The sequence below is a fragment of the Flectobacillus rivi genome (assembly GCF_030056655.1).
In the GTDB taxonomy this organism is placed as follows: Bacteria; Bacteroidota; Bacteroidia; order Cytophagales; family Spirosomataceae; genus Flectobacillus; species Flectobacillus rivi.
In genome coordinates this window covers 346,028-403,698 of the sequence record NZ_JASHIE010000001.1, presented here as the reverse complement: position 1 = coordinate 403,698, position 57,671 = coordinate 346,028, and the positions used below count along the sequence as shown (strand labels likewise).

Here is a 57,671-nt window from a genome sequence, read left to right as displayed (position 1 = left end):
TAACCAGGTATTCATTTTCTGATTCGATTTGATTGGGAGATTTTCCCAACCGCCGTATTTTTCAATTATATCGTTAACCTCTTTAAAAAACGGAACTTTCGCTTTTACGTTGGTCTTTACTCTTTCCCAAAAAATCCAGTCTTTACCGTCTAATCCTTCCACGATAGCCTTTTTGTAATCTGTCTGGATATTCCTCAAATCCTGATAGTGAAAACCCGTACGACAATACACAATAAAGACGTCGGCCACTTCCTGAGCAGACTTGTTTTTAAACTTGTGAGCCTTGAGCTTTTCAAATTGCTCGTCGGTCAAATACACATGGGGCTTTTGTTTATCCATAGGTATTCGATAATAATGTAGAGGGTTTGTAGGTAACATTTTGTGTAAAACGGCCCAGTTTAAAAGCCTTTTGATAGACTGTGAGTACTTCCTAATAGTAGCTTCTTCAAATTTTGCCACATTGGCCAAATACCTACGATATTCTATAAAATCCGCCAGCTCGAAGCTTTCCAAATACATCATGTGTTGTTTTTTCGAAATCAAGAACTCTAAGAACTTCTCTCGGTGGTTTCGATAGGTTTTAATCGTTCCTTCAGATAGGTTCGGGTCACGCTTGATGTCGATCATGTAGCGATCAAAAACCTGCATAATTGTCAGGTCGTCTTGATTCTCGTAAGCTTGCTTGATTTGTTGGGCTGTGAAGGGCTTTTTCTTTCGTAGAAATTCATTGTAAATAGCGAGTAGCTCTGTTCGTTTAGCAAGAAGTTGTTCGTTTTTAAAAGAATGATGTGGGTCTTGAGACTTTACTGTTTTAGTGGCTGTGTCCCAATGATCAACGAGTATTTCGATGTTAGTAGAACCAAGTTCGACACGTTGGCCATCGACTGTTACCCGGAGGTAGATTTTAGCATAAGCAGGATTTGAACATTTGTGTTTCCAGAAAAGAATCTCCATTCTTTTTGATTGTTTTTTTTCATGTAGACTTAAATTTTAAAAGTTTCGGGAGAACTTTCAAAATTTTAGCCACCATCGTTGAAAATCCATGTTATCAACAAAATATCAAGGGTTATACACAAGGTTCGAAAAATGTACTGCCACCTTGACATGGAGGTTGAACCTCGGACGCCACCGAAAAATTAAGAAACTGAACCAAAATGGGGAAAAAGGGGCTAGAAATGCAAAAAGCCCATCTTTTGGATGGGCTTTAGTGTGGTAGAATCGTCATTTTGTGATTCTCAGTAGAGAGCGAGGGATTCGAACCCCCGGACCTGTTACAGTCAACAGTTTTCAAGACTGCCGCAATCGACCACTCTGCCAGCTCTCTGTGTTTTTTGATGATGCAAAATTAGTACTTTTTTACTTTGCCTCCAAATTCGTTCTGCAAAAAAATAAAATAAAATAAGAGCGAAAAGCTCCTTTCTTTGATTTTCAAGGAGATAAGGGATGAAAAAAAATTAAAAAAACTGTTTGGGGTAGTAGCTCAACTATTGATTTTGGCATATTATTGGCTTTTTTCTGTAAATTCTTTTCTAACTGTGACCTTTTTGCAAGCGCCCTATGCAGAATTATCGGAGATTGTTTCTGACTGTTGGTAAAGGGATTTTTGGTCTGAGAATACATTCTTGTTAAATGAGCTTAAAAGGAGCTTAAATTATACCCTCAATGCCACGTTTAGACTTGGAAGTATTACCACTTTTATTGTAACTTGTCATTCGTTTTTCCCAGACAGAAAAGTATATGATAAATAAAATAGGTCAATTCCTTAAAAATCTTGGAGTTAAACTTTTTCGACTGATTTGGTTTTTGCCAAACCTATTATTAGAGAAAGTCCTTGGTAAACAGAAACTCGCTGCTTTCTATCAACAATTTAACTCGGCTCAAGAACAATACGAAGAAAAGAAAAATCAACTGCTCGATTCACTTGGAGTAGATAAAGATGCTCAATACTATCTTGTAGTACGTAAACTTTGGAAGGCTTTTGCTTGGACAGTCTTTGCAGGAGTTTTCTTTATTTTCACGATTGAAAATAACTTTTTATGGCTTACAGGGGAGATGCCTTCCGTAGGTGAACTACAAAATCCCAAGCTCTCACAGTCTTCTGAGATATATTCTGCTGATGGTGTATTATTGGGTAAGTTTTTTCAAGAAAATAGAACGCCTATCAAAAACTACAAAGAGCTTTCTCCTTATTTAGTAAAAGCTTTGATTGCAACCGAAGATGCCCGTTTTTATGAGCATTCGGGGATTGATTATCGTGCTATGTTTGGTGTAGCTGTTGGTATTTTGAAAGGTGGTGAACGTGGAGGTGGTAGTACTATTACCCAGCAGTTGGCCAAAAATCTTTTTAAAACTCGTAAAAAAGAAGGAATTGCTAAAAAAGGCTTGCTAGGAGTGATACCAGGAGTAAAAACTTTGATTATCAAGACTAAAGAATGGCTTACTGCTATTAAATTAGAACGTTATTATACCAAGGACGAAATCATTTTGTGGTACTTAAATACCGTTGATTTTGGTAGCAATTCGTATGGAATTAAAGTCGCAGCCAAACGTTATTTTAATACTTCTCCAGATAGCTTAAATATTCAAGAGGCAGCAGTATTGGTTGGTATGCAAAAGGCAACTACGACCTACAATCCCATCAAATATAAAAATAAACCTTTGGATGAAAACAAATCTTGGAAAAGAAGAAATGTAGTTTTGTCTCAAATGGTAAAATATGGCTTCTTAAAGCAAACACAGTATGATTCGTTGGCAACATTACCTATTGTTTTGAAAGAACATGAGGAATCGCCTTATGATGGGACTGGTAATTATTTCAAAGTAGCTGTTGCTAAATACCTAACCGAATGGGCTGCTAAAAATGAAATCGAACTTGATTTGTACCGTGATGGTCTAAAAATTATTACTACGATTGATTCTCGTTTGCAAACCTACGCTGAGGATGCTGTTTCGGAAGGGATGCGTAATATTCAGAAAACTTTTGATGGACACTGGTCAGGTAAAAATCCTTGGGTGGACGAAAAAGGAAATGAAATCCCTGGGTTTATCGATACTGTAGCCAAGCGTACCGAATATTATAAATCTTTGGTAAAACGTTTTCCTACCAATCAAGATTCGGTTTGGCATTATATGAAGAAAGTGAAGCGTAAGATGTGGGTGTATTCGCGTAATACAGGTGGCGAAGAGCAAATGGAAATCACTCCTTACGACTCTATTCAATACTATAAAAAATTCTTACAAGCAGGGATGATGACTATGGACCCTTTTACGGGACATATCAAAGCATGGGTAGGTGGACTAGATTTCAAGTATTTCAAGTATGACCACGTTCGTCAAGGTAAGCGTCAGCCTGGTTCAACTTTCAAGCCTTTTGTATATACCGCTGCTATTGATGGCCCGAAAGATCTTTCTCCTTGTTATGAAATGAAGGACGAACCTTTCGAAATAGAAGTAGAGGAAAAAGGAGAAATGAAGCTTTGGCGTCCAAACAATGCAGATGGACATTTTAGCTATCAAACTATGCCTATCAAGCGTGCGTTGGCAAAATCAATTAACTCTATTACTGCTAGATTGACAGATGAAGTTGGGGCAGACACTGTTATGTATTATGCCAAGCAAATGGGTATTGAAAGTCCATTACGCCCAGTGGCTTCTATTGGCTTAGGTTCTTTTGATGTGTCTTTGTATGAAATGGTAGGAGCTTATTCTGCTTTTGTGAACGAAGGTATTCATGCTGAACCTTTATTGGTTTCTGAAATTCAAGATCAAAATGGTAATGTAATCCAACATTTTGATGCTCAGATTAAGAGAGTTATTAAAAAGGAATCTGCGCAATTATTACTTAACATGTTACAAGGAACTATCTACGAAGGTGGTACAGGTAGCAGTTTGTTGTGGGGCGATGGTGCTAAATTATTACCAGAAAAGAATCGATACGCTCCAGCATTTGCAGGTAAAACGGGAACTACTTCTAACCACTCTGATGGCTGGTTTATGGGGATGACCGCCAATCTCGTCACTGGGGTTTGGGTCGGAGGTGATGACCGCTCGATTCACTTCCGAACGGGGGCTTATGGAGAAGGTTCCAAGACAGCAATGCCGTTGTATCGTAGGTTTATGCTTAAAGTGAAAGGAGATCCTGATTTACAGCAATACCATCCTGTACCTTTTGAAAAATTGGATCAAAAGAAATTCACTAAACAGTTTAATTGTACTGGAAACTGGTGGGGCGAAAGTCGTTCTAGTAACGATAGTACTGCTGTTTCTTCTGATTCTTTGGGCGGAGGTACTAGTGGTGGTGTCGAGGTAAAACCTGACTCTACGAACTAATACTAAAGATTTGAACTTTTGAAAAACACTAATATAAATTTGCTTTACAAGTTGGAAAGCAAGATGTATTAAACAAAGTAAGAATAGGCACAGGGTAATTTTTAGTTTAGCGCTAAAAAATACCCTGTGCCTATTACCTTTGTAAAAACAACAAAAAAATGGTTACTAAAGAGGAAATAAAACTATACTTCGAAGGTTTACAAGACCAAATTTGTGCTGCTTTGGAACAAGCGGATGGTGCTGCTAAATTTCATGAAGATTTATGGATTCGTGAAGCTGGTGGTGGAGGTCGTAGTCGAGTGATTCAAAAAGGGAATGTTATCGAAAAAGGTGGCGTTATGTTCTCGGCGGTTTGGGGTGACTTACATGAGAAAATGTTGGCTTCAATGGGGCTGAAAGAGAAAGTAGATTTTTTTGCTACTGGAGTATCTATCGTTATTCACCCACAAAGTCCAAAGGTGCCAATTATTCACATGAATGTGCGTTATTTCGAAATGAGTAACGGTGTATTCTGGTTTGGTGGTGGTATAGACCTGACTCCGCATTATATCGTAGATGAGGATGCTCAATGGTTTCATCAGCAATTAAAGGACGCTTGTGATAAGCATAATGTCGAGTATTATCCTAAATTTAGAACATGGGCTGACGACTATTTCTTTAATACTCATCGTAATGAAACACGTGGTATCGGCGGTATCTTCTTTGATTATCAAAAAGTCGATGAAACAAGAGATAAAAATCAGCTATTTGAGTTTGTGAAATCGATAGGGGAGGCTTTTGCGCCAATTTATACCTATTACATGAATAAGAACAAGGATATTCCTTATACCGAGCGTGAGAAAGAATTTCAGGCACTTCGTCGTGGTCGCTATGTTGAGTTCAATTTGGTGCATGATCGTGGAACGAAGTTTGGTTTAGAAACTAACGGCCGTACAGAATCTATTTTGATGAGTATGCCTCCAATGGCTCAATGGGTTTATAACTACCAAGCCGAAGAAGGTTCTGAAGAAGAACGCACACTTTCGTTGTTGAAAAAAGGTATTGAGTGGGTGTAGGGTAATTTGAAAATTTGATGATTTGAAGATTTGAAAATGATTTATAATCACATGATAAAATTAGAAAGATCGCCTGTTAAAAATAACAACTAACTTTCGATGATACTAAAAAAGGCTGTTGATTTCTTAGAAATCAACAGCCTTTTTTAGTATTGAGTAGAAGTAAAAATTAAACCAATAATATATCTGAAGTACAATTTGCCGATGCCTTTTTAGTTATATATATTCAAATAACGAATATACAATTAACTAATACCGTCTTCTTACTTATCCATTAGTTCAAAGCTTATAACAGCTTTTAAAACACCTCATTTTCAAATCTTCAAATCACCAAATTTTCAAATTATCAATAAACATATTTTCCATTTCCTGTTACCTTAAATGTCTTGAGCTGTTTGTGAGTTTCAAAATACTGATAACGTGGTTGGAGTTGTGCCCAAAATTGTTGCATGGCATCGCTATTGATGATTTTGTTGCCAAGCCAAGGACGCCAATATTCGATGTATTCTGAACTTTTACTGTACGTTTTTAACTCCTCAAACGATTTCTCATCGAGTCTTGCAGGGAAAATATCGACTGGGATTTTTTCTTGACCAGCATTTCTAGCTTCAATGGCCAAGATATATACCTCTTTTATTTTGTCGTCAGTGATAGGAATACAACCTGAAGTTACATTGGTGCCGTGGATGAATATATCTGAGCCAGGTTTGACTTTGTGACTCAAAATTCGGTCAGATTCATTTGGGTAATTTAGTCCTAACGAGAGATAAAAACTACTCATGGGATTAAAGCGATTAATATGGTAAAACCCTTCAGGAATTTGCATATCACCCTCTTTTCTTTTGGGACCTAACGACCCGCAATAGCCTGCAAAAGCATAATCAGTTATATGTCGAAATTGTTCTTCTCCGCGATTTCTACCCCAAATTTCTACTATTTTTTCATTTTTAATGGCTCTGAAATACAATTCCAATTGGCTGGGTTGTAAATGTTTGGAGGCCAATAAAGCAAAAACCGCTTCTGATTTTTGGTCATAAGCGGTTTGTACTCGGTCGTATTTCAATTGCAATGCCTTGAAATCTTCTACCATAAATGCTGTTGTCAAGAAAATAGAAGCAACTAATGTGCTGATTAATTTAAAGTTACGCAATGGGAATCTATTTTGGTTAAAAAGAAATTTTAATCGTTCTCATTATTGTAACCCTAGGTTCTATTCTGCTTTCCAAACGATTTTCTTTTGTTTTCCTACGATAAATACGATGCGAGTAGGACTAGGTAACAATATCAGACGAGCATTTGCGGCTGGATCGTCAACAAACTCTACTTCAACACCTGCATCTCTTCCGACTTCAATCGCACCATCGGCAGTTACTACGAATTTCTTCGCTAGGTAAGCTGTTGGTAATAATACGTCAGACTCTGGACAATATTCATCGTGTACTTCTTTCAAGATTCCTTCTAAAAAGTCTCCATATTCGTCGTTGAAGTCATCTTCCAAATCGTGAAGTTCTTCTTCAATGTCATCATAGCTAGCGTGGTCGTAGCCCATTTGGCTCAATTCTACTCTTTTCTCGAATAGGGCTAGTAAAGCTTCGTCTAATTTTTGCAAATCCATTGTTGGGAATGTTTCGTGTTTTGACTTTTTCCGAAACCAGGTTCGGGTGTTATTTCAAGTTTTTTAAGATACTTGAGATAAAAGAAATTTCACAAAAATAACAAATGACCTTTAACCTAATAGCATAAATTAAAAAATTTCGCTGAATCGTCTATACCAAAAAGTTAAGAATAGATAAATCCCAAGGTTTTTCGGCTTGATAAGTCATGAATCCTTTTTCTATAACCAAAGGTGAAGGAATATTGTTATGATAAAGTTGTCCTGTACCCAATCCTTGCGGAAGAGGGTTGGCAAATTCGGCAGCAAACTGTGTAATCGCATTAAGTCCAACATTTGACTCTAGCGCTGAGGTCATCCACCAACCAATCTTAAGTCGGTTGGCATTTTCTATCCACTCTCTACATTGTTGAAATCCTCCCACTAGTGATGGTTTGAGGATAATATATTGAGGCATAATTTTTTTGAGCAATTTATACTTCTCAGGATATTCCTTCATGCCGATTAATTCCTCATCGAGTGCAATAGGAAGTGGCGAAGTTTGGCATAACTCGGCCATAATTTCGGTATTCCCTTGTTTGATGGGTTGTTCAATAGAATGAAGCTCATATTCGGACAATCGCTTGAGTTTTTCGAGTGCCGTATCAAAGCCAAACGCACCATTGGCGTCTACACGTAGGGTGATTTCATCTTTGGAAAAATGCTTGCGGATGTAACCCAACAACTCACATTCTTTTTCAAAATCAATCGCACCAACTTTCATTTTGATCGTTGTATAGCCCGCCGCTAGCTTTTCATCAATCTGTCGAAGCATAAACTCTTTATCGCCCATCCATATTAGCCCGTTGATAGGCAAATTACGTTGGTTTTGATGAAAACCATTGTCATAAATGACTCTTTTGCCGCCATTTAGTAAGTCTAACATGGCAGTTTCGAAACCAAAAACGATAGAAGGGAAGGATTTGTCAAGAACTTGGTCTAAGATAATGCTCAAATTCCAAGAAAAAACTTCTAGGTCAAGCGTATTAAAATACTCGCAGATGCTCAATAATTGAAGCTCAAAATCTGGTCGGTCGTCGATGCTCAATCCTTTCAAAGGCGCACATTCTCCCAAACCGAAAACATGAGGGTTTTCGGTATCAAAAATTTTAATAAAATAACTATCTTTTTCTGTTAGAACACCCCTCGACGTTCCTGCTTCAAACTTGAAGTGGAGTGTATGTTTTGAAAAGACCGCTTTGAGACTCATTTTTATGTATTAATAAGGACGCAAATAGGAGAATGCCCCGTTTGGTTGATGACAATTATATTGGAAAAAGGCGGATAATGTGAAGACCTTAGAGGTTGAATAATAAATTCTTCAATTATCATAAAGCTCTTTCAGAAGCCCTGCAAAAATCTACTTGGCGTGGCTACAAAGTAAAAATTAAAAAACAATTTACGATTTTTTTACTTTGTAATGAATTGACTTTTAGAATATTGTCTAAAATTGTTTTGCCAGTTACTCGTTAAACTTTCTTAAAAGGGAGGTGAAATTAGTAAAAAGTCGTTACTCTTTCAGAATTTTGTCTTGTAAAATCGGTCAAATAATTGAATTTATTTAAAAATCGATGTTCAATTAACTTATGAATATTATACTAATAGGTCTGTTGCGACCTTTTTCGATATTATATGGTTGGATTACCTCTTTCAGAAATCTACTTTTTGATTGGGGAATAAAATCGTCAAAATCTTTTGATTTACCCATCATCAATGTTGGCAATATTACCGTTGGTGGAACAGGCAAAAGTCCCCATGTCGAATACTTGATTCGACTACTACAACCTTACTATTTACTCGCAACTTTGAGTAGAGGCTACGGTCGTAAAACAAAGGGGTATCTGTTAGCAAATCCACATTCTACAGCGGAAGACCTTGGCGATGAACCGATGCAATTTTATCAAAAATTTGGACATCAAATTTCTGTAGCCGTTTCCGAAAAAAGAGTTTTAGGCGTATCCGAACTTATGACAGGAGTACATCCTGAGGTAATCGTGCTAGACGACGCTTTTCAGCATAGAGCCATCAAGCCATCCTTAAATATCGTTTTGATTGATTTTCAAAGACCTATTTTTAAAGATTTTCCTTTTCCTGCGGGACGCTTGCGCGAAAACCGAACTGGACTGAAGCGAGCTGATATTGTGATTGTGTCCAAATGTCCAGACAATCTTGGGAAAGCACAGCAACAAGGTTTTATCCAAAAACTCAAGCCATATTTGAATGAAGCTAGTCCAGTATTTTTTTCGACAATTCAATACGGTGAAGTTACTTCTTGCATAGATGACTGGGTGCTCCAAATACCAAAGAAGGTAGTATTGCTGTCGGGTATTGCACAACCTCAATTGTTTGAAAATTATGCAAAAGCTACTTTTGAAATCATTGAAAATATCGTTTACCCCGATCATTACTCTTATACTAAAGCCGATATTGAAAAAGTTTTAGCAATACTTGAAAAAGCAGAAATAGGAGCCCAAGGCGTTTTAATGACAGAAAAAGACATGGTGAAAATAAAACCTCTGTTGGCAGACTTTCCTGATAAACAGCACCTTTTTTATTATTTACCTATTCAAATTGGTTTTGATGCCAATCAGAAAAAACAATTTGACGAGCTGATTTTGAGTCATTGTCAAATGCACGTATCTTAATTCTCACAGATATTATGCCGAAGGATTCGGATAATGGATTAATTTTGCAGGGTGAAAACATCGCAATATCTTATACTCGTATTTACACTGCTGATTTCTGGCAGTATTTTTTCCCAAACTACCACTAGTAATACTTTTTCTACAGGTGGTTTAGGGAACAATAATGGCTTTCCACCAGCCCAAACCCAACAAAAAAAGACCAATCAAAAAGGTGGTTTAGATGATTCTACAAAGGTTATCTATGGACCTACTTCTAGTCGATATTTTTTAGAGGAAGATGTTTTTAATAATCGAAAGAAACTTTATACTATCGATACTCTTTTAAAGGGTTTTCATAATTATAGCACCATTTTACAGCGCAATAATACGTATGTAGATTTGGGGTTATTAGGCACGGCATCTCGTCCTTTGTTTTACCAAGCTCCCGACCAATTAGGCACTCGAATTGGGTATGATGCCTATTCGTTGTATGCCATAGAGCCTAAAGATGTCAAATATTACAACACTCGATCTCCTTATTCGGACATATATTATGTGACAGCAGGTAAAGGGCAAGATATTTTGGATTTTGATTTTAATCGAAATATAGATTCGCTTTGGAATGTGGGCTTGACTTTGCATAGAATTACTTCTACTAAACCATTGGTAGGAGGTACAACTACTACAGGGACCATTCCTAATGCTATCGGTCATTGGGAGTTTATGCTACATTCGAACTATCAGAGTAAAAATAAGAAATATACCATTATGGGCTATCTCAACAGATTTGACCATAATATTATTGATGAGGGTGGTGTAGCTCGTAATGGCGTACCGTACGATTCATTGCTCTTGTACGACGACAATAATGCCATTTTGACTAGTGCCAATAGTCGTGATACTTGGAATAACGTCCATGTGTATCATGAATATGCAGGATACAAAGCCTTTCAAATCTTCCAAACTTTGGATTATGAGAGTAGAAAAACACAGTTTGTCGATAAAACATATTCTACTAGCTTGACCAATAAATTTTATGCTTCAAGTTATTTGAAAAGCCCTGCATCTACAGATACCCTATACAATGGCTTTAGTTCGAGTACATTTCAGCATAAATCTGGCATAAAAGGTTTTTACAAGGGCTTTAATTATCGTCTCCATTTTCGACAAAGAATCTTGAATTATACCAATTTGTTGAATAATGATAAACTGAGTAGAAGTGAAAACTTTGTAGGAGTTTGGCTCAATCAATATTTAAAAGATAGTACAAGGTTTTTTGCGGAGGGTGAATATCATGTAGGTAGTGGCTATCGATTGAATGCAGAATTGAGGGGCAAGTGGCTCAACTTCGGTGGAACCTTCTTTAGAAATGTACCAACGTTGGCACAGCAGTATATGTACAATAGCTCCTACAGATGGTTAAATGATACAGTTTCGCAGGCAAACCAGTTGAAAAACTTACAAGTACTAAGTTTTTATGCCAATGGTACCATAAAAATCAAGAACGTTATATTTAGCCCATTTGCAAGTTTTCAGACGATTGACAACTACATTTATTTTGATCAAAAGGCAGTTGTCAAGCAGTCAACAGGTAGTCCAATTGCCATTTTTAGAGCAGGTGGAACAGTGGGTTTTCAGTCTGGAAAATTTACCAATATCAACAATATTTATTGGGCTTATACCAAAAGTTCTGATTTGATTCGTATGCCAGCCATTACGATTAACTCACGTTTGGCGTTGGATATTTTGTATGCTAAAGTGCTTTACATCCAAGCAGGTTTGGAATTATATTACAAGTCTGGCTATTACGGCGATGCCTATATGCCTGCGACGCAACAATTCTATTTACAAGATACTCAGTACTTAAATAGTAATTTCCAAGCGGATATTTTTGCTGATATGCGAATCAACCGTGTGCGTGTATTTTTCAAATTATCTCATGCTAACCAGCGATTGTTGGGCACTAATGGCTATTACATTGCGCCAGGATACGCAGGTATTGGAAGAACTTTTGGTTTTGGGGTTAGATGGTTGTTGTTTGATTAATTTAACAATAAAATTCCAAAATTAAATTTTATAGGCTTCATGCTGTTAGCTGTAGGTATTAGGCAAAGGCATATATGAATTTTTGAAAAATATTTTTGCAGAAAGCCAAATGTCAAATAGTTGATTTTAATTTTTCATTCCTACCTGACATCTAATAACCGATATACAATTAACAGATAGCGTCTTTTGCTAAAGAAACTTAATTTTAAACTTCCATGCTTGGACTTAAGCTTCCGACAGACCCACGTTGGGTAAATATTGCTGAAAAAAATATCGCTGAAATTCTTATTGACCATGCCTATTGCGAGCAGAAGGCAGCTTCTTCCTGTATTTCACTGATTATTCAATATCCTGAAAGAGAAAAACTACGAGAGGTATTAATGCCCGTTGTTTCGGAAGAATGGGCTCATTTTCGCATGGTAATTCGTGAACTCGAAAAAAGAGGCTTGGCTCTTGGTAAACCCCGTAAAGACGAATATGTAATTCAGTTGAATGCTAGTATCCGTCACGGAGGCACTCAAGATCAGCAGTTGGGAGAGCGACTTTTTATCAATGCACTTATTGAAGCTCGTAGTTGTGAGCGTTTTAGAATATTATCTCAAGAGATTCAGGATGACTCTTTGAAAAAGTTTTATCATGAACTAATGATTTCAGAAGCTGGACATTATGTTAATTTTATAGACCTTGCCAAAGAATACCTTCCAGCAGAATATGTAAAACAACGTTGGAATGAGTGGCTTGAGATAGAAGCTAGCATTATTACGAATTTAGAAATTCGAGGTGATAGAGTTCATTAGTGGAGTGATGAATTGTGAATGACGAATTGTGAATTGTAATTTAGAACTGTACGGAGGATTTCCAACAATTGCGGATTTGAGATTTCTGATTTCGGAAATAAAATGAAATACCTTTTTTTACAAAATATAGAAGCTTACACTTCCGAAATCCCAAATCCGATATCCGAAATAGACATTTTTAGACTCCTTCATACACGACTCACTCAACATTCACAACTCTCCGCTTTCACCTAAAAAACCTTAAAGACTATTACATGGAAACCTTTCTCGAAAAAGCGGCTGCTCATATTTTTCAAAAACACAGTATTCATCAACTAAGTAATATTTGTATCGTTATTCCATCTCGACGTGGGGTTTTGTATTTCAAACAAGCCCTCGCTAATCAGGCCGAAGCTCCATTTTTGGCGCCTGATGTGATGGCGATTGACGATTTTGTGATGAATGTGACGGGTCTAAAACAAATAGATCCAGTGGCTTTATTGTTCGAATTGTATGATGTTTTCAAAACAATTGATCCTTTGGTTGTTTTTGAGCGCTTTATGACTTGGGCTCCAACTTTATTAAATGACTTTGATAAAATAGATCAATATCTCGTCGAACCCAAAAAGCTTTTTAGCTTTATGTCTGAGGCAAAAGCCTTGGAACGCTGGCAAATGCAATTGGGCGAATCTAAACGTGACCGCCTCAAAAGTACCGAACGTACCGATCGTTATTTCAAGCTTTTTGAAAATATTCATGAAGTATATAACCTTCTACAAGCTCGTTTGCGCGAAAAAGGACTCGTGTATCGTGGCATGGCGTATCGAGAACTGGCTGAGCACGTAGGTACTTATTTATTAGATAGTCCACAACATAAAAAATACTATTTTGTAGGCTTTAATGCCCTCTCGAATGCTGAAGAAAAAATCATTCGTTCTTTATTGAAAAGAAAAGAAGGGAATGATTTTTTTGCAGAAACCCTTTGGGACTCTGACGCCTATTACCTTTCAAATAAAGATCAAAAAGCAGGAAACTGGTTGAGAGACTATCGTACAGGCAACAATATGCCAGACCAATTGCCTTTGTTCAATAATGAGTGGAATTGGGTATCAGATGAGTTGGTCAAAGGTCGAAAAAACGTACAAATTATAGGCGTTGCCAATGCTTCAATGCAAGCCAAGGTTGCTGGGAAAATCTACGCAGATTGGAACCAACAAATAGAAGGACAAACGCAAACGGCCATCGTGTTGGGTGACGAGAACTTACTGGTACCTGTGATGAACTCACTGGGAAAGGATGTTGCCAATCTGAATATTACGATGGGGCTTTCACTCAAAAACTCGATGCTTTTTACCCTCATCGATGCGATGTTTGAAATGCAACGTAATTTGGTGGAGTTCAAAAATGCAGAAGGAGAAACAAAGCGTATTCCTAAATTTTCGTATCGACAAGTGGTACGTATTCTCAATCACCCATTTGTGCGAAGATATGAGGCAATGCATTATCCTTTGGTTGAGGAACTTGTCGAAAATGAATCATTACAAAATCCAATTCGTCAGACTTTACGCGATATTACTGTTCATAATAAAGTTTTCCTAAGCTCGAAAGAATTGAAGGAAATGGGGCAAGATGACCGACTTTTTAACATTGTTTTTAATCACTGGGAGCAAAAACCTAAAAAGGCGGTCGAGCAGTTTTATGCCCTAATTGATTTATTGCGAGAAGTGTATCGTGAGCGCCAAGATGCGGTCGAGAATGAATACTTGTATCAGTTTTATTTGCTGTTACAACGTATGGAAATGATTTTGGCAGAAAGAGGCGAATCTGTTTCTATTAAAAGTTTCAAGACCTTTTTGTATGAATTAATCAAACAAACCAAAATACCTTTCGAGTCCGAAACTGATCAGCGTTTACAAATTATGGGTATGCTCGAAACCCGAACGTTGGATTTTGAAAGATTGATTATATTATCGGTCAACGAAGGCGTTTTACCACAAGGCAAGCGACAAAATACACTCATTCCTTATGAGGCTTTGTCTGATCCACAGTTTAATTTACCAACCCATAATCACGCTGATGCCGTTATGGCGTATCACTTTTTTAGACTTTTACAAAGAGCTAAGGAAGTGGTATTGGTACATGTGTTGCCTTCGGATACGTATGGAGCAGCCGAAAAAAGTCGCTTTATTTTGCAAATCGAACATGAGCTTCGTCATCTCAATCCGAACTTGAATATTACTCAAAATCAAGTTAATTTCGAGACTGAAATTACGGCAGATGAGGAGGAAAGCGGTCTGAAAATTGAGAAAACGCCCGATATGCTCGCGATGATTGAACAGGAAATCAACGAACGAGGAATATATCCTTCGCATATCAATCAGTTTGTAGATTGTTCGATGCAGTATTATTTCAACAAAGTAGCAGGTATCGCGCCAGAGGAGGAGGTAGCCGAAAAGCTGGCTTCCGATTCATTTGGTAACTGGATTCACAAAACTTTTGAAAATATAGACACAGCTTTTTTAAAAGGGGATGATTTAATCGAAAAAACAGATGGTATTATTCAGCAATCAGATTTAGAGTTTGTATTGAAAAATATAGATTCCTATCTCAAAAAAGCCTTTGAACAAACCAATCCGGGACTTCGAATGACTGAAGGCGAAAACTATATTTTGTATCAAGTTGGCGAGACGTTAGTTAAGAAGTTTTTGAAATTTCAAATAGCCAATGAAGCCTTTCCGATTGAACTACTAGATGCTGAGAAAACACTCAAGGTAGGATTAGAAGTAGAAATAAATGGCAGAACAATCCCTTTTAAATTGGCAGGTCGCATCGACCGCATCGATCGTACCCATGGTCGGACGGTGCGAGTAATCGACTATAAGACAGGCTTGGTAAAACCCGAAGATTTGAAGGTGAAAACAGACTTAATTGATGAAGTTTTGTTAGAAGAATCAGATAAAGGTAAACTTCGTCAGCTATGGTTGTATAAGTATATGATTCTGAAAAGGATGATGACACAATATGGGCTGAGCATTAGAGGAACAAGGCTGAAGGCAGATGAAAATAAGGTAGTGTCAGGAATTTACTCTTTCCGAAATATAGAGGCAGGTTTGTTAGAGCAAGATTTTAAGTTTTCAGATGATGAAACTATTGAAGAATTTATGATTTCGTCAGAAAAATATTTGGCTAAATTTTTAGAAAAACTGCTTAATCCTGAGATCCCATTTTCTCGTACCGAAGATAGAGATATATGTACTTATTGCGATTTCAAACGCATTTGTGGAAGATAGATAAGAAGAAATTATTCGTTAATAGTATATCAGTTATTAGAATGCACTCATAATCAAAATATTATCGTCTAATTACACCTCAGATATACTAATGATTTAACTTTCCCTGCTACTTAGAGGAATTTAGAATGGTGAGTGAGTGAATGGTGAAAAATAAATTAAAAATAATCACTCATTCGCTCATTCACTAACTCACTCAATTACAACTCTAAAAGTTCTAGTTGGTTTTCAACAACTCAACTTCAAAAATCAACACAGCGCCCCCAGGGATGTCTGGACCTGCACCACGTTCGCCATAAGCTAAGTTATGTGGCAAATAGAATTTGTATTTACTTCCTGTAGGCATCAATTGCAAACCTTCTGTCCAACCAGAAATTACTTGGTGCAAACCAAAAGAAATAGGGTCGTTGCGCAACACGCTACTATCGAAAACAACACCGTCGATAGTTGTACCGTGGTAATGTGTCAAAACTTTTGCAGTTGGTCCTGAAGGTTTTGGTCCAGTACCTTCTACCAATACTTCATATTGTAAGCCACTAGCGGTTTCGATAACCTCTGGTCTTTTCTTGTTTTCTTCCAAAAATGCTTTACCTCTAGCGATTTCGTTTTCTAAAACTTCACGAAGCTGTGCACGCTGACGCTCAAAAATGTTCATGTGATAAAAATTTATTAAATGAAAAATGCTTCAGAATCAATTGCCCGAAGGCGATACAAAATTACAAACTTTCCTTTTATGAATACCTTTAAACAAAAAAAGGTTATAGTCCGTTAGATTATTGAAATAACCAAAGTCGCGTTTTCTTGGTTCAAATAAGACACATAGATTCAATTTTATGAAAAAACAAGCTATAAAGTCTACCAGATATTTTTCTAATCAAATGCTAGAAGACTCTCGTCAGCAAGGTGACCAGCTAGCAGACAATTGTATTCAACTGGTATTTGAACAAGTTGGGATGACTGGCTTGAGAACTTTTTTTCAATGGCTAGTCAAAGAAGATTTTGATTGGAAAAATCAGTTAGATTTTGTGCAAAAGTATTTTCAAGAAAATGCTGTTTTTCCTTCTTTTTACCAAGAAAGAGAATTCCAAAGAGGTTTAGATTTTGCCCAAAAACACCAAGCTGATATTGCCTTAATGTTGGGTTGTTTGTCATTGCCGTACTGTTACGCAGGTGCAGATGGGGCGAAAGTTTTATGGATGTCAGAGCGGATTGGAAAAGACACCAGAAAACGCTTAGAGGAAACAGGAAGTTTTGTTTTTGGTGTATTAAACCCCAAACAGTGGAAAATCTCAGAAGCTGGTATTCCAATCGCAATGTTGCGTATTTTGAAAGTTAGATTGATGCACGCATCTATTCGTTTTTTTACTTTACATCATCAAACTTGGAATACCAAGGATTGGGGATTGCCTGTAAACCAAGAGGATATGGCAGGAACCAATCTTGCTTTTAGCTATATTGTGATTGTGGGAATGCGCAAAAATAACCTTTCATTTACAGAGCAAGAAGCAGAGGCATACCTACATACTTGGAATGTTATTAATGTCATGATGGGTGTGGATATAGGTTTGTTGCCACAAAATCTTCGTGAGGCTTTTGTTTTAGCCAAAGCTATAGCCAAACGACAATTTCGAACTTCAGAAGAAGGAGTTGGTCTAACAAAATCGCTTCTGAAAGCTTTGGAAGAGTTTATTGAGAATCCATTATTGAAAACCATTCCAAGTGCTTTTATGCGTCATTTGTTAGGAAAAGAAGTGGCAGATTTACTCCAAATTCCTAATAATCCTTTGGAAGAAAGATTAGTGCCTTTTATTCCTGTTAAGGCGGTGTTTGGGTTTTGAAAGGGAGTGGCAAAGGCTGCGGAGTGCGAAGTGGCAAAGGCACAGAGGCACAAAGGGACAAAGGGTTTTTAGTGGCTGAGGGGTAATGGTTTTTTGAGTGGCAGAGGCAAAGAGGTTTTTTATTGAAGTTTAAACTATATCAAATCCAAATCCTTTTTGCCCTTGCTATTTTTACCTAATATTCATAATTCACGCTGTGCCTGTTCGCTCTACCACCAGACGCAAGCATTGCGTCTCTACCGAAAATCCCTTTGTGCCTTTGCGCCTCTGCCACTTGTGCCTTCTTTCTGCCTCCCTCCATTTTGATTTTACAATTAAAATTCGTATGCTTGCATAATAATTTTATTTTCAAAGCAATCAATACCTTTTATCATATATACAAATGAACTTTTCTGAAATTTTTGACAAAATCTCTAGCCTAGCATCTCGAAAAGGTGGTTTAGGAAACTCTATCAAATTTGCTACGGACCAAGGAAACATCCATATTTCAGCTGATGGCGTTGTGACTAATACAGATTCACCTGCTGATTGTACCATTTCTGTAAAAGCAAGTGATTTGGCAGAATTAATGACAGGTAAACTCAATCCAATGACGGCTGTAATGTTTGGTAAAATCAAAATTGCAGGAGATATGTCTATTGCTATGAAGCTACAATCTTTGTTCTAAGATTTTGGCGGAATCGTTTGGTATGATAAGAAACCCTTTATGCTTAACTTTGCGTTATGGTTAGCAAAAGCAATCATACCAAACGATTAAAAACGCATTCATGAATCAAGATACCATTTGTGCATTAGCCACAGCGCAAGGAGTAGGAGCCATCGGAGTGATTCGGGTATCGGGTCCTCAGACCATCGACATAGTTCAAAAAATATTTAAAGGTAAAAATCTTCATCAGCAACCTTCGCATACCATTCATTTTGGTACCATTCGTGACGACCAAAATTTGATTGTAGATGAAGTCCTCATATCGCTTTTTAAAGCACCCACTTCGTACACTAAGGAAGACACCATCGAAATTTCGTGTCATGGGTCTGATTATATCATTCAGAAAATTCTTAAGCTTTTATTGAAAAATGGTGCTCGCTTGGCTAATCCGGGAGAGTTTACACAACGTGCATTTTTGAATGGACAACTCGATTTGGCACAGGCCGAAGCCGTAGCAGATTTGATTGCGTCAGATTCGGAGGCGTCGCACCAAACGGCCATTAATCAAATTAGAGGAGGATTTTCAAAGCAAATCGCGCAACTACGAGAATCTTTGATTCATTTTGCTTCGCTAATTGAGCTTGAATTAGACTTTGGCGAAGAAGACGTAGAATTTGCTGACCGTGACGATTTACGTCAATTGATTCATCGAATTCAGAGTGTATTAGTGCCTTTGATTGATAGTTTTGAGATGGGAAATGTGATCAAAAATGGTGTGCCAACTGTAATTGTGGGCAAGCCAAATGCTGGTAAATCAACCTTGCTCAACCGACTATTAAATGAAGAAAAAGCCATCGTTTCGGATATTGCAGGAACTACCCGTGATGTTATTGAAGATGAGCTATTTATCGAAGGTATTCGTTTCCGACTGATAGATACAGCGGGTTTGCGCAAAACCAATGATACCATTGAGGCAATCGGAGTGGAGCGTACACTGCAACAGATGGAAAAAGCTAGTATGATTATTTATTTGTTTGATGCCTCAGAAATTAGTCTAGCTGAAATCGAAGAGCAAATACAATCATTTAATGCTCCTTACGTATTAGTTGGAAACAAACAAGATAAGCTCAGTGTACACCAAAAGCAGGAATTTGAAAAAGCCTATCCAGCCATTATTTGGATTTCTGCCTCTGAGAACCAGAATATCGAAAGCTTACAGAAAACATTGGTTCAAAAAGTCAAAACCAAGGAAATTAAAGCAGGAGATACCGTTGTGACTAACCTCCGTCATTATCAACATTTATTACAAACCAGCGAATCTTTGAATCATGTGTTAGAAGGTTTGTCAAACAGTATTACAGGCGATTTTCTCGCTCAAGATATTCGTTTTGCGCTCCATCACTTAGGTGAAATTACAGGGCAGATTACTACGGATGATTTGTTAGCTAATATATTTTCTAAGTTTTGTATTGGAAAGTAAATGTCTTTAATTCAGTATTTTGGGGATAATGAAGATGTGAAATAAGTGGTTAAATACGATTTTGTATATAAAGTTGTACCTTATTTGTACCTTGGTTGCTAAATGCTTTTTCCCCCATTGTCCGTTAATATTTGAAAACATCGAGTAGCTTGAAAGTAAGAAAACAATTAGCGCTATTAAAATATAGCACTCCTTTCAATCCAGTAAAGACTAACATCTTATGTGTTAATGTTTTGAAAATATGGAATCAATCGAGATAAAAGGATATAAATCTATCAAAGATGCCAAATTAGATATACGCCCAATTAATATCCTTATTGGAGCTAATGGTGCTGGTAAGTCAAATTTTCTTTCGTTTTTTGAATTATTAGATAAACTGTATAATCAAAAACTGGAGACTTATGTGGCATTGAAAGGAGGCATTTCGAAGTTTATTTATAATGGGATACCCTCGGTTGATTCCTTTTCTGCAAAGATTATCTTTGAAGGTAATAGTACTGCTTATGGCTTTCAAGTGGTTCAAACTCCCCCCGATAAATTTAGAATAGCTAAAGAAACTTTATGCTATTACAATGATACTTTGGAGTATAAAGAATATTCTAAGGAGGCGGGTATAAAATATAATGATTGGGATAAAGCCGACTTTATTAGGGAGCATATTACTTCCTATAAAAAGTATCATTTCCATGATACAGGAGAAAGGTCTCCTTTTCATCAATCTTCAAAAATAGGTAAAGATAGTACCGTTTTGTATGATAGAGGGGAAAACCTAGGCGCATTTCTTTATGGAATAAAAAAAGAACATCCTAAGGTTTATGTGCGCATTGTCAAAACAATCAAAAGTGTCATACCTCACTTTTCAGATTTTGTTTTACAGCCTGATGTTGAAAATAATGTTGTTTTGTATTGGCAAGATATTTATTCAGACTATAACTATGATGTTACAGACTTCTCTGACGGCTCGATAAGGTTTATCGCGCTTTCGGTATTGTTTCTGCAACCTAATCCTCCTAGTACTATTATCATTGATGAACCCGAATTAGGTTTGCATCCTTTTGCTATTGCAAAATTGGCTGGCTTAATTCAATCAGTAGCTTCCAATAAATGTAAAGTAATCGTGGCTACTCAATCGGCTGACCTAATTTCCTATTTTGAGCCTGATGATATTGTAGCAGTTGATAATATCAATGGTGAAACGACTTTTTCTAGGTTAGACCCTGACAAATATAGGGGTTGGCTAGAAGAATATACCATAGACGAGTTGTGGAAAAGAAATATCATTAATAAGGCTCAACCTAATTTATAAGGTTTATGAAACGGCTAATTATTATTTGTGAGGGGGAAACAGAACAAGAGTTCTGTGCTCAACTCTTGCGAGAACATCTATTAAATTTTAATATTTATATTGAGCTGCCTACCACTAAAAAATCTGGTGGAGGATATGTCAGTTGGGGAACGCTTTATAATCAAATTTTAGCAACACTAAAAAATGATACAAATGCTTATGTAACTACATTTATAGACTTATATGGCTTACATCGACCTGATTTATTTCCCAATTGGAGTGAGTCTTTAGCTTTGGCATCAAACCCTTATGAGAGGATTCGGATTTTAGAAGAAGGAATGCTTAAGGTAATTCCTGAGAATTTTACTTATAGATTCCTTCCAAATATTGTTCTGCACGAATTTGAAGGATTACTTTTTAACCAGATTAGTTACTTCGATCAATTATTTGAGGTAGCTGAGTATAAAAATCGCCATGAATTAATCAATATTCTCGAACAATTTCCTAATCCTGAATTAATCAATGAAGGAAGAGATACCTCTCCTTCTCATAGGTTGAATGGACTAATTTTTTATTCATTTCAAAAAACAGTACATGGTATATTATTGGCAGAAAGTATCGGATTAGAGGCTATTAGAGCAAAAGCACCACATTTTAACGATTGGATAACAAGGTTGGAAAACCTTTGATTTTTATCAATAAAGACTCAAAATTTGAAACCCAAAATCAACATCCAAACCCTTGCTAAAGAACTCAATGTTGCGACAAGTACTGTTTCGAAAGCATTAAACGATAGCCACGAAATTAGTGACGAAACGAAGCGTAGAGTATTGGAGTTGGCAACAAAATATCAATATTCACCCAATCCTCATGCGAGTGGTTTGCGCAATAATAAAAGCAAAACTATCGCTGTTGTTATTCCAGAAGTTGGAAATAGTTTTTTTGCTTCGGTCATCAAGGGTATCGAATCGGTGGCTCGTGTGCAAGGCTATCATGTCCTGATTTATTTGTCCAATGAGAGTTTTGAAAAAGAACGAATGATTCTTGAAAGCTTGCAATTGGGACGAATAGACGGGCTTCTGATGTCGTTGGCACTCGAAACACAAGAGTTTTCTCATATTCAAAATCTCCTTTCTCAAGATATTCCTTTAGTGTTTTTCGATCGGGTTCCACAAGAGATTCAGGCTCATAAGGTTGTAACGAATGAATTTGAATTGGGCTACAAGGCGGTACAACATCTGTGGGAAAGTGGTTGCCGACAAATTGGTTATTTGTTGAATGGAACATCGAATTCTACCTTAAATCTGCGACAACAGGGATTTCTTAAAGCTCTTTCAGAAAAAAAGATTACTAATCCTGAAACCCATATTGTCGAAATACCCAAGGGGATTTCGGATGCTAATTTTTTTCAATTATTACAAGACAAATCTTTCGATGGGGTTATTGCCTCGGTTGAGGAATTGGTGACGCCTTTGTGGTCGGCCTGTAAATCGGGCGCATTGGTGATTGCTCAAGAGCTGAAAGTTTTGTCATTCTGCGATTTTCCATTGGCTACGGTGTTGAGTCCCACCCTTACCACGGTAAAGCATCCAGCTACAGAAATGGGCGAAAAAGCTACAGAACTACTGATTACACAAATTGAAAAACCAAAGAAAACCTTGAGTTTTCAGTCTATTATGCTTCAATCTGAAATTATCCCTAGAGAATCTACTCAAGCTCTTTCGAAAACGATTTCGTAAATAAACCTTTCTACTTTCTAATAAACTCTGTAAAAATCCAAGAAATTTGAGGTATTGATATACAATCAAAACGCTTTGAATATGGAATACAGAAAATTTGGTCGTACAGGCTGGCAAGTGAGCGAGGTGGGTTATGGTATGTGGGGCATGGCTGGTTGGACAGGTTCGGAAGAACAAGAAGTAAACAATGCTTTGGATAAGTCTATTGAAATGGGCTGTAACTTTTTTGATACGGCATGGGCTTATGGCGATGGTCTGAGTGAAGAGATTTTGAATAAAACACTCAAAAGACATGCTGAGAAAAAATTATACGTAGCTACTAAAATTCCACCGAAAAATAGAATTTGGCCTTCTCAAGCACATTTTAATATCGCTGATGTTTTTCCTGCGGATTATATCGTTGAATACACTGAAAAGAGTTTGAAAAATCTTGGGGTTGAGGCTATTGACTTACAGCAATTCCACGTGTGGGAAGATGCTTGGGCACAGCACGACGAATGGAAGGAAGCAATTACCAAATTGACTAAAGATGGCAAGGTGTTATCTTGGGGCGTGAGTGTCAACCGCTGGGAGCCGAACAATTGTTTGGAGACCCTGAGAACAGATTTGATTGATGCCGTACAGGTGATTTACAATATTTTCGACCAAAATCCAGAAGATGCTTTGTTGCCATTGTGTCGTGAAAAAAACATTGCTGTAATCGCTCGTGTTCCGTTTGATGAAGGAACCTTGACAGGCAATTTGACGAAAGAAACCGTTTTCCCAGCAGAAGATTGGCGCTCTACTTATTTTGTTCCTGAAAACCTCAATTCTAGTGTAGACCATGCCGATGCTTTGCGTCCATTGATTCCTGCGGGTATGAGTATGGCAGAAATGGCAATCCGATTTATTTTAAGCAATCCTGATATTTCTACGACGATTCCAGGAATGAGAAAAATCCGTAACGTGGAGTCCAATATGGGCTGTAGTGATGGAAAAGGACTTTCTGAACAGCTTTTACAAGAATTAAAAGGACATCGTTGGGATCGTACTCCAACTGAGTGGAGCCAATAGATAGACAGATTATTAAGGCTTTTATACAAAAAAGCACCAAGTGTATCAGACATCATCATAGTGTGCCAAGTGTGGCGTTGATTTAGCATAAAACAATCTACTGAGTTTCAACAACAAACCTCGACAAAGCGTGCAAGTCGAGGTTGATAAACTCCAAAACTCAGTGGGCTAACAATCAATAACCATGAAAATGATGAAGAAAACACTTGGTGCTTTTGCTTTTATTGCGGCTTTATGTTTTTCATTGACAACCTCAGCCCAATTTGGCGGAGGACCTCCTCAAGGCGGTGGAGGCGGTGGCATGCGTCCTGATTTTGAGGGACGAGCACCTGAGCCACCAGATCCAGAAAAAATGGTAGAGCAGGAAGTAAAGTGGATGAAGAAAAAGCTCAAACTCAATCCTGATCAAATCGACCGCGTAACAGATATTTCGACAAAATATGCCTTGGCACAAACGGATTTTATGCAAAAACAAATGCGTTCTCGTGCAAGAAACTCTTCTGAAGATGGTCGACCGTCGGAAAAGGATATGCAGAAAAATAGAGAAATTATGGAAAAGCTCATGAAAGATAAAGATCATGAAATGAGTGAAGTGCTAACCGCTGCGCAGTATGAAAAATATTTGAAACGTCGTGAAGATATGCGTAAATCTTCTCAACAAAACCAACAAAGCCGTGGAGGAGGATTTGATGGGCCTCCTGGGGGAGGCGGTGGCTTCTCAAGAGGTGGTGGGTCTTTTTAATTAAGCATACATCAAACCAATAAAGTTTTATGATAACGCCGTAGGTGCCTAAGAAGCCAATACTATTGGATTTCTTTTGTACTTACGGCGTTTTGTTATTTAGTAGCATAGACTAAATAATAATGAAAACATCAATAACCTATGCCTCAATTTAGTTTAGTTTTGTTTGCTGGTAAAAACCTATAAATTCCTGCAAAAATTATATATAGTATAGCCTAACGCACAGCCTAATTTTGTAGGGTCTTACTTCGAGTAGGTGATAGCTTAATCACCTCAACCCTAAATATATCATACTTATGCGTAAACAAATTGGCTTAGGCGTACTGTTCGTTTCATTGTTAGGAAGTATATCCGCAATGGCGCAATACCCAACTATCCCGCCTGAATTAGAGGCAAAAGAAGAAGCTGCTGCAAAGGAAGCAAAACAAAAATCAGAGGAGGCTTGGAAAAAGGCTTATCTCATAGTTGAGCAAGACCACAAAAAAGGGAAAATCTATGTCCCAAATGCTTCCAAACCTTCGGATTTGCTCAAGGCTTCTATTCCTGCATTTCCAGGTGCTGAAGGCGGTGGCGCTTACACTATGGGTGGGCGTGGAGGTAAAGTATATGTGGTGACAAATCTCAATGATAGCGGTGCTGGCTCTTTCCGTGAGGCCTGCGAGCAGGGTGGCGCTAGGATTATCGTTTTTAATGTAGCAGGTATTATTCGTCTCAGTTCTCCTATTTCTATTCGTGCTCCTTACGTTACTATTGCTGGGCAAACGGCTCCTGGCGATGGTATTTGTATTGCTGGCGAATCGGTTTTGATAGATACCCACGATGTTATTATTCGTTATATGCGATTTAGAAGAGGCGAGACTAAAGTTACTCGTCGTGATGATGCTATAGGTGGTAATGTGGTAGGTAATATTATGATTGACCACGTGTCAGCAAGTTGGGGATTGGATGAAAATATGTCGATGTATCGTCACGTATATGACCGAGAATCAGGAAGTCCTTTGAAATTACCTACGGTAAATATTACGATTCAAAATTCTATTTTTTCAGAATGTTTAGATACTTATAACCATGCCTTTGGAAGTACCATCGGAGGGTTGAATAGTACCTTTATGCGAAATCTTTGGGCAAATAATGTGGCAAGAAATCCTTCGATTGGCATGTATGGCGATTTTGGCTTTGTCAATAATGTAGTTTTCAACTGGTGGAATCGTTCGGCTGATGGAGGTGACAATAAATCGTTTTTTAACTTCATCAACAACTATTACAAACCAGGTCCTATTACTCCTGAAAACCAGCCCATTCGTTATCGTATTCTCAAACCAGAATCAGGGCGTTCGCCAGAAAGTAAAAGCCTTTACGGAAAAGTATATGCCAATGGAAATATCATGGAAGGCAATGACCGTGTGACCAAGGACAATTGGGACGGTGGAATTCAGATTGAAAGTCTTCCTAACGCTGGAAATCAAACTGACAGTATGCGCGTCAATCAGCCCTTTCCTATGGCAAAGGTTACACAGATCTCGGCAAAAGAGGCGTATGATTATGTGTTGACCAATGTAGGAGCTAATCTTCCCAAACGTGACCCTGTGGACACACGTGTAATAGAGGAAGTTCGTACGGGTAAAATTGTCTATAGCCCAGATGCCCAAGCACCTACTGGGGGACAATATATCAAGAGAAGATTGCCTGCTGATAGCTACAAACAAGGTATTATAAGTGATATTAGTCAAGTAGGGGGCTATCCAACCTATACAGGTAAGCCATACAAGGATACTGATAGTGACGGTATGCCTGATGCTTGGGAAACCCAAAAAGGCTTGAATCCCAAAGATGCAACAGATGCAAGTGCTGATCGTGACAAAGATGGTTATACCAACATCGAAGAATATCTGAATAGTGTAGTTCCATTGAATGGCGTAGTGCCTTCTGGAAAATAAGACCATTACCACAGCTCGCTTCTATGCCAAATAGAAGCGAGTACACATACAAATAAAATGATATAGTCTGTTCAAATTTCACTAGCTCCCATTCGTTAGCGCTAGCTAATTGTGCGTTTATAAATCTGTGTACCTCTAAATTTAACCAACAACGCTTCTTTCCACCCTAAAACTTATAACCTATTTAATCATTCTAAACTCCGTTACTTATGATTTTTACTTTATCTAAGAAGATAAGGAGAAAATCATTGATGTACGCTTGTACACCAATGGTTTTGGCATCCTTATTCCCTTTAGCGCAATCTAGTGTTGCGGCTACTCTCACAAACCCACATGCAAATACCATTGCAAAAATCACTAAAACAGAAATAACAGGTACAGTTAAAGACCAAAATGGGGTCGCCTTGCCCGGTGTTTCAGTCAAGATTAAAGGTACGACCATTGGTACGACAACAGATGGAAATGGAAATTTTAAACTAAATCTACCAACAGGAAATGAAACCTTGGTATTTAGTATGATTGGGTATGGTGCTTTGGAAGTACCTGCCAATGGTCGTACCCAAATCCAAGTTAGCCTCAAAGAAGAAGTATCAGCTTTGGATGAAGTCGTTGTGATTGGTTATGGAACTACCAAAAAACGAGATTTGACAGGTTCGGTGGTATCTATTCGTGAAGCCGATATTACTGCTACGCCAGTCAACAATGTGATGGAAGCCCTTCAAGGAAAAATTGCAGGGGCAGATATTAACCGAACTTCAGGAGCCGTTGGAACCGATGCAGACGTACTTTTGAGAGGTAATCGTTCTGTTTATGGTGACAATTCACCTTTGTATATTGTCGATGGTATCCAAGCCAGTTATTCTCAAATCAACCCTTCTGATATTGCGACTATTGATGTTCTGAAGGATGCGTCTTCAACTGCAATTTATGGTTCTGCTGGTGCAAATGGGGTGATTATTATTACTACTAAAAAAGGAAAAGAAGGCAAGACAACGATTGACTTTGATTCTTTTTATGGAATTAGCGGACAGCCTCATTTTACCAAAAGTATGATAGGAGAAGAGTACATGACCTATCGCCGAGAATTATACCGAACTACCAACGGGATGTATCCCAATGATGTTTCTCAGATTTTTACCAATGTCAATATTCTCAATGCGTATAACGAAGGTAAATGGATTAACTGGACAGACCAGTTGACCAACAAGGCAGCTACCCAAGAGAAATATAACCTTTCTTTTACAACAGGTGGTAGTAAAACGAAGGTTTATACCTCATTTTTATACACCAAAGAGAGTGGAATATTAGAGCGAGAAAATCAAACCAGAGGAGGCGTTCGTCTGAATATAGACCATACCCTGAATCGTTGGGCTAAAGTCGGGACAAATCTAAATTTGAATTATACTGTCAGAAATGCTCGTAACAACAATATTTTTACCAAATCTATTCCAGCTTTTCCACTTGGGACGCCTCGCGATGAGATGGGGAATATTATTCCAGAATTTATTGATGGCGAACTAACCCCTCTCGGTGACGAAATACCAAATCAATACTCTGACAATACCCGTTCAACGTATGGAATGCTCAATGGTTACTTGGAAATTACGCCCATGAAAGGGCTGAGTTTGCGTTCAAACATTGGCTTTACTGTAAATGATAGTCGCCAAGGTCGTTATATTGGAAAACAGTCTACTGCCTTACCACCCAATGGCTATACTTTGCCTTTGGCTACTTTAAATAATTTTTATGGTTATGGTTACATTTGGGAAAATACCGCAACTTATAACACCACCATCAAAAATGACCATAATCTGACCGTGACTGGTATTACTTCATGGGCAGATAGCCGTTCAGAAACGAATAACTCGTTAGGACAAGGTCAGGATTTGGATAGTTATTTATTTTATAATATCGGAAATGGTACACAAAAAGTGGGTATCGGTTCAGGGTATCAAAAAAAGACTAGACTATCTTTTGCGGGTCGTGTAAACTATTCATATAAAGGCAAATACCTCCTTACACTTACCAATCGCTGGGATGGCGTTTCTCACTTAGCCGCTGGTCACAAATGGAGTGCCTTCCCTTCTGCCGCATTCGCTTGGCGTATTTCAGATGAATCTTTTATGGCTAATACCAAACGAATTTTGAGTGACCTCAAACTGAGAGTTGGTTATGGGATTACAGGTAATTCTGGAGGTATGGATGCTTATTCTTCTCAAACACAGGCAATCACCTATCAGGCAGTATCCTTGAATGGCGCACTAGTACCCAATGTACAAAATGTAGGAACGTTCTCAAACCCTGCTATTACTTGGGAAAAAAGCTACAACCTTAACCTCGGAATGGATGTGTCGTTGCTCAATAATCGTATAGACTTGTCGGTGGACTGGTATAATACCAATACCGAAGGGCTATTGTTTAAGAGAACGTTGCCAATCACCGCAGCTATTACCGCTTGGGGCTCTCCTTTACAAACTTGGCAAAATATCGGTATTACCAACAATACAGGTGTCGAAGTGAGTTTGAGAACGGTCAATATTAGTAATTCAAAATTCAAATGGACAAGCAATTTTTCATTTACTAGAAACAGAGAAAAAATCGTAGACTTACCTGATGGAGACATCATTGCCGAAAAACTTTTTGAAGGTTATCCAGTAAAATCACACTACGATTTTAAATACTTGGGAATTTGGTCAACAGGTGAAGAAGAGGAGGCATTGAAGTATGGCGCAAAACCGGGATATGTCAAAATTGCCACCAACGAGCGTATCACCAATGGCGTAAGCGACGGTGGTGTACACACCTATACTGATTACGATAAAATGATTTTGGGAAGCGCAGCTCCTAAATGGCTTTTGGGGGTAAACAACACCTTTAACTACAAAGGATTTGATTTAGGTGCTTTTGTGATGGTGCGTTGGGGACAAATGATTCAAAGCAAATTACTAGGCTGGTATCGTGCCAATGATGACGGTCAGCCCGCTGGAATTGACTATTGGACACCCGAAAATCAAGGTGCCTATTTCCCTCGTCCAGGTATCGCTAGTACGACAGGAATTGCTTCTTTGACCTATACTGATGGCTCTTTTCTCAAACTCAAAACCGTAACCTTAGGCTATACCCTTCCTGAGAATGTACGCAAAAGAGCTTTGATGAGCAAAGCACGTGTGTATGCTTCGGTGTATAATCCATTGGTAATCACCAAAGATCAAACCATTAGAGATACAGATCCCGAGACAAATGGATCTGATACCTTCCCTTTGTTTGCCACTTTTGTTCTTGGTCTAAATGTTTCTTTTTAATTCTCTGTGCTATGAATTTTCGTAAACTTTTTACTATACTTTCTATTCCTGCCCTCATGATGTCAGGAGTATTAACCTCTTGTACTTTAGAGGAAGAAAACCTTTCTGGATTTACCCTAGATGCACTGGCAGCATCCTCTGTCGATGGGTACAAAAAGCTACTCAACAACTGTTATTTTGGTATGGAGCGTCAGTTGTACGGCTTTAATCAATGGATGATGTTTTCGGAGGCAGGCACCGATTTATGGACTAATAATAAAAATAGTCCAACCTCGAATGTCAACTTTTTTAAATATGGTGGTACAGCAAATATTCCGACTAATACGCTCAATACTGTATGGAATGTTTGTTATGATGGTATCGGTTATTGCAATTTGGCTATCAAATATGCAGATATGGCACCTTTCAAAACAGTAGAGGAAAAAAATGCCGTAGTAGCTCAAGCCTATTTTCTGCGTGCTATGTATTATTATAATTTGGTAGAACAATTTGGGGGCGTGACCGCACCAACCAAGCCATCTGCTGATGTCAACACTCGTCCTGAGCGTGTGAGTCCACTGGAAATTTACAAAACTATTATCATTCCAGATTTAGAGTTTGCAGCACAATGGTTACCTATTACCAACGTGACGACCATTCCATCCAAAAAATCAGCGATGGGATTTTTGGCTCGCGCCTATTTGCAAACGGTCGAGTATGACGATTCAAAGGCATACGCAGCTAAAGCGCTTGAGGTTTCTAAAGCTTTGATTGATGATTGCGAATCAGGAGGGGGTAAATATAATACTTTCATGTACCCAACCTTCGACGAGGTTTTTCAAGAATCTAATAACCAAAATAACAGAGAAGCTTTGTGGACTCACCGATTTGTGGTTGGGGGTGTTAGTAATAATGGTTGGGTAATGAACATGAATAATGAGCTATTTTACGGAACCGTAACGGATTTTCCAGCTATGAAATTTACCTTGGAGGACTACACCACTTGGGGACGTCGTTCGAGTGGATCGTTTATGCCAACACATTATTTGTTAAATCTATATGTACAAAATAATGGCACATTAGATCCTCGTTATCATAAGTCTTTCCAAACGACTTGGACGGTGAATAGACCTTCATTTACTTGGTCAGATGCCAATTTGAAAACTTTTGACAGAACTTCAAAAGTAACCATTACTGACAATTTAGTAGCAGGAAATACCGCTATTGATTTTCTTCATCCTAATGATGCAGGATATGCCACGAAAATTGCCACCAAAGCAGACCAGAAATATATGTTAATTGATTACAACGATGTATATGATTCCAAAACAAACTCGGTAAAAATGACCTATACCAGAGTTAATAGAGAAGTAGGTACCGTCGTAACAAACCCCTATTTGGGATTTTTTCCTTCTCTGGTCAAGCATAATAGTAGCAACTATTATGTCAATAACGTGACGAGTAACCGATACGGAAATCTTAACGCTACCTTTATGATGCGTATGGCGGAGGTATATCTCATTGCGGCAGAAGCGTCGGTTTATGCTGGTGGCGTGGGTAATGCGCTCACATACCTCAATAAAGTTCGTACAAGAGCTGGTGCAACACCATTGGCAGGTACAGTGACAGTGCAAACAATTCTTGATGAACGAGCAAGAGAGCTCTGTGGTGAATATGTACGCTATTATGATTTGAAAAGAACCAAAAAACTCAATAGAACTTATCTTAATGAAACCAATCCTGATGTAGGGCAATTTTTTAGAGATGGAGTAAATGAGGTAAAACCAATTCCATCTACTTTCCTAAATTCCTTGCAAGAAGGCGGTTTATATTATCAAAATAATGGATATTAGGTGTGACTCCTGAATTGGTGGTTTTGGATATAAGTATTTGATTTGTAGTAAATTGTGTTAATAGAGAATAGTTGCATTGTTTTCTTATTTAAAAGCTCCGTAGGAGTGACAGTTTGGTAGTATAATTCTTGAGACAACCTTCATTGAGCGCCGTAGGTGCCACAGGAAGCAGACTATATTGAAGTCTTAGTGAAAATGAATCTTTACTACTAAACTGTAGCTCCTATTGAGCTGATGCACAAAATTGGCTTGGTGTAGCACTTTTGTATAATTGATAAAATTAATTCAACACGATTCTGAAGTATTAGCGATGAAGAATTACCTATTTTGAATTAAGACTGTACTTAAGATTTTATTTTGTTCAAAAGAGTTCTTATTCATAGTTTTTTGAGGTGTAGTTGCAACCCTTGCGGTTGCCATATAGTCCTAATTCACAAGTTCGTTTAGACTTTGCTATTTTTCCACTAAAAATACCTACTTTGTAAGTACATCTTAAGCCTTACATTCCGATGATTAACCGCCAATATTTTATCAAAGGTATTTTTCTTTTATTCTTTCTGAATTTTTTCGGAAAAAGCATGGCTCAGCCAAAGCTCAATCCGATTCGTTCCATCTTATTAGACGCTAAAGCCTTGACCGTTCAAGGTGATTATGGACTAAATATCAATGGGCAGGCTTTTCAAAAAGAAGCATTAGCAACCTATAAAAGCTTTCAATACGGAGGGTTTTATAATGCTAATCGCCAGCTTTGTATTTTTCGGAGAAACCTTCGCACTAACAAAATAGATATCCTTCGTTTTCCATACATTCTGAGTAAAGACGATGCACATAATACCATTTCATTGGGTTTTTGCGCCAATGACGGTACGCTTCATATTGCTTTCGACCATCATAATAATACGCTTAACTATATCCGTTCGAAAAAATATTTATTAGATTTTCCTGAAAAAACATCTTGGAAACTAAGCCAGTTTTTACCGCTTTCGCATCAATTGGATGAAGAAATAGAGGAGGTAAGCTATCCAAGTTTTGTGTCTATGCCCAACGGAAATCTGCAACTTTTTTACAGAAAAGGTAAAAGTGGTGATGGGCAAACTTGGATGGCAACCTATAAAGCTCAAAAATCTCAATGGCAAGAACGCCATGCAATTGATAGTCCAGAGGGCTATTTTGAAGATGATTTAGATAATAGTCGTTCTCGAAATGCCTATTATAATGGTTGGGATTATGACAAAAATGGAGTGCTTTATACCACATTTACATGGCGTGAAAAAGCTGATGGAGCAAACCATGATTGGATATATGCATGCAGTAAAGACCAAGGAAAATCGTGGAAAAATAATCGTGGTGAAATAATCGCCCATGCCGATTCGAATATATCGATGAATGTGACGTCCAAACACTCGATTATTCGAACCATTAATCGTAAACAGTCTTTGATGAATCAGCAGGCGCAGGCAGTAGACTCAAAGGGGCGAATTCATGTAGTGTATTGGAGTAAATTACCGAATAAGCCTTTTAAAGAAGGAGAGTTTTGGGATAGAAAGGCTAGCGGATATTATCATTTATGGCGAGATACTAATGGCAAATGGTACGAAAAACTTATCATCGCTCAGGCAGGCACACGCCCACAAATCTTGTTTGACGCCAATGACCATTTGTATCTCCTTTACTATCGACAATCAGCTAGCGAGAAAATAACGCACCCTATCTATTTTGAAAAAGGGGAGTTGGTGATTCTGAAAGCTACGAGTGAGAGCCAATGGAAGAAGTGGAAAATTATTGGCATTGATACTAATCATCTAAGTATTCTCGAACCCAAGCCCGATGTTTCTCGTTTCCAACAAACTGGAATTATATCTCTAATGCAGCAAGCTCCTCCTACCAAAGCTGGCATGTCTTCTCCTTTGAGCATATTGGAGTATCAAATTAAGCCTTAGAGAAGCACTATAATTTTAGATTAGGGCTGTACGAAGGGTTTCATGTTGTTCAGAAACGTTCTTATCATGAGCATTTTTGCAGTAGCGGTAACCCTTGCGGCTGCCCAACACAACATGGCAACCGCAAGGGTTGCCGCTACTTGTCTAGTCCGAGACTTAGTCTTGAACTAGTAATGTCTTATAAATAACAATTTCAATCCGCAATCAAAAATCCCCAATCCGAAATCAAATAAAGGTTCTTGTACCAGAGAAATCTTCCCTAAATTCTTTGGGAGTGCAGCTATTCCGAGCCTTAAAAACACGATTGAAATAAGACAAATTATTGAAACCCGTTTGGTAGGATATTTCAGCAATAGTATGCGTTGTATCAATCAGTAAGCGAGAGGCGTGCCCAATTCTGATTTCGTTGAGGCTGTCCACAAAAGTTTTTCCAGTACGTTTTTTGATAAATCTACTAAAAGATACCTCTGTCATTCCGACCAATTTTGCCATTTCTTCGAGTGTGATATTCTTGTCATAGTTGGCCTGCATATACTCAAACGCCTTTTCTATACGACGACTGTTGTAGGATAGTGAGTCGTTCGAAAATGAGGTGTTTGAGAGTGTTCGCATGTTTCTCGAAATCGACAAATCATGTAAAATTGACATCAGTTCGAGAACAGAATCAAATCCACTTTTTTGGTGTAAATTCAAAAAGCGATGCTTTAAAGCTTGAGCCGTTTCGGGCGAAAACAAGATACCTTTTGACGAACGTTCTAAAAGTGTTCTGATAAAACTTAACTGATTTCTTTTCAAGAATTTTTCATCAAATAAATCTCGATGAAATTGGATAGTCACTTCATGAATTTCTTCGCTTTCACACTGATGCGTGAACCATGCGTGTGGGAGATTGCTACCAACCAATACCAATTCTAAATCTTCAATATTGTCGGAGTGGTCACCAATAATGCGTTTGGCATTTTTGGCATTCATGATAAAGTTTATTTCAAACTCCTCATGCGTATGTAGGGGAAAGTTAAACTCTTTTTTTACCCTTGAAAAAAAGGTAAAGCAATCACTTTGTGTCAATGGAGTAATTTCTCGGATAATTTTAGTCATAATTTTAAGGAAAAAGAAAGATTATTTGGATAATAATATAGTTTGAAAAAGATAAAAAAGTATTGATAAATGGTTAGCTCAATTGCTAAATAATCTTGTCAAAAATAGATAATAATTTGTGTTTTTTCGTTGATAGTCCTGTTTTTTTTAAGTTTATGTTAGAATAAGTCTATTGTGATTTCGTAAAGAGTAGTTTTAATGTTATGATTGGATAAAATAGTATTATATTGTTCGTAGTAGAGGTATATAATTTTGTCATGTTAAAATATCAATAATTTATTCTCAGATAATAATGAACATGAAAAAACTACTATTCTTTTGTTTTCTGTTCTTGAGTAGCATTTGGTCTACTTTGGCACAGGAACAACGAACAGTTTCGGGTAAGGTAACCGATGAGTCTGGTGAGGCATTGCCCGGTGTAACTGTAAGGGTCAAAGATGTCCAGAGTGGAACTGCCACCAATGTCAAAGGTGAGTATGCGATCAAAGTGGCTTCTTCTGGTAAAACCTTAGTGTTTTCGTCTGTTGGATACAAACCTACTGAGGTCGCAATCAATGGTCGTTCTACTATCAATATCTCCTTGATTGCCGACAACAAAAATCTACAAGAAGTCGTGGTGATTGGTTATGGTACTGCCAAGAAAAATGAAGTAACTTCTTCTATTGCTTCGATTGGTGAAAAAGACATTAAGAACTTGCCCGTTCCTGGGGTAGACCAAGCCTTGCAAGGAAAAGTAGCGGGTGTAACGGTAACAAGTAATGGTGGACAGCCAGGTGGTGGTGTGTCGGTGCGTGTGCGTGGTATTACAAGTGTAAATGGTAACGAACCGCTATATGTGATTGATGGTGTGCCAATTTTGAGTGGAAGAAGTAGCGTGTCTCAAGACCAATTGGGCGGTATGGCCGGTCAGTCGGTGCAAAGTCCATTGGCGGCGCTAAACTCGAATGACATTGTATCAATTGATATTTTGAAAGATGCTTCTGCACAGGCGATTTATGGTGCTTTGGCTGCGAATGGTGTGGTTTTGATTACTACGAAAAAAGGAAAAAGTGGTGAGGGTAAAATTTCTTACGATGTATATTACGGAATGCAAGAGGTGCCAAGACGTTTGAAATTGATGGATTTACAACAATATGCCAATTATTTCAACTCTTTAGTTCCTGAAATTCGTAATAGTGGTGCTGGCAATTTGGATACTTTGGGCGAATTCAAAAATCCAAAAGTATTAGGTCGCGGTACCGACTGGCAAAATGCTATTTTCCAAAGAGGATATATTCGTAATCACCAATTAGCGTTTTCGGGTGGTTCAGACAAAACAACGTATTATTTCTCTTTAAATAATTTTGAGCAAACAGGTACGGTTATCGGTTCTAAATTCGAGCGTTTTGCTTTACGTGCCAGTATCGATCAACAAGTAAAGAGCTGGTTGAAGGCGGGTGTGAGCGTGAATTTATCCCGTTCGAATCAACGTATAACATTAACCGATGGTTCTGATGCGGTGATTAGCGTGGGTCTTTATAATAGCCCTGCTTCGCCAGTACGTGGGTTTGATGGACAGTATGCATCAGTAGTCTCTATTGGCGGTTCAACTTTCGGGAATCCCAACAACCCTGTGGCTTTGGCCGAAATGCGTAATGTGACAGCTATTCAAACCAAGGCTTTTGGAAATATTTTTGCAGAATTGAATTTTACCAATTACCTCAATTTGCGTAACGAATTGAACTACGACTTTACCATGAGTCAAAACTCGGCTTTTCAACCTTATGTGCGCAATGACAACACAGGTTTGATTATTCTTTCGCCAAGTAAATTGATAGAAGACCGTGGTACAAGCTTGTATTGGTCTTTGAAAAACTATTTGACTTTCAATAAAGGTTTTGGAAAACATTGGATAAATGCAGTTGTAGGTCATGAGGTTTCTGAATCTAACTATGATCAAGTAACGGCTTCTCGCCAAAACTTGACCTTAAATTTACAATCCTTAAATGCTGGTGAAGGTGGTACTACTCAGTCGATTAGTGGTGGCAAATATCCTTGGGCAATGGAATCGTATTTTGGTCGTGTCAACTATACTTACAACAATCGTTACTCTATTAGTGCTTCACTTCGTCGCGATGGTTCAGCTAGTTTTGGACCAAACAAACGTTACGGGTATTTCCCAGCAGCATCGGTTGGTTGGACAGTTTCGGAAGAGACATTTGCTAAAAAATGGGATTTGATTAGCTATCTCAAACTAAGAGCTGGGGTAGGTGCAGTAGGTAATTCGGGTGTAGGAGGAAACAACCTTTATACGACCAATATCCGCTTGTTTTCAACGGCGCCTTATGGTGCAGGGGGGATTCCACAAAACGTAGGAAATCCAAACTTGGCTTGGGAGTCAGTAGTGACTTACAACGGTGGGGTAGACCTTTCTATGTTGAATAAACGTGTTGATGTGACATTGGATGTGTACAAAAAAGTATCAACCAATATGTTGTTACAAACGCAATTGCCTGTTTCTTCAGGATTAGGAACGGCTTGGAATGATATTAACTCGCCTTGGACGAATGCTGGTAAAATGACCAACACAGGGATTGATATTGGTGTGACGACTTATAATATTCAGAAAAATGGATTTTCTTGGAAAACTAACTTTGTATTCTCTCACTACAATAACATCCTGAATGAATTGAATGACGCTTCAGCCTCAATTCGTGGATACAAAGAATATGGAGATGCTGTTTTGGTAACGAATACAATGGTTGGACACCCAGTAGGAACTTTCTATGGTTATGTTACAGATGGATTGTTCCGTACAATGGAAGACTTAAATAAAGATGGTGCAAAACAAGGTTTGGATGTAAAACCAACAGGTACGTGGTTGGGTGATGTACGCTACAAAGATTTGAATGGCGATGGTGTAATTGACTCAAAAGACGTAACGATTATCGGAAATCCTAATCCTGATTTTACTTACGGTATCACAAACACCTTTAATTACAAAGGATTTGATTTCTCGATTTTCTTAAATGGTAGCCAAGGCGGACAGATTTTGAATTATACTCGTCGTTTGACGGAGGGTATGACGAATCCATACTGGAACCAGTTGTCTACGGTTTTAGATAGATACACTTCTACCAATACCAATGCTACTTTGCCTCGTTACAACCAATGGCATAACAACAACTTCCGTGTGTCTGACCGTTTTGTGGAGGATGGTTCTTTCTTACGTATCCAAAATGTTTCGTTTGGTTATAACCTTCCAAAAGACTTAATCAAAAAAGCGAAGTTGACCAATGCTCGCTTGTATGTGTCCATGCAAAACTTGTACACTTTTACCAAGTACACAGGTTATGACCCAGAACTTGGTTCGTTCAATAACAATATTCGCTATATGAACGTAGACGATGGTCACTATCCGAACCCTCGTACTTTCACCATTGGAGGTAATTTCGAGTTCTAGTAAGAGTTAAAATGTTGGATGATTTATATAGAAAAGCGTGGCTTTTTCTTTAATAGAATCATTCAAGACTCAGAATCCTTGAATTTTAATTTTGAATTTTCAGATGAAAAAAAATATAATCGCTTTATTATTAGCCGCTTCTGGACTGGTGTCTTCGTGTAAAGAAGACTTTTTGGACAGACCTTCGCAAAATGGGCCGACTTTGGATACCTATTACACTACGGCGGCACAAGTAAATGCAGCAACAGGTTTGTTGTATAACACAATTTGGTACGAATGGCAAGACAAAGCCTATCATGCTATTGGTGAGGTATTGAGTGGGAATATGTACACAGGTGACCCCAAATACAACTCATTCGCCAATTTTACAGTACAATCAACCGACGAGCAGGTGTCTCGTTCTTGGTATGCGTTTTATAAAGTGGCAGGTAATGCAACGGTTTTGATTCAAACTTTCGAACAGAAAAAATCGCAAGTTGCCGACCCTAGCTTTTTGACTCAAGGAGTAGCCGAAGCTCGTTTTATGCGTGGAATGGCGTATTTCTATTTGGCTCGTGTATTTGGCGATGTGCCTATTATCTCTGACCCAGTGGCATTAGCCAATTCAGGAGACTATAAAGTACCTCGTTATTTGCAAAAAGATGTGCTACGTTTTGTCGTAGAAGACTTGCAATATGCCGAACAAAATCTTCCTGATGCTTCTTATCAAGCAGGGCGTGTGACCAAATATGCAGCAAAAGGGATGTTGTCAAAAGTGTATTTGTATATGAAGGATTATGCCAACGCCAAGGCAAAAGCAGCAGAAGTGATGAGTTCTCAGAAATACAGCCTTGTGTCGGATTATGGTGCAATGTTCACTAGCTCAAAAATGAATAATAACCCTGAGTCGTTGGTGGCGTTGCAATGGTTGGCAGCAGGGGGATATTCTATTGGTAACCCTATCCAAGCGTATGTTGGTCCAGCGCCATTATTAAAGCCTACAACAGGCGCAGGTTGGTCAGCTATTATTCCTTCGATAGATGTATTAAATTCTTATGAATCAGGAGATAAAAGACGTAGATGGTCAGTAATGGAACACGGATTTACTCGTACAGATTGGACAAATGTAAACTTCCCGAATGGTTTCAAATATGACACTACTTGGACAAGTAGCACTGACGATGCAACTAAAATCAAAACACCAACTCGTTCAAATGCGCTAAAATATATCGTAGGGCCAGGTTCGAATGGAGAGAATGTCAACGGAACAGCTACGGATATTTGTACCTATTTGTTACGCTATGCAGATGTCTTATTGATTTATGCTGAGGCAACTATTGGAACAGGAACAAGCACAACAGATGCTTCTGCTTTGGAGGCTTTTAACAAAGTACATACCCGTGCAGGTTTGTCACCAGTAACGTCTTTGACCAAAGACCAAGTATTGAAGGAACGTCGTGTCGAATTTGCTTTTGAAGGAGATTATTGGTTTGATATTCAACGTCAAGGTTTTGATAAAGCCAAACAAATGTTGGCTAGCCAAGAACGAGGGACATATAACGGTAATGGAACCATCAACAGTATGAGAGTGTCTATTTCTTCTGCCTCTCAACTGTATTTGCCTGTTCCACAGGCAGAAACGGTTTCGAATCCAAAATTATTAGAACCAGCAATTCCTTATTATAAGTAATAGCGGAAAGGGTAAGGCAAGTGGTCATAAAGTCTTGATTACCCGCTTGACAAATACTAAAAATCTTTTTTGATATGAAAAATACATTCTTCAAAATAGCTACAGCACTCTTTGTTACAGGGACGATATGGTTGTCGTCTTGTACAAGCGACGATGCCGTAAATGCTGTGCCTGTGGCTGATAAATTAGCTCCTGATTCGGCTTCGGGTGGCTCGGTACTAACCTTAACAGGTTCGGGATTGGGCGAAATGAGAACGATTGTTTTTGATAATGGTAACGTTCCTGCTGGACTCAACCCTGCATTTAATACTGACAATGCAATCGTTTTTCGTGTACCAGATACGGCTTTTGGGGGTACTCAAAAAATTATTTTTACCAACAAATACGGTAAATCTGTGGCTGTTCCTTTCAAAGTAATTGCTTTGCCAATCGTAACCGAGTTGTCAAATACCGATTTTACTAAAGGTACGCAGGTTACGGTAAAAGGAAATAACCTTAACGATGTAACGAAAGTATTTTTGGCAGGCTCAACAGCAGAAGCAAAGGTGATTTCTAAGACCAAAAAACAAATGGTGATTGAAATGCCTGCTTCTTCTTCGACACGTTCTAAACTTACGATTACAAACTCGTCTGGTACCATTACTACCCAACAAGAGTTGGTAAGTGTCGATAATAACTATGGTTTCTTCAAAGATAACTTTGCAGATGGTCTCGACAACTGGTCATGGGGTGGCGACTTTACGGCTTCTTCCAAAAATGTTTGGACAGGTACTCGTTCACTAGAGGCAGCTTATAATGGCTCTTGGGGTGGTTTATCTCTTCATTCAAGTGCAGGTATTAGCACAGCAGGAGTAAACTATTTGACATTCTGGGCAAAAGGAGCTGATATAGACCGTCAGGTTTCTATCAAAGTAAACTGGGCGACCGACAAAGTAGTAACGATTCCTGCCAATGTTTGGACTTACTTTAAGATTCCAGCTACAGGGTTTTTGACTATGCCAGTGATCAATGACTTCGTTTTCCAAATTCATGACGATGGCAAAACGATTTATTTCGATAATATTCTTTTGGTAAAATAAGCTTAAACTTATCTTTATTCAAATAGTAAAGCCACCTCAGTTTTGGGGTGGCTTTTTTGATATTTAGTCTATTTTGTTTTCTAAAAGTGTTAAAAAGATATTATCCTAAATCTCTTTATTTTTACACCTAATAATTAAATATAAAAATAAAAAATTACTATTTATGCTTCTATTTCGTGTTATTTGGCTTACTTTTTCTTCAGTAAATTGTTTTTTCAGTGTTATAGATTGATAAAATTGTATTATATATTGGTTCTATTTGAAGTGTAATTTTGTATTAGTCAAGGAGAAAAAATAAAGCAATTTTTCAACGAAGTTAAAAGCCTTATTTTTCCGAAATACTAAATACAATATAAGTACTCTTGTGGAATAAGAAGAGAGATGAAAACCTATTGCTAATTTCATCTATTTTAATTCCGAATGTCGAATGAACCCTTTCAGAATATCAATCTATAGCAACCGAAAAAAATGGTTAATGCAGTAATGTTGGGCATGTATTCCTTCAAAAGGCTGTAACTTGCCCAATCATTCTTCACTCAACTTAAATTTTAGTTTATGTACAAACGTTTATTTTTCTTGATTGGAACATTAACCATCCATTTTTCGGGAATTAGCCAATCGGCGCCCATTGATGCTAAGGCTACTCTAGCGACTCGTCATCTCTACCAACAACTTTGGAAATTACGTCAGAAAGGTATCATGTTTGGTCAGCAAGATGCTCTGGCTTATGGGCTCAACGCCGATAAAACTCGCTGGATAGGCGATGCTAATCGCTCGGATGTAAAAACAGTTACAGGGGATTTTCCTGCGGTAATAGGCTATGATTTAGGAAAAATTGAATTTGACTCTGTACGCAATCTCGATGGCGTACCGTTTAGCAAAATCCGTCAGGATATTCAGAAGACACATCAACGAGGAGGACTCAATACAATTTCTTGGCATTTGAATAATCCTACCGACCCCAATAAAACGTCTTGGGACAAGGCAGATTCTACGATTGCCAAAATCTTCTCGGACCCAAAGGCTTTACAAACGTATAATTCTTGGTTGGATAAAGTTGCCAACTTTTTGGCTTCACTGAAAGATACCAAAGGACAGCCTATTCCTGTGCTTTTCAGACCATTTCATGAGCATACAGGTTCATGGTTTTGGTGGGGTGCTGGCTTTTGTTCGCCAGAACAATACAAGAAGGTATGGAGATATACGGTTTCTTATCTGAAAGATACCAAAGGGCTACATCATTTGTTGTATGCCTATTCGACCGACAGATTTGAATCTGAAGCTCATTATTTGGAACGTTATCCCGGCGATGACGTGGTAGATTTGATAGGTTTTGACTATTATCATCGTGATGCGCCTCAGTCTAATGATGAGTTCAAAAAGCAGTTATCTCGTATGGTTCATACGTTGGAAGAAATAGCAAACAAAAAACATAAGTTAACGGCTATAACAGAGATGGGACTTGAACAAATTACCGTCGATAACTGGTGGACATTCATCGTTTGGGAAACGATAAAGGATTCCCATTTAAGTTATATGTTGGTTTGGAGAAACGGTCGCCCCGACCATTTTTATAGCCCTTATCAAGGACATACAAGCGCCCCTGATTTTATCAAATTTTACAACTTACCTCAGACCTTATTTAGTAAAGACGTGAAGGTTTTGAAATAGTATTTTCACCAGAACAAAGTGTTTATTTGATATTCTTATAAAATCTTTTCCTATCCCTTTAAATAGAGCGTGGCTTACAAAAGCCATGCTCAAAGAATCAAAAAACGAGAATGAAATTACAGTTAATCGATATACTTATATTACTTACTTACCTCTTAACCATGATATTCATTGGCTTTTATATGAAAAATAAAGCCAAGAAAAATAAAGATAGTTATTTGATGGGAGGGAAGTCCTTGCCTTGGTATATGCTCGGTTTGAGTGATGCCTCCGATATGTTTGATATCAGCGGGACAATGTGGATGGTGAGTTTATGTTTTGTGTATGGTCTCAAAAGTATCTGGATTCCTTGGCTTTGGCCTTCGTTCAATCAGGTGTTTATGATGATGTTTTTGAGCAAATGGCTCAGAAGAAGCAATGCCAACACAGGAGCCGAATGGCTCACTACTAGATTTGGTTCGGAGGGAAAAGGCGTACAGGCATCCCAAATTATTGTCATTGCTTTTGCTCTTATTAGTTGCTTTGGTTTTTTGGCGTATGGGTTTGTAGGGTTAGGAAAATTTGTTGAAATATTTATTCCTTGGGAAGTTGTACAGCCTTACGTTCCTATTGAGATCCCAGCGCAGTATATTCCTCATTTTTATGGTGTTGTATTCACTATTATTGCCACCTTCTATTCAGTTTTGGGAGGCATGCACAGCATAGTATTGGGCGATGTAATTAAATATGGCATTATGACTTTGGCTTGTTTGGCGATTGCTTTTATTGCGATGGACCATTTGCAAGGTCAAACCCTCCATTTGCCTCAAGGCTGGAGAACGCCATTTTTTGGCTGGGAACTGGGATTAGATTGGAAGCCTATTTTGCCTGAAGTACACCAGAAAATAGAATCGGATGGATATGGTATTTTCGGAATATTTTTTAGCATGATGTTGCTCAAAGGCGTTTTTGCTTCGTTGGCAGGTCCAGCGCCAAATTATGATATGCAAAAGATTTTGAGTACCCGAAGCCCAAAAGAGGCAAGTAAAATGACGGGCTTTGTCAGTATCATCTTATTGCCTATCCGCTATTCGATGATTATTGGCTTGACGGTTTTGGCACTTTTATATTATGCTCAACTCAATGTAAAGGACGCTTCAGGGAATTATGATTTTGAACTGCTATTACCAGGAACAATCAATGCCTTTATGCCTGCTGGAATTTTGGGATTGGTAATCACGGGTTTGATGGGTGCTTTTATGGGAACTTTTAGCGGTACCCTCAATGCAGCTCAAGCCTATATTGTCAACGACATTTACCTGAAACATATCAACCCACAGGCTAGTACCAAAAAGACTATCCAGATGAATTATCTGGTTGGCTTGGTCGTCGTAATTATAGGGATTGTATTAGGCTTTATGGCCAAAAGTGTCAATGACATTTTGCAGTGGATTGTCGGAGGATTGTATGGAGGGTATGTAGCAGCCAATTGCCTAAAATGGTATTGGTGGCGTTTCAATGCCAATGGTTTCTTTTGGGGAATGGCAGCAGGAATTTTTGCAGCCTTATTGATGCCTTATTTTACCACAGGTTTACCATTGTATTGGTGGCCATTGTTATTCGTGATTTCTTTAACAGCATCTATTTTAGGAACATTAGCAGCGCCACCCACAGATGCTAGGGTTTTGAAGAAATTTTATACAACTGTCAAACCTTGGGGATTTTGGCAACCTGTTCTGGAGGCTGTAAAGGCAGAAAATCCAGCTTTTGAAGCAAATAAAAGCTTTAAAAAGGATGCCTTCAATGTGGTTTTGGGCATTATATCTCAGCTTTGCCTTACTCTTTTGCCAATGTATTGGGTTTTGGGAATGCATCAGGCATTAGTCATAGATGTAGGCATTATGTTGGTGGTAAGTTTTATCCTAAAACGAACATGGTGGGATAAGTTAGAAGATTAATCTGTAGAGACGTTGCATGCAACGTCTCTACAAAAGTATTGGAATAATCAAAGTGAAATGAGAAATACCCTCTGATAACCGATCTACAATTAACGAATAACATTTTACGAATGTGCTTTAAAGTATTAACAAATATAAATGAAAGAAAATGAACGCATTGTTTCAAGAAAGATTAACGCAACTTCAACAAAATTACGAAGCTTTAATTACTAGAAAAAACACGCCAGAAGAGGTCGGAAATGGTATTTATAAGAGATACCAATATCCTATTTTGACGGCACAACACACACCAGTATTTTGGAGATATGATCTTAATCCGGAAACTAATCCGTTTTTGATGGAGCGTTTTGGAATCAATGCAACATTCAATTCTGGGGCTATTAAGTTAGACGACAAATATTTGTTAGTAGTAAGGGTAGAGGGATTAGATCGTAAGTCGTTTTTTGCTGTTGCTGAAAGCTCGAATGGTGTTGATAATTTCAAATTTTGGGATTTCCCGATAACCATGCCCGAAACTGAAAATCCCGATGGTAATGTTTATGATATGCGTGTGGTTCAGCATGAAGATGGCTGGATTTACGGCTTGTTTTGTACTGAACGTAAAGACCCTAATGCTAAAATCGGAGATGAGTCTTCGGCAGTTGCGCAATGTGGTATTGCTCGTACGCGTGACCTCAAAACATGGGAGCGTTTACCCGATTTGATTACCCCTTCGCCGCAGCAACGCAATGTGGTACTTCATCCTGAGTTTGTGAATGGCAAATACGCTTTTTATACACGCCCACAAGATGGCTTTATCGAAGCAGGAACAGGAGGAGGAATAGGCTTTGGCTATGCCGATTCTATGGAAAATGCTGTCATTGAGAAGGAGTTTATCGTAGACGAAAAGCATTACCATACCGTTTATGAGGTTAAAAATGGACAAGGTCCAGCGCCCATCAAAACTGAAAAAGGATGGCTTCATTTGGCGCATGGTGTTCGCAATACTGCTGCTGGATTGCGTTACGTTTTGTACGTATTTTTGACAGATTTAAATGATTTAACCAAAGTTATTCATAAACCAGCGGGTTATTTTATCGCACCAGAAGGCGAAGAAAGAGTAGGAGATGTGTCGAATGTGACTTTTGCCAATGGTTGGATTGCCGATGAAGATGGGAAGGTTTTTATCTATTATGCCTCATCCGATACCCGTATGCACGTGGCTACTTCTACCATTGAGCAATTATTAGACTATGTGCTCAATACGCCAGAGGATGGTTTCCGTTCGGCAACTTCGGTAGAAACCTTAACAAAGCTGATTGAATCAAATCAAGCGGTTTTAATTTAGTAAGGAAGATTTGGTTTTCTAGTGGTGAGTACAATGAAGTAATTAGTTAATAGTGTGTCAGTTATTGGATTGTATTCATAATCAGTAAGATATCATTATAGTTTGTCGCCGATATATGGGTAATATAATCATTCTGGAAACTAGTAATATATGACTTTATGCCATTAGAAAATCAAACATCATAACAAGGTAAAGCTAACACTATTGTAAATGCTTGAATTTAAAAAACAGTTATCTCAGGAGTTAGAAAACATTTTGACTTTTTGGGGAAATAATACCATAGACACAAAAAATGGTGGATTTATTGGAAAAATGAACCATCAAGGGCAAATAGACCCCAACGCCATCAAAGGAGGAGTATTAAACGCCAGAATTCTCTGGACTTTCTCAGAAGCCTACCATTTTACCCACGAGCCAAGGTATCTTACTTTGGCTCAACGTGCTTTTGACTATCTGAAAAATCACTTTTGGGATACTCAACATGGAGGAGTTTACTGGGCTGTGGATGCTCTTGGAAACCCTTCGAGTACTCGAAAGCAAATCTACGGACAGGCTTTTGCGATGTATGCTTTTGCAAGTTTTTATAAAGCAACACAACATCAGGAGTCGCTTAATTTAGCCATTGCGCTTTTTGAAATTATCGAAAAATATAGTTTTGATACTGTCAATGGTGGTTATTGGGAAGCTTTCTCGCAAGATTGGCAACTTCTAACAGACTTGAGATTGAGTGAAAAAGATCGAAACGACCCCAAAACGATGAATACGCATTTGCATATCATCGAGGCGTATGCATCACTATATTTGGTTTGGAAGGATACCCGATTGGCTTCAAAGCTTGAGCATTTGTTAGAGATTTTTAACAAACATTTTATCAACCCTAAAGGTCATTTGAATTTGTTTTTCGATGCAGAATGGCAAATTCAATCATCTGCTATTTCGTTTGGGCATGATATCGAGGCTGCTTGGTTATTGCAGGAGTCTGCTGAGATTTTGGGAAAGCAAAAATGGATAGATATTTTCCAAGAAAAAGCGATCCTAATGGCTAACACAAGCCTACGTGCCATTCAGTCCGATGGTAGTCTGATTCATGAATACGATCTCGTGTCGCATCATGCTGATATGCATCGCGAATGGTGGGTAAGTGCCGAGGCAATGGTTGGTTTTTATAATGCTTTTCAGTTGACGAAGCACGCTCAATTTCTTGATGCCGTAAAAAATACTTGGACTTTCATCCAGAAAAACCTTATTGATACACAGCAAGGTGAATGGATTTGGGGAAGATATGAAGATGGAAGTTTGATGGAAACAGAGGATAAAGTAGGATTTTGGAAGTGCCCTTATCACAATGCACGTGCATGCATGGAATTAATCAAGCGGATAACGGCAGACTAACATAAATAAATTCAAAGAATGTGCTAGCTTTATGTTTATCCAAAAATCAGTGATGGTGAATCAATTTGTGATTCTTTTACTCTTGCTGATAAATAGAAGATTGATTACATGCTTGACTTTGATAAATTGCTAATAGTAAGTGTATAATATGTTTTCTTTTCTGAAATCCTGTTGTTTGAGCCGTAGGCGAGGTGGGTCGCCACTCCGATTAGGATTTCTTGACTTTCTTTTGCGGCCGCCGCTGCGGTTACTTTTCTTGTGTCAGACGGGCACGCCTAGTGGGGCACGCCTAGTGAAGAAAAGTAAGAAACGTCGATAGGAAATTTTGTTTTTTTAGCAAATGCCAAATAAAATTCTCAAATATACTCTATCTAATAACATTCCTCCAAACAATCTTACCCGATAAATATTCTATGAAAAAACTATTTCTTTTTGGTCTACTCTTAACATCCCACTGCCTGTTGGCTCAACTCAAAATAGCCAAAGTATTTACTGATCATGTGGTTTTACAACGTCAAAAACCAATTCCTGTTTGGGGATGGGCTAAATCTAATGAGTCCGTCACACTGACTTTTGCAGGACAAAAGCAAACTGCCCAAGCTAATCAAGAAGGTAAATGGATGGTAAAATTTTCGCCTTTGGAGGCGGGAGGTCCTTTCACTTTGGAGGTTCAAGGTAGCGCAGAAAAAATTGCCTTACAAGATGTACTAATTGGTGATGTATGGCTTTGTTCTGGACAATCAAATATGGAGTGGACAGTAAAGCAAGCTGATAATTTTTCTCAAGAAAAAAAGAACGCTGATTTTCCTAAAATACGCCATTTTTTTGTGGAACATGAAGTTACAACACAACCTCAAAGCGACCTGAAAACTGGTGAATGGAAAGTATGTAATAGCCAGAATGTTGGTGATTTTACGGCTGTTGGTTATTTCTTTGCACGTGAGGTATTTCAAAAAACTGGTGTGCCAATTGGACTATTGCATAGCTCTTGGGGCGGTTCGCAGGTAGAAGGCTGGATTAGCAAAGAAGGAATGGAAATGTTTGATGAATTGAAACCTTATGCCCAAAACCTTCCCAAAAATTGGCAAGAGGCAGATTTACGTTTGGAAGAGAGCATCAAGGAAAAACTCTTAGGGAATGCGAAAGTACCTATCTCACTTGCCGATGAACAGCAATATCTAAAAGCTGGCTATGATTTTTCTAAATGGCATACAGGAAATGCGATTGGTCAATGGGATTGGCAAGGTATCTGGGCTTGGCGTGGGAATGGATTTATTGCTAAAACGGTAGAAATTCCAGCCGAAATGATTGGTGAAGTGACTACTTTAGGTTTGGCTGAAAGTTTTTCAGAAAATCAAGTTTATATCAATGGAAAGCTCGTTTTCTCTGGTATTTTGAAAGGGATTCGTAAAATAGTAGTTCCTGCCAATACTTGGAAGGCGGGCAGCAATAGCCTCATGATTAAAATGAACAAAACCATTGAGCCTTCGTGGTATGGTGTAGGCATGATGGGCAATGCTGATGATTTGTATGTGAGTTCCGACAAACAGAAAGTGGCCTTGGGTGGTAGCAATTGGAAATTGATGCCTTCTTTTGCAGAGGAGCATTCATTTGTTCATTCAAGCAATAATATCGGAACTTATATCTACAATGGCATGATAGCACCATTGTTGCCATTTGCGATTAAAGGGGCTTTGTGGTATCAGGGAGAAACCAATGCGGGGCGTTCGTATCAGTACCGTAAGTCATTTCCTCTATTAATCAATGATTGGCGCAGACTTTGGAACGATGAATTTCCTTTCTATTTTGTTCAGTTGTCGAGCTATGGACCTTACCAAAATAGTAATCAAGGAAGTGGATGGGCAGAGTTGCGTGAAGCACAAACGATGACTTTGAGCCTACCCAAAACAGGTATGGCGGTAACTACGGACGTAGGCAACCCCAAAGATATTCACCCAACCAATAAACAGGATGTTGGTAAAAGATTAGCCGCTGAAGCATTGAAAAATACCTATGGATTAAATATCGTTTCAGCTGGACCAATGTATTCTTCTGTCAGTTTTGACAAAGGGAAAGCAACAATTTCCTTCAAAAATGTTGGAGCAGGTCTAGCACTTAAAGATAAATTTGGATACTTGAAAGGTTTTGAAATAGCAGGTGAAGATAAAGTGTTTTACTATGCAAAAGCTGAAATTCAAGGAGATAAAGTGATTGTTTACCATCCAAAAGGCTTGAAACCTGCCTCAGTTCGTTATGCTTGGGCGGATGCACCTGAAGATGCCAATTTATTCAATCAAGAGGGTTTCCCAGCTTGCCCATTCCGTACAGACCAATGGAAAGGTGTGACTGAAGGGGTGAAATTCAAATAAAAATCTGTTGTAGAGACGTTGGGAGCAACGTCTCTATTTTTTCCTGAAATTTTATGAGAAAACTATTCATTTTCGGACTAGTCATTTTACTAGCCCTTACCGAAGGTTTTGCCCAAACTATTGCCAATTTTGAGGTTGGCGGGCAAATTCCTAGTTTTTATTATGGAAAAGATGCCAAAGTCGTAGATAATCCTGACAAGCAAATGAATACGACTAATAAGGTAGGTTACTATAAAAAGGAAGCAGGCAATTGGAAGTTTGTCAGTTTTACTTTTGGTAAAAAAATCAATACACAAACTAAGGATGTCTTAAGTCTATGGGTCAGAAGTTCGACCAAAGGACGTGTCTATCTCAAATTGTGGAATGGAAATACCGTGCTGACTGAAAATTGGGTCAATGAATATGCCTTTATGCCAAATCCTAATACTTGGACGCAAGGGAAATATGATTTGTCGAAGGTGCAAAATCAAGATTTTGACAGAATAGAATTAGCCTTATCTGTTGATAATGAGGCAGAAGCTGAGGCGTATTTTGACGAATTAAAGCTTTATAATAGTGCATCTCCCAACGATGAGCCAGTAATCATTTTATCGAAAGTAAACTCGAAAGTACAAGTCGGGCAGAGCATCGTATTTGATGCTTCTAAATCTTATGATGTAAATGCTTTACCGTTAAACTTCGTTTGGAGCTTTTCGGATGGAAGTCAGCTAAGTGGAAAACAAGTATCAAAAACCTTTAATAAATCAGGTAACTACCAAGCGCAATTGACGGTGACAAATACCCTTGGCTTGTTGGCTAAACAAACCCTACAGATTTATGCCATAGACCCTACACAGGCTTTGAGCGAACCTCGTTGGTTGAACACTGTTTTTGAAACAAATCAAAAAATAGAGGCAGAGTTAGTGTCTCTCAAAGATTACACAAATCCCTATAACCCTGATGAGGTCACAGTTGATGCGGTCGTTACTCGTCCCGATGGGAGCAAACAAACCATTCCTTGTTTTTATTGGATAAAAGGCTATTATCAAAATTCGCAATGGCGAGTAGATTCTACCCAGCAGGCTTGGCGATGGCGTTATGCTTCAAATCAACTCGGACAACATCAAGTGGTATTTACTATAAAAGATGCTCAGGGACAAAAAAGCTCTTCGTCATATTCCTTTACGGTGAAATCATCTTCGCAAAAAGGAATTATTCAAAGAGATAGCGACTCACGACAGCATTATCGCCATCAAACAGGTGAACCTTATTTTCCTTTAGGTATCAATGTAGCTTGGGATTCACAAACTAATTATTTTACCATATTTGAAAACCTAGCCAACGCAGGTGCCAACTTTGCTCGATACTGGCAGGTTCCTTTCAACCGTCAGGCTCTTGAATGGAAAAATGATGGGTACACGGGTGGTTTGGGCAAATACAGCCAACAAGCTGCTGCCATGCAAGATTCTATTTTGAACCATGCCGAAAAACGGGATATTCGTCTACAATTGACACTTTTACAGCATGGTATGTTTTCAGAAAATGTCAATTCTAATTGGAGCGATAATCCATACAATGTGGCATTGGGAGGTCCATTGAATAAAGCAGAGGAGTTTTTTTATAACGCTACCGCCAAGCAACAAATCAAGAAACTATTTCGCTACAATATTGCTCGTTGGGGATATTCGTCCAATGTATATGCTTGGGAATTGTTCAATGAGGTACAATTTACAGGAAATCATCCCAATCAGTCTGCCGCATGGAAAACTGGCGTATTGACTTGGCATGACGAAATGAGCCAATACATCAAGTCGATAGATCCATTTAATCATGTAGTAACCACCAGTGCCGACGACCAGCAATGTGCAGCCATGGATAGATTTGTGGGGCTCGACAATGTGCAATATCATTTGTATAACACCAATCTGTTACCAGTTCAAAATCAGCAAGATAAGCATTTCAAAGAAACTCTGACAAAAACAGGGATTATCAATGGAGAATATGGACTTGATGTAAATACTGCCGATGTGCCTTTTGATACTCAAAGAATTGCCATTTGGACAGGCATATTGTCAAGAGTTCCACATTTGATGTGGTTGTGGGATAATTACAAAACCGCTGATTGGGCGAACTTATTTGCTATTCCTGCCAAATTTTTACAAGGAAAAGATATAGTAAAAGAGAAGAATCTCAAAGATTGGAATCCTGTCATCAATACCAATAATTCGAGTTTGACTACATTAGGGTTAACCTCTGATAAAGGAGCTTATTTGATGGTTTATGATAACCAAAACAAGGAAAATATTTCAGGTGTAAAAATAGATTTGACCGCCTTGTCAGCAGGCATTTATGACCTTAAATTTTGGAATGTTTTGACTGGAGAAACAACTACTCAAAGTAATTTTAACTGTGTTTTGAGCGGAGGTTTATTGACTTTACCAACTTTCTCGAAAGCCATTGTAATAGAATTTGTTTTTAAAGAAAAAGTCACAATTACTGGTCTAGAAGGTGAAAAACAAGGTTTTATCAAAGCTTATCCTAATCCTTTTCAACAAGAAATTAATGTGGATATCATGTCAGCAGTAGGAGGAGAGGCACAATTGGTTTTTTGTAGTAGCGAAGGAAAAGAATTAGCACAAAAAAGCATAAGTATCAAAGCCAACCAAGAGCAAAAAATGGTTTGGGATATGGGTAATCAAAAGCTTAATGCGGGTACCTATATCCTAAAACTGCAAATTGGACAACAACAATGGAGTCAAAAACTATTGAAGAGTTCTAACTTCTGATATATGGAAGCTTAACAAAAAAGAGCCGTTGCATGCAACGGCTCGCTGAAAAAGATAGTTGTAATCCGTGTGATCGAAGATAGTAAATAGCCTTTTACCAGTTTTTCAACAACTCTTCTGCTTCTTGTTTTCCAAAAATATCTTCTTTGCTTTCTGTAATTTCAACTAAGATATTTTTAGCCTTTCCTTTCTGACCCATCTGCAATAAAGTAATAGCCTCGTAGAATTTTCCTTTATTGACTAGTAGCTCGTTATTCTTCGCAATTTCCTCAAAAATACTCAATGCGCTTGGATATTGCTTGAGTTGTAAATGACATAAGCCCTGATATTCAAGTGCTTGAGGATTGCCTCCAATCTGTTTGAATAACTCAAGTGCTTTTTCATAAGCGCCTTCATTGTAGCAATTTACTCCCTGCGAAAGCATATCGTTTTGATTAGACATCGAGGTGGGTAAAGTGCTCAAGTTTTCCTTTACATAAAGCTGGGCAAATTCTTCGGAGGTAGGTGCCTGATTGATGAAGAAAATACCTGCAATAATCATAACAACGGCTGCGGCGGCAACACTGACGAACTTGATAATTTGACCTCTTTGCTTTTGTTTAATCGTAAAATACAAAGCTTTAAGGCGTTCTTTTCGTTCTAAATCAGATAGGTGTCGCATTTGCAAATAGAAAGCCACGTCCTTAGCAAAAGAAGGGTCACTCTGGATTCGCTGGTTTGCGTGAGCATTTTCTTCTGTAGAAAGTCGGTTTTCACAAAAATCTTCAATGTATGCTAAATGATTGCTCATACTTGGGTTGAATTGTGTACTAAATCTTTAAGTTTTGACAGACATCTTTGGCGAGATGATTTTACTACATCGGTGCTATTATAGTCCAAGGTATCCATGATTTCGTCATCAGTAAATCCTTCGTTCCATAGCTTTAAAAGGTCTTGACATTTTTGCCCAATCAACGCTAATTTTTGATAAATCAATTGGATTTCGGACTGCTGGATTAACTTTTGAAGAATCGTTTGATTATCAGGGATAATTGCCGAAAAATCACTTAAATCTACGGCTTGATGCACAGATGCTTTATTAGTCGTGGTTTTTCGAAAATGGTCAACACATTTATTTGAAAAAATTTGAAAAATAAATGTTTTCAATTCCGAACGCTGCTCAAATCGCTGCTCTTTGATTTGTTTGATAGCCGCCAAAACGGTATCAGAGTACACACTGATTGCCTCATCTTGTGTTAGACGATGCTTTTTTACTCCTACATCAACAAGATAAATATATCGTTCGTAAAGAATGTTTTCGTACCGACGATTTTGTGAAGGGTTGTTTTGTAATCCTATCACAAGGTCTTGGTCGGATAACTTCTTAAATGAAAAAGAAATCATAGTTTATTCGGGTATGGCTCAACATACTATATGGTTAGTGTTTTGAACTTTGAAATTTAATCAAAATTCAGTACATGCTCTAAGTATTTTCATTCGATTATGTGAACGGTAAGAAGCCTATCTCTAATAAGTAAATTCTCCTAAGGATAAAGTAATGATTTGTTCTGTGTTAAAAACTTTTTTTAGAATATTATATCTTGATTATCAGTGTATTAGAAATATTTTTCTAGAAAAGTTTATTTTTTTTTACGCTTTATGTTTACCTCTTTTCATATCCCACGACTAATGTCTATGAAAACCAACACAAACACAAATAATCGTTACGAATCATCCTTGTCCATAAAAAATTATACGCTTATGAACCCAGATACCTCGACACACTCAAAACTGTATATTGATAGAAAAAAAGTTGCTATTAATTATTCAGACATTGTGTACCTAGAAGGAGATGAAAATTATACTATCATCTATCTCTCAAATGGTAAGAAAGTTTTGTGCGCACGTACATTGAAAGACATCACGAATCATATTCAATCTGGTGAGTTTTGCCGAATTCACCGCTCATATTGCATTAATCTTAACCATATCCGTAATTATAAACGCTCAGACCAAGAAGTAGAAATGACTAATGGACATCGTTTTGGAGTGGCAAGACGCAAAAAAACATTATTTGAAAAACAGGTTTCAGATTTCTGGAATTCTGAAGAAAATCATTGAAAATACAACAATTAAATTAGTGGTTAGGTAATCGTGTACATCCCTCAATTAATAATTGGGGGGTGTCTATTTAAGTATTAGTGCTGAATGATGAGTTTCGAATGTAAAAGTTTAATTATCAGTATCTTATATCTTTAATTGATTAGGTATTACTTTGCACAGTTACTTAAGTTAGCTGGCAAAATTAAAATAATTTTACTCGCATCAAGCTCTAGGCTAAAAGTTAAATAGTATTTCTCATGAAATAATTGAAGCTTTTTTGCCTAATGCCTACGGCTTACAGCCTAAAGCGTATTAATGCAATTTTATTTTGCATTAATACTTACATGTTAGAAAGGATTTTTGAATAAGTATTTGTATACCAAATCATAAAGTATTGCTTCTGTTTTTCCAGTTCTCATTTTAAATACTTTTTTGTAACTAATTCACCCTCTACTATACATGAAAACTCATACCATTAAGTTAACAATCATTATGCTATTCGCTTGGATAAGCTTCCAAGCAACAGGGCAAAGTTGCTGCCCAAGTTATATTCAAGACTATGTCGAAACTGCCACCTTTCCTTATGATGGCTTTGGTGTCGACAATGTACAGTCATTTTTAATCCCTTCTGGCGACAGAATCCCACCTAATATGGGAGCAGCCGCTGAAGCAAATGCCAAACGATTTTATAGTATTCTTAATCAATCTTATGTGTATGTAAAACCAGACCCTAAGAATGCAGTACAAATTGTTCAGAAAAATACTTTCTTGATTCCTAAATCACCTAATGCACAATTTTTCATGAAGTTTCAACAAGTAAAAACGTGGGGCTTCGACAGTAGATACAACACTTTTGTAGAGTTTAGTGCAGACGGTGGTCAAACTTGGACAACGAAGTTTATGGATTTGAGTTTGATGTTTATGGGAGAAGAAATCTGCATCGAATACCATATTAATTACAAGAGCATATTAGCGGCTTTTCAGAAAATAGACCCTAATATGACGCTGGAGAAATTGTTGGAAACACCACTTAATTATCGTTATAATTATGTGCCAAAAACCTCCACAGAAAAGAAAGAATATCTCAGAACACACCCTCATTTTGTGAAGCTTACTGCGGGTGCGTCTGTCAAAAATTTGAACTTCCTTCACCTACTTGTTGATGACGAAGATGGTACGGGTATTACTGGCGGAAGCACGGGTTCGGGCTCGCTGGCACCTCCTCCTCGTTAGTCATAAATTTGTGGTAACTATAATTTAATGTGTAATTTGAGTACTTGGTTATACTGACATTATTGTCGGTATAACCTTTTTTATTTATAGCTGTCGTATATCTCTTTAATCTTTGCTATCTTTCGAGATAACTCAATGGGTTATCAATTGAAAAAAGATTATATGAGCAAAATAGTACGTTTTTTAATAGCTTTTGTCAGTTTTCTTTGGCCTTACTTTACCTTTTCTGCAAATACACATTTGATTCAAGACGTTCAAGCATTTGAGCAAAATTTGAAAAAAACGTCGCTTAAAAATATTGAACAAGAGTTTTTATTTTTTAAAAAATCAGAAAAATATTTTGAACAATTAGAAAAACAGAAAAAGTATGAAGAGGCCTACAAACTATGTGTATTTAGAGCAAAACGCTGGGATAAATTAGGTTCTCTGCCTGATAAAGAATGGGCTTATGTTTGGTATATTCATGCTTTTTATCAGTGGTATTTTTTTCATGATATTCAGGCCACTCGCCGCCTAATTTTCCAAAAAAATAAAATTAGAGATTTTCAATTTGTTGATAAAAGTTGGACACTATACTCCCGCATTTTAGTGGAGGATGGTTCTTACCAAGAGGCTATTGAATGGTGTACAAAAGGTATCGATAAGGTCAATCCTAAAAGTGATATAGAAGTCTATTTAGGATTATTAACCAATTTGATGAATGCCAAAGTGAAGCTAAACGCTCCTATTGAAGAAATCACGGAAGTAGGAGAGAAGTTACGCAAAGCGAGTATCAACTACAAGGATAAGATGTTCTATTTCTATGTGTTTACCAATTTGGGTGAATACTATTACCGAAATCAAAACTTTGCAAAAGCCAGAGAATATTATTCGCAAGGGGTTGCCGTGCGATTGAAGTATAACTTAGAAAATTTAGAAGCAGATAACATGCTAGCTTCATGTTTTCAAAAGCAAGGTAATTATCAAGCCTCCACAAATCAGTATGATGAGCTTATTAAATTGTTTGAGAAAAATTCGTTCGTTGCTTATGAGAAAAGTAAATATTACCTACATCAAGCCGATAATTTCAGACAACAAAAGGAGCTTGACAAGTCGGAAATTTATATTCAAAAAGCTGCAAAAGCACTTGGCTACCAGTCTGTAGTAGATACGTATGAAGGCAAAAAATCAGAGCTTTTGTATTGGTTTGACTATCGTATTCGACTATCCTCAGAATATGGTAATCTGAAAAAAGTACAATATTTTCAGTTACAGGCCGATACGCTGATCGATCGTATGCGGAAGGAACATACAGAAATTAACTCTAAATTATTCTGGAGAGAAAACACCCATCATTTCTATGAAAAAGCAATTGAAGTTAGCTTTAAGTTGAAAGATGTAGAAAAAGCTTTTTACTTCATCGAAAAGAGTCGAGCTATTCTGTTACTCGATGCTTTGAAAGACCTAGAAGCCAATGGGCAATTACCTTTTGAAGTAAAGGCAAAGAAGCAAAAAATCCAGTTTGAGATAGAAGCTATGAAGGAGCAACTGTCCAAGCTGAATGCTAAAAGTCGGATTTATCAACAAATAAATCTCAAATTACTAGTCTCCAAAGACCAGTTAAATAACCTCATAGACTCAACCGAAAAAGCAAATCCCGCTTACCAAAAGCTGAAGTATAACCATCATTATATCTCGCTCGAAGAACTCCAAGAAAAGCTCAAAGATAATGACCAATCGTTTCTTGAATACTTTGTTGGTAACGAAGCAGTGTATGCTATTTCGGTAACATCTTCTCAGGTGAGGTTAAAAAAGATTGCACTCAAGTCATATCTTGATGCAGTAAATGTTTACCAAAAGCAATTATTGACTTGTAAGAACACCGCTACCAAAAAAGAGTTTAATCATCTGAAAAAGATTTCTTATGCCCTATACAAGCATATTTTCGAGCCTTTTCAATTACCTAAAGGGCGAGTAATCGTTTCACATGATAATTATTTCGTTTCGATGGCATCGCTACTGCCTGATTGGCGGGTTTCTGAATTTTTGATTAAGGATTATCG

38 protein-coding genes and 1 tRNA gene (2 of these 39 running past the window's edge) are annotated in these 57,671 nt (G+C 37.9%); 30 read left to right on the top strand and 9 right to left on the bottom strand.

Annotated features, from left to right (window positions below; all coding sequences use genetic code 11):
* Together QM481_RS01530 and QM481_RS01525 are read right to left on the bottom strand one after the other, a co-directional pair.
* On the bottom strand, positions 1-954 hold the 5' portion of the coding sequence (locus tag QM481_RS01530; RefSeq protein ID WP_283380385.1) for a phage integrase SAM-like domain-containing protein. The gene continues 201 nt to the left of window position 1, outside the view; the window shows 954 of its 1,155 coding nt (coding positions 1-954); it begins with the start codon at positions 952-954; its stop codon lies off the left edge, out of view.
* A 285-nt stretch (positions 955-1,239) separates the two neighbouring features.
* Positions 1,240-1,324 (bottom strand) — tRNA-Ser (locus tag QM481_RS01525).
* Between the two features lie 413 nt (positions 1,325-1,737).
* Here QM481_RS01525 and QM481_RS01520 point away from each other — a divergent pair.
* Both QM481_RS01520 and hemF read left to right on the top strand, forming a co-directional pair.
* Positions 1,738-4,329 carry a penicillin-binding protein 1A gene (locus tag QM481_RS01520; protein ID WP_283380384.1) on the top strand — a complete coding sequence of 864 codons (2,592 nt, stop codon included), beginning with the start codon at positions 1,738-1,740 and terminating at the stop codon, positions 4,327-4,329.
* Between the two features lie 158 nt (positions 4,330-4,487).
* A complete protein-coding gene (gene hemF / locus QM481_RS01515; protein WP_283380383.1) occupies positions 4,488-5,384 on the top strand; it encodes an oxygen-dependent coproporphyrinogen oxidase in 897 nt (298 codons plus the stop codon).
* Between the two features lie 346 nt (positions 5,385-5,730).
* Here the strand turns inward: hemF and QM481_RS01510 are convergent, their stop codons facing one another.
* The 3 genes from QM481_RS01510 to QM481_RS01500 form a co-directional block, all read right to left on the bottom strand.
* On the bottom strand, positions 5,731-6,534 hold the full coding sequence (locus QM481_RS01510) for a L,D-transpeptidase family protein (RefSeq protein ID WP_283380382.1): 804 nt from the start codon (positions 6,532-6,534) through the stop codon (positions 5,731-5,733).
* Positions 6,535-6,594: 60 nt separating this feature from the next.
* Positions 6,595-6,999: a hypothetical protein gene (locus QM481_RS01505; RefSeq protein WP_095163519.1), complete on the bottom strand. Its 405-nt coding sequence runs from the start codon at positions 6,997-6,999 to the stop codon at positions 6,595-6,597.
* A 151-nt stretch (positions 7,000-7,150) separates the two neighbouring features.
* Positions 7,151-8,245: an o-succinylbenzoate synthase gene (locus QM481_RS01500; protein WP_166549558.1), complete on the bottom strand. Its 1,095-nt coding sequence runs from the start codon at positions 8,243-8,245 to the stop codon at positions 7,151-7,153.
* Between the two features lie 376 nt (positions 8,246-8,621).
* On the opposite strand from QM481_RS01500, the gene lpxK reads away from it, so the two are divergent.
* The 4 genes from lpxK (at position 8,622) to QM481_RS01480 (ending at position 15,771) form a co-directional block, all read left to right on the top strand.
* Complete coding sequence (lpxK, locus tag QM481_RS01495) at positions 8,622-9,680, top strand: tetraacyldisaccharide 4'-kinase (RefSeq protein ID WP_283380381.1); 1,059 nt, start codon at positions 8,622-8,624, stop codon at positions 9,678-9,680.
* A 51-nt stretch (positions 9,681-9,731) separates the two neighbouring features.
* Entirely contained in the window at positions 9,732-11,705 is a 1,974-nt protein-coding gene (locus QM481_RS01490; RefSeq protein WP_283380380.1) for a putative porin, read from the top strand.
* Positions 11,706-11,920: 215 nt separating this feature from the next.
* A complete protein-coding gene (locus tag QM481_RS01485) occupies positions 11,921-12,502 on the top strand; it encodes a MiaE family protein (RefSeq protein WP_166549555.1) in 582 nt (193 codons plus the stop codon).
* A gap of 254 nt (positions 12,503-12,756) precedes the next feature.
* A complete protein-coding gene (locus tag QM481_RS01480; protein WP_283380379.1) occupies positions 12,757-15,771 on the top strand; it encodes a PD-(D/E)XK nuclease family protein in 3,015 nt (1,004 codons plus the stop codon).
* A gap of 217 nt (positions 15,772-15,988) precedes the next feature.
* Here QM481_RS01480 and QM481_RS01475 read toward each other — a convergent pair whose 3' ends face one another.
* Positions 15,989-16,426 (bottom strand): FKBP-type peptidyl-prolyl cis-trans isomerase, encoded by a 438-nt coding sequence (locus tag QM481_RS01475; RefSeq protein ID WP_095163525.1) that lies wholly within the window; start codon positions 16,424-16,426, stop codon positions 15,989-15,991.
* A 178-nt stretch (positions 16,427-16,604) separates the two neighbouring features.
* Here QM481_RS01475 and QM481_RS01470 point away from each other — a divergent pair, with 178 nt between their 5' ends.
* The 12 genes from QM481_RS01470 (at position 16,605) to QM481_RS01415 (ending at position 33,565) form a co-directional block, all read left to right on the top strand.
* Positions 16,605-17,609, top strand: coding sequence for an oxygenase MpaB family protein (locus tag QM481_RS01470; protein ID WP_283380378.1), 1,005 nt, complete (start codon positions 16,605-16,607; stop codon positions 17,607-17,609).
* A gap of 382 nt (positions 17,610-17,991) precedes the next feature.
* A complete protein-coding gene (locus tag QM481_RS01465; protein ID WP_283380377.1) occupies positions 17,992-18,276 on the top strand; it encodes an SCP2 sterol-binding domain-containing protein in 285 nt (94 codons plus the stop codon).
* Between the two features lie 100 nt (positions 18,277-18,376).
* Entirely contained in the window at positions 18,377-19,735 is a 1,359-nt protein-coding gene (gene mnmE / locus QM481_RS01460) for a tRNA uridine-5-carboxymethylaminomethyl(34) synthesis GTPase MnmE (protein WP_283380376.1), read from the top strand.
* A gap of 241 nt (positions 19,736-19,976) precedes the next feature.
* Positions 19,977-21,041, top strand: coding sequence for an AAA family ATPase (locus tag QM481_RS01455; protein ID WP_283380375.1), 1,065 nt, complete (start codon positions 19,977-19,979; stop codon positions 21,039-21,041).
* A gap of 5 nt (positions 21,042-21,046) precedes the next feature.
* On the top strand, positions 21,047-21,709 hold the full coding sequence (locus tag QM481_RS01450) for a DUF4276 family protein (RefSeq protein ID WP_283380374.1): 663 nt from the start codon (positions 21,047-21,049) through the stop codon (positions 21,707-21,709).
* A gap of 24 nt (positions 21,710-21,733) precedes the next feature.
* Positions 21,734-22,759, top strand: coding sequence for a LacI family DNA-binding transcriptional regulator (locus QM481_RS01445; RefSeq protein ID WP_283380373.1), 1,026 nt, complete (start codon positions 21,734-21,736; stop codon positions 22,757-22,759).
* A gap of 81 nt (positions 22,760-22,840) precedes the next feature.
* The gene (locus QM481_RS01440; RefSeq protein WP_283380372.1) at positions 22,841-23,812 is read left to right on the top strand and encodes an aldo/keto reductase; all 972 of its coding nucleotides are present in this window, start codon (positions 22,841-22,843) and stop codon (positions 23,810-23,812) included.
* A 190-nt stretch (positions 23,813-24,002) separates the two neighbouring features.
* On the top strand, positions 24,003-24,554 hold the full coding sequence (locus tag QM481_RS01435) for a DUF4890 domain-containing protein (RefSeq protein WP_283380371.1): 552 nt from the start codon (positions 24,003-24,005) through the stop codon (positions 24,552-24,554).
* A 296-nt stretch (positions 24,555-24,850) separates the two neighbouring features.
* Complete coding sequence (locus tag QM481_RS01430; protein WP_283380370.1) at positions 24,851-26,491, top strand: pectate lyase family protein; 1,641 nt, start codon at positions 24,851-24,853, stop codon at positions 26,489-26,491.
* 209 nt (positions 26,492-26,700) lie between these two features.
* Entirely contained in the window at positions 26,701-29,793 is a 3,093-nt protein-coding gene (locus tag QM481_RS01425; RefSeq protein WP_283380369.1) for a SusC/RagA family TonB-linked outer membrane protein, read from the top strand.
* A gap of 11 nt (positions 29,794-29,804) precedes the next feature.
* On the top strand, positions 29,805-31,625 hold the full coding sequence (locus QM481_RS01420; RefSeq protein WP_283380368.1) for a RagB/SusD family nutrient uptake outer membrane protein: 1,821 nt from the start codon (positions 29,805-29,807) through the stop codon (positions 31,623-31,625).
* Between the two features lie 578 nt (positions 31,626-32,203).
* Positions 32,204-33,565 carry a BNR repeat-containing protein gene (locus QM481_RS01415; RefSeq protein ID WP_283380367.1) on the top strand — a complete coding sequence of 454 codons (1,362 nt, stop codon included), beginning with the start codon at positions 32,204-32,206 and terminating at the stop codon, positions 33,563-33,565.
* Between the two features lie 225 nt (positions 33,566-33,790).
* Here QM481_RS01415 and QM481_RS01410 read toward each other — a convergent pair whose 3' ends face one another.
* On the bottom strand, positions 33,791-34,663 hold the full coding sequence (locus tag QM481_RS01410) for a helix-turn-helix domain-containing protein (protein ID WP_166549544.1): 873 nt from the start codon (positions 34,661-34,663) through the stop codon (positions 33,791-33,793).
* 298 nt (positions 34,664-34,961) lie between these two features.
* Here QM481_RS01410 and QM481_RS01405 point away from each other — a divergent pair, with 298 nt between their 5' ends.
* The 9 genes from QM481_RS01405 (at position 34,962) to QM481_RS01365 (ending at position 52,314) form a co-directional block, all read left to right on the top strand.
* Complete coding sequence (locus QM481_RS01405) at positions 34,962-38,105, top strand: SusC/RagA family TonB-linked outer membrane protein (RefSeq protein WP_283380366.1); 3,144 nt, start codon at positions 34,962-34,964, stop codon at positions 38,103-38,105.
* 103 nt (positions 38,106-38,208) lie between these two features.
* Positions 38,209-39,774: a RagB/SusD family nutrient uptake outer membrane protein gene (locus QM481_RS01400; protein WP_283380365.1), complete on the top strand. Its 1,566-nt coding sequence runs from the start codon at positions 38,209-38,211 to the stop codon at positions 39,772-39,774.
* 74 nt (positions 39,775-39,848) lie between these two features.
* On the top strand, positions 39,849-40,853 hold the full coding sequence (locus QM481_RS01395; protein WP_283380364.1) for an IPT/TIG domain-containing protein: 1,005 nt from the start codon (positions 39,849-39,851) through the stop codon (positions 40,851-40,853).
* Positions 40,854-41,408: 555 nt separating this feature from the next.
* A complete protein-coding gene (locus QM481_RS01390) occupies positions 41,409-42,524 on the top strand; it encodes a glycoside hydrolase family 26 protein (protein WP_283380363.1) in 1,116 nt (371 codons plus the stop codon).
* Between the two features lie 182 nt (positions 42,525-42,706).
* Positions 42,707-44,461, top strand: a complete 1,755-nt coding sequence (locus tag QM481_RS01385) for a sodium:solute symporter family protein (RefSeq protein ID WP_283380362.1) — start codon at positions 42,707-42,709, stop codon at positions 44,459-44,461.
* A 148-nt stretch (positions 44,462-44,609) separates the two neighbouring features.
* Entirely contained in the window at positions 44,610-45,788 is a 1,179-nt protein-coding gene (locus QM481_RS01380; protein WP_166549538.1) for a glycoside hydrolase family 130 protein, read from the top strand.
* Between the two features lie 210 nt (positions 45,789-45,998).
* Positions 45,999-47,180, top strand: a complete 1,182-nt coding sequence (locus QM481_RS01375) for an AGE family epimerase/isomerase (protein ID WP_283380361.1) — start codon at positions 45,999-46,001, stop codon at positions 47,178-47,180.
* A gap of 413 nt (positions 47,181-47,593) precedes the next feature.
* Positions 47,594-49,549, top strand: coding sequence for a sialate O-acetylesterase (locus QM481_RS01370; RefSeq protein ID WP_283380360.1), 1,956 nt, complete (start codon positions 47,594-47,596; stop codon positions 49,547-49,549).
* Between the two features lie 53 nt (positions 49,550-49,602).
* Positions 49,603-52,314: a PKD domain-containing protein gene (locus QM481_RS01365; RefSeq protein WP_283380359.1), complete on the top strand. Its 2,712-nt coding sequence runs from the start codon at positions 49,603-49,605 to the stop codon at positions 52,312-52,314.
* A gap of 94 nt (positions 52,315-52,408) precedes the next feature.
* On the opposite strand, the gene QM481_RS01360 is transcribed toward QM481_RS01365, so the two are convergent.
* A complete protein-coding gene (locus QM481_RS01360; RefSeq protein ID WP_166549534.1) occupies positions 52,409-53,104 on the bottom strand; it encodes a tetratricopeptide repeat protein in 696 nt (231 codons plus the stop codon).
* Positions 53,101-53,697 (bottom strand): RNA polymerase sigma factor, encoded by a 597-nt coding sequence (locus tag QM481_RS01355; protein WP_205690762.1) that lies wholly within the window; start codon positions 53,695-53,697, stop codon positions 53,101-53,103. Before QM481_RS01355 ends, QM481_RS01360 begins: the two co-directional genes overlap by 4 nt.
* A 357-nt stretch (positions 53,698-54,054) precedes the next feature.
* Between QM481_RS01355 and QM481_RS01350 the strand changes: the two genes are divergently transcribed.
* From QM481_RS01350 to QM481_RS01340, 3 genes are all read left to right on the top strand, one after another.
* On the top strand, positions 54,055-54,414 hold the full coding sequence (locus tag QM481_RS01350) for a LytR/AlgR family response regulator transcription factor (protein WP_166549533.1): 360 nt from the start codon (positions 54,055-54,057) through the stop codon (positions 54,412-54,414).
* Positions 54,415-54,855: 441 nt separating this feature from the next.
* Positions 54,856-55,629 carry a hypothetical protein gene (locus QM481_RS01345; RefSeq protein WP_283380358.1) on the top strand — a complete coding sequence of 258 codons (774 nt, stop codon included), beginning with the start codon at positions 54,856-54,858 and terminating at the stop codon, positions 55,627-55,629.
* Between the two features lie 162 nt (positions 55,630-55,791).
* Positions 55,792-57,671: the 5' portion of a CHAT domain-containing protein gene (locus QM481_RS01340; protein ID WP_283380357.1), read on the top strand. It continues 748 nt past the right edge of the window; only the first 1,880 of its 2,628 coding nucleotides appear in the window; the start codon lies at positions 55,792-55,794; its stop codon lies beyond the right edge, outside the window.

Coding starts and splice junctions, on each gene's coding strand:
- QM481_RS01520 (WP_283380384.1), top strand. CDS start 1,738: ATGATAAATAAAATAGGTCAATTCCTTAAAAATCTTGGAGTTAAACTT.
- hemF (WP_283380383.1), top strand. CDS start 4,488: ATGGTTACTAAAGAGGAAATAAAACTATACTTCGAAGGTTTACAAGAC.
- QM481_RS01505 (WP_095163519.1), bottom strand. CDS start 6,999: ATGGATTTGCAAAAATTAGACGAAGCTTTACTAGCCCTATTCGAGAAA.
- QM481_RS01500 (WP_166549558.1), bottom strand. CDS start 8,245: ATGAGTCTCAAAGCGGTCTTTTCAAAACATACACTCCACTTCAAGTTT.
- lpxK (WP_283380381.1), top strand. CDS start 8,622: ATGAATATTATACTAATAGGTCTGTTGCGACCTTTTTCGATATTATAT.
- QM481_RS01485 (WP_166549555.1), top strand. CDS start 11,921: ATGCTTGGACTTAAGCTTCCGACAGACCCACGTTGGGTAAATATTGCT.
- QM481_RS01480 (WP_283380379.1), top strand. CDS start 12,757: ATGGAAACCTTTCTCGAAAAAGCGGCTGCTCATATTTTTCAAAAACAC.
- QM481_RS01475 (WP_095163525.1), bottom strand. CDS start 16,426: ATGAACATTTTTGAGCGTCAGCGTGCACAGCTTCGTGAAGTTTTAGAA.
- QM481_RS01470 (WP_283380378.1), top strand. CDS start 16,605: ATGAAAAAACAAGCTATAAAGTCTACCAGATATTTTTCTAATCAAATG.
- QM481_RS01465 (WP_283380377.1), top strand. CDS start 17,992: ATGAACTTTTCTGAAATTTTTGACAAAATCTCTAGCCTAGCATCTCGA.
- mnmE (WP_283380376.1), top strand. CDS start 18,377: ATGAATCAAGATACCATTTGTGCATTAGCCACAGCGCAAGGAGTAGGA.
- QM481_RS01455 (WP_283380375.1), top strand. CDS start 19,977: ATGGAATCAATCGAGATAAAAGGATATAAATCTATCAAAGATGCCAAA.
- QM481_RS01450 (WP_283380374.1), top strand. CDS start 21,047: ATGAAACGGCTAATTATTATTTGTGAGGGGGAAACAGAACAAGAGTTC.
- QM481_RS01440 (WP_283380372.1), top strand. CDS start 22,841: ATGGAATACAGAAAATTTGGTCGTACAGGCTGGCAAGTGAGCGAGGTG.
- QM481_RS01435 (WP_283380371.1), top strand. CDS start 24,003: ATGATGAAGAAAACACTTGGTGCTTTTGCTTTTATTGCGGCTTTATGT.
- QM481_RS01430 (WP_283380370.1), top strand. CDS start 24,851: ATGCGTAAACAAATTGGCTTAGGCGTACTGTTCGTTTCATTGTTAGGA.
- QM481_RS01425 (WP_283380369.1), top strand. CDS start 26,701: ATGATTTTTACTTTATCTAAGAAGATAAGGAGAAAATCATTGATGTAC.
- QM481_RS01420 (WP_283380368.1), top strand. CDS start 29,805: ATGAATTTTCGTAAACTTTTTACTATACTTTCTATTCCTGCCCTCATG.
- QM481_RS01415 (WP_283380367.1), top strand. CDS start 32,204: ATGGCTCAGCCAAAGCTCAATCCGATTCGTTCCATCTTATTAGACGCT.
- QM481_RS01410 (WP_166549544.1), bottom strand. CDS start 34,663: ATGACTAAAATTATCCGAGAAATTACTCCATTGACACAAAGTGATTGC.
- QM481_RS01405 (WP_283380366.1), top strand. CDS start 34,962: ATGAAAAAACTACTATTCTTTTGTTTTCTGTTCTTGAGTAGCATTTGG.
- QM481_RS01400 (WP_283380365.1), top strand. CDS start 38,209: ATGAAAAAAAATATAATCGCTTTATTATTAGCCGCTTCTGGACTGGTG.
- QM481_RS01395 (WP_283380364.1), top strand. CDS start 39,849: ATGAAAAATACATTCTTCAAAATAGCTACAGCACTCTTTGTTACAGGG.
- QM481_RS01390 (WP_283380363.1), top strand. CDS start 41,409: ATGTACAAACGTTTATTTTTCTTGATTGGAACATTAACCATCCATTTT.
- QM481_RS01385 (WP_283380362.1), top strand. CDS start 42,707: ATGAAAAATAAAGCCAAGAAAAATAAAGATAGTTATTTGATGGGAGGG.
- QM481_RS01380 (WP_166549538.1), top strand. CDS start 44,610: ATGAACGCATTGTTTCAAGAAAGATTAACGCAACTTCAACAAAATTAC.
- QM481_RS01375 (WP_283380361.1), top strand. CDS start 45,999: ATGCTTGAATTTAAAAAACAGTTATCTCAGGAGTTAGAAAACATTTTG.
- QM481_RS01370 (WP_283380360.1), top strand. CDS start 47,594: ATGAAAAAACTATTTCTTTTTGGTCTACTCTTAACATCCCACTGCCTG.
- QM481_RS01365 (WP_283380359.1), top strand. CDS start 49,603: ATGAGAAAACTATTCATTTTCGGACTAGTCATTTTACTAGCCCTTACC.
- QM481_RS01360 (WP_166549534.1), bottom strand. CDS start 53,104: ATGAGCAATCATTTAGCATACATTGAAGATTTTTGTGAAAACCGACTT.
- QM481_RS01355 (WP_205690762.1), bottom strand. CDS start 53,697: ATGATTTCTTTTTCATTTAAGAAGTTATCCGACCAAGACCTTGTGATA.
- QM481_RS01350 (WP_166549533.1), top strand. CDS start 54,055: ATGAACCCAGATACCTCGACACACTCAAAACTGTATATTGATAGAAAA.
- QM481_RS01345 (WP_283380358.1), top strand. CDS start 54,856: ATGAAAACTCATACCATTAAGTTAACAATCATTATGCTATTCGCTTGG.